The following is a 56434-nucleotide window of genomic DNA, read 5'->3' on the forward strand; positions in this document are numbered from 1 at the left end:
TCGAATGAGTCATGATCAGATCTCCGGTTTAGGATGACGCAGCTTAGCTCCTCTGCGCCTCAATCATGGGATCTGTTTTCGGGTCTTGTGACCACCGGCCAAGATGGGCTTCGCGGACAGTGAGATCCAAACACGAGAGCGGCATTTTCTGCCGGTAAACCGAGCGGAGCATCTCACATGACCGGCTCGCGCCGAACGTACCACCTCTTCCTATCCTGCAAGTTCCGCCCCAACCTGCCGGTCTGGCGCCAAGCTCTACATTTCGTTCAAGCCTATGTCGCCATCGGCATGACGCTGCTTGCAGGTCGGTACTGCTCGCCGCTAACCATCAGCTTCCAGGCGATCCGCGCCAGCTTGTTTGCCAACGCTATGGCCACCAGCTTAGGCGGCTTGCGCGCGATCATGTCTTTCAGCCAGGGCCAAGAGCCGCCTTCGCGTCGTCGCATATCTGCGATCACCGCCGTCGCGCCAGCCACCAAAACGGTTCGCAACATGGCGTCGCCGGCGCGTGTAATCACGCCGAGCCTGTTCTTTCCCGCCGTTGAATGGTTCTTTGGTGTCAGGCCAAACCAGGCGGCAAAGTTTCTTGCCGACTTGAACCCGCGTGCATCCACGACCTTGATTGATAGCAGCGTAGCACCGATGGGACCAACGCCCGGGATAGCCGCCAGCCGTCGGCTCATCTCAGGCCAGCGTCACCTGCAAAATCCAACGCGCGGTGATAGCCGATTACGGACGGGAGTCTGCATCATCCGAGCAGGCGGCTGGCTTGCCGTTCGCGCGGACGAGGCGCGGTAAAGCCACGGCTCGACTAAGCTGCCCTTCCAGCTTCCTCGACCGGCGCGCTCGGCACTGTGCTGAAGTCCACACCATATCTGCCTTTCGAGCATTTGAGGCCAATCCAGCGCAAGTCCGTGAAGCACAAGCCATTCGCCGAGGTCCGCACCACCGACCGGAGTTTTTCTTTCTTGAGTTTGTATGAACCATGACCACCGCATTTGCTGATTAACGGCCGAGCCCCACCGTCGCATGAGGCCGGCTGAGCACGTGCTCGAATTGGCTCTGCGTCGATAATGGCCGGCCTGGTGCAGGGCGCACATCCAAATTCCGACACTGGAATCCGGTCCAAGACCCTTAATGCAAGTTCACGATCGAATCTGTCGGATAGGCCATTGATCATGCATCCAAAGCAGTTGACTGCCTGCTAGCGGTCCCCCGACGACCGCAACCGAAACAATAACTATTGCCGCCTTTTGGGGATTTCGCCGATCAAAATTGGTTCTCCTCGAGAACTGCACGCCAAAGGCCTCCTTTTTGCACGCTATTGTGGCCTATCGCCGTCAAGCCGCACTGCGCAGTAGAGAGGAAAACTCTTTCACCGTAAAAGTCCCTTTAGGACCCACCCCAACTCCCGCTCCACTGACCACAAGCGGCGAGCAACCTAGATCTTCCGGATCGGACGTCGTTCTTCTGCAAATTCAGCTCTTTTTGCACCAAGCGGGCACCCAACAGTGAGATCAGACCGCCCATTTTCACCGCGCCCCGCGCTACCTGCCCGCTACCCACCCGCTGGAATCTGGCCCGCGATGATGAGAGCGGACATGGCCGCCGCCTACCTGGACTTCGGGGACACAAGCGAACTCGCGCGCGCAATCGGTCGAGGAGACGCACCGCCACCCGTCAGCTGTCGCGGAACAGGACGGCTACGGCAGCCAGTTTGGTCGAAGGCGGCTATGGATCAGTTCGCAACGCCTATCGTAACAGGAGATCTTAGAGAACCGGAGGACCTCTTATGCCTCGTATGATGTCATTTGATACGGCACCAGCGCTTCCTCGATATTGTCGACGAAAACTATTGGCGAACAATCGGATGGCTTATTATTTTGAACCGCCAACCTGGGCTCGTCGACAGGGCTGCGATTTAGGCCCTGAAGCGTTAGGAAGCCATTACGCCAACGCCGTCGAGCGTGTTGAGAAGGTCCTCTTGCCCGCGTTCGACAGCTGGCGCTCAAGAGGTTTAAGTGACCTGATGCCCGCCTCTCCCGAACCCGGCACGTTCGATTGGCTAGTCGGCATCTTCCAAGCTCACCAGAAGTGGGACGAAATCGACAGCAACACTCAGCGTCAGTACAGGAAAAGCCTCGCACTTTTCGCCAACCACGAATTGAAAGATGGAAGTCGCGCTGGGTCGAAGCAACTGTCCGCTTTCACGAAAGCCTTCGTCGACGCAGTTTATGGGAAGCTGCTAATGGTAACAAAAGTAAGCAGCAATGGAGATGTGATCGTCCGCGAGCGTCGTCGTTATGCAAATGTGGCCATGGCGTCCTGCCGGCGCGCGTGGTTCGTTGGCCAGCGCGCCCAAGAAAAGATGGTACCGGCGAGCAATCCATTTTCACGGATGGGACTAAAATCAAGTGCACCTGGACGGCCAATACGGCCCACACCGACCGCAACTTGGGATGAACTCGTCGCTTTCAGGGCCGCCGCGACAAGACTTGACTACCGCTCGATCGGAACTGCTGCTTTGTTGGCATGGGAGTGGTTACAGCGCGAGCAGCACGTATTCGGCGCCTTCGACATTTCGCACTATCGCCCAAGCGAGCGGCCAAATAGCGTCAGGATCGTGCATCCAAAGAATGGAGAGGAAGCCTGGTGGCCGCTGTTGGACGAAACGGGGGCCCCTCTCTTTCCCGAACTTATGGACGAGCTCGACGAGATTAAAAAGACCTCGCTCTCGGGACTGGTATTCCGACGTGACCATGCGCATCGTCGGTCGATCATCCCGCTTCCATGGATTACCCCACGCAAGGACCTGCGCTATCTGCGCAGCGTGGTAAAAACGATAATTGCAGAGGCTGGCCTACGTCAGGAACTTTCCTTTACTTCCTTCCGGCACGGAGGATTCACCGAAGGCGCCGACAGTGACCTCACGGATGCAGAATTGCGCGCCGCTGGCCGTCATAGATCAAGCCGCCAACTGCCAACCTACGCCAAGCGCACCGGTAAGCAATTGATCAGAGCCACAAAGAAGCGTCGCGAGGAGCGGACAAGATCACTTCTTGTTCAACTGAACGCCAATCGTCCCTCTGAATGAAACGGCATCGGGCGACCGCAGACTCTAACGACATGCATCAAATGAGGGCCTACTTTCCTGTCCACGAAGGCTTGCGTTTCTCGCTGAACGCTTTCAGGCCTTCCTTGGCATCCTCGGTCATCGCGAGCAGTGCGATCTGGCTTTCGGTGTAGGCGATGCTCTCGTCGAACGACATCGAAGCGATGGCGCGCATGGCGTATTTGCCGCGGCGGATCGCAGTCGGGGATTTGTCGACGATGCGGCCGATCAGCCAGTCGATCTTGGTATCGAGCTCGGCGGTGGGCACGACATAGTTGAGCAGGCCCGCTCCTTGCGCCGCTCTCGCGTCGAACGGCTCGCCCGTGAGTGCCCATTCGTTGACGAGGCGCGGCGGCGCGATGCTCTGCAACAGGCTCAGGACCTGCATCGGAAACACGCCGACCTTCACTTCCGGCAGGCCGAAGACGACATGATCGGCGGCAACCGCCATGTCGGTCATGCACAACAGCCCCATGCCGCCGGCCATGCAGACGCCGCCGACGCGCGCAATCGCCGGCTTGGTCGCGTTCTGCGACAGGCGCAGCAGATCGGCATAGTCGACATTCGGCCTGGAATGATCCATCGCGAAAGCGGCGCCGGAGTTCTGCAAATCCGCGCCGGCGCAGAACGCCTTGTCGCCCGCGCCGGTCAGCACGATAACGCGGACGTCCTTGTCCTCATGCGCATCGCGATAACCTTTGCTGATGCCGGCGATCACCTCACCGTTCAACGCATTGCGCTTCTCGGGCCTGTTGATGGTGATCCAGAACGCCTGCCCGCGCTTCTCGGTGATGACGCTTGTAGTGTCGGTCATGGCACGCTCGCTTCCTTGCTCCCGTTGCGGCCATTTGCGGCAGCTCGGGCGGAAGGTGCAAGCGCAATCTGCGGCGAGGCGCGGCTTTAGCGCCTCGACACAATTTGCAAGGCGATTGAAACGCGAGCGCGGATCAGACCGCGGCTGCTTTCCTGATCCAGACCTTATTGTCGTGGAATGCAGCCCCGCCGATCGGCGCCACCGCCTCCGCGCCGGTCAACATGTTGATGCCGCGTCCGCCGATATGGCCCTTGTTCGGGTGAACGGATTCCGCGATCAGGACGCCGCGCCGCACGCCCTCGAACAATTTTGCAACGAGCGTGGTCTCGCCGCGGGCGTTGCCAAGCGTCACGGCATCGCCATCGGCGATGTCGAGGGCGGCCGCATCCATCGGATGGATCATCACGCTCGCCTTGCCCTCGCGCGCCTGCGAGGACGGCGTCTCGTTGAAGGTGGTGTTGAGGAAGCTGCGCGACGGGCTGGTCGCAAGCCGGAACGGATGGGCCTGGTCGGCGTGCTCGATCACCGCCCAATGGTCCGGCAGCGACGGCATCTTGTCGAACTCGCCCATCATCAGGCCGAACGGCGGATGCGCCCAGTCGGCCTTGAAGTGGAATTTCTTGTCGGCATGGGCAAAGCCGTCGAGATAGTGCGCGGTGCGGAAGTCCGGCTGCAGGTCGCGCCAGAGGTCGGCTTCGAGGCCGGCGATGTCGCCGTGGTCGCTGAGCTTCAGCGTCGCGTCGATCAATTCGCGTGGCGTCATCTCGAAGCCGGGATGTGCGGCGCCAAGCCGCGGCGCCAGCGCCTGCAAGAGCTCGTGGTTGGAGCGGCATTCGCCGGGCGGATCGATCAGCTTCGGACCGACCGAGATGTGCTGGTGGCCGCCGCCGTAATAGAGATCGTCGTGCTCCATGAACATGGTCGCGGGCAACACGATGTCGGCCATCTCGGCCGTCTCGGTCATGAACTGCTCGTGCGCCACGACGAACAGATCCTCGCGCGCAAAGCCCTCGCGGACCAGCGCCTGCTCCGGCGCCACCGTCATGGGATTGGTGTTCTGGATCAGCATGGCCTTGACCGGGCCCTTGCCGTGCAAGGCCTCGGCATCGCCGGTGAGGATGCGCCCGATCTGCGACTGGTCGAGTGCGCGCGTCGACTTGTCGATGGCGTCGTGGCCTTCGATGATGGATTCGTCGAAGTGCCACAGCGCGTAATTGTTGAAGAAGGCGCCGCCGCCTTCATATTGCCAGGCGCCGCTCACTGCGGGAATGCAGTTCGCGGCATGCATCTGCGCCGCGCCGTTGCGCGATCGGGTAAAGCCGTAGCCGAGCCGGAAGAAGGTCCGCTTGGTCTCGCCGACCAATTTGGCAAAGGCCTCGATCTCGGCCACCGGCACGCCTGAGATCGCGGAGGCCCATTCCGGCGTGCGCGTCTTCAGATGCGCCTCGAGCTCGGCAGGGCAGTCGGTGTATTGGTCCATATAGGCGCGGTCGGCATAGCCGTCGCGAAACAGGACGTGCATCACGCCGCACGCGAAGGCGCCGTCGGTGCCGGGACGCAGGATGATCTTGATGTCGGCCTGCTTCATCGTCTCGTTGTCATAGACGTCGATGGCCGCGATCTTGGCGCCGCGCTCCTTGCGCGCACGCGCCGCGTGCGTCATCACGTTGACTTGGGTGTTGACGGGATTGGTGCCCCAGATCACGACGAGATCGGAGAGCGCCATCTCGCGCGGGTCGACGCCGGCGATCTTGCCGGTGCCGATCGCGAACCCGATGCGCCCGACATTGGCGCAGATGGTCTGATAGAAGCGCGAATATTTCTTCACATGCGCAAGGCGATTGAGACCATCGCGCATCACCAGCCCCATCGTGCCGGCGTAGTAATAGGGCCAGATCGATTCCGCGCCGAATTCGCGCTCGGCTTGATTGAAGCGATGCCCGATCTCGTCCAGCGCCTCGTCCCAGGTGATCCGCACGAACTGTCCGGAGCCCTTCGGCCCGGTGCGGCGCAAGGGATACATCAGCCGCTCGGGGTGATGGATGCGCTCGGCGTAGCGGGCGACCTTGGCGCAGACGACGCCGGCCGTGTAGGTCTGCTTTTTCGAACCGCGGACGCGGCCAATGCTGCGGCCTTCGACCACCTCAATATCGAGGGCGCAGGCCGAAGGACAATCATGCGGACAGGTCGAATGGCGGATTTCGATCTTGGCGTGCTGGTTCATGGCCAATTTGGTAACACCAAAAGACCGGCCAGCCGAGCGCGTTTATCCAGCAGTGCCCATGCGATTTGCTCAAACCGCACGCGCCGCCGGTTCCTATCGCAAGCGCGAATGCGGCGCCGCCACACCGAAAACCGCCCGATATTCCCCGCCCGATCGGCTCTGTCAGGCGTCGACAGCCCGCGCGCCCTGCCGCTAGAGTGCCGGCCAACAAGAACGACGTCAGGGAGGTGGGCATGACGGCCCGACGATTGATGCTGGCGCTGGCCGCCGGCCTGCTCGGTGCATGCGCCGCAGCCTCCGCTTCCGCACAGGATTATCCCACCCACGCGGTCCGGATCGTGGTGCCTTTCGGGGCGGGCGGGCCGGCCGACGTCGCGGCCCGGCTGATCGGCAACGTGCTCCAGGAGAGCCTTGGCCAGCCCTTCGTGATCGAGAACCGTACCGGTGCGGGCGGCGTCATCGGCACGGTCGAAGCGGCGAAGTCGCCGGCCGACGGCTACACGCTGCTCATGATGTCCAATACCCAGACCGCGAACGAATCGCTGCTGACACCGGCGCAACGCAAATACGAGCTGATGCGCGACCTCGCACCGATCGCACCAGTGAACTATTCCGATCTCGTCATCGTGGTGAACCCGCAAGTTCCGGCGAAGACGCTGCCGGAGTTCATCGCGCTCGCCAAATCCCAGCCGGGTAAGCTGAACTACGCCTCCTCCGGCCAGGGTACGCCCTATCATATGGCGGGCGAGCTGTTCAAAGCCATGGCTGGCATCGATCTCGTCCACGTGCCCTACCGCAACAGCGGTGAGGCCCGCAGCGGCGTGATCGGCGGACAGGTGCAGATGATGATCGACGCCGTGCCGGCGATGGCGCCGAACGTCGGCGAGAACCAGGTCCGTGCGCTCGCGACCACCGGCAAGCAGCGCTCGGCGGTGCTGCCCAACGTGCCGACGGCTGGCGAGGCCGGTGTGCCCGGCTATGAGGCGACGATCTGGCTCGGCCTGATGGCCCCGACCGGCACGCCGAAGCCCGTCATCGACAAGCTCAACGCCGCCGTGAACGCAATGGTGAGGCGGCCCGACATCGTCAAGCTCTGGACCGATCAGGGTGCCGTGCCCATGTCGATGACATCGGAGGAATTCGAGAAATTCCTGCGTGGCGACATCGCGAAATGGGCCGATGTCGTCAAGAAGTTCGACAAGTCCTGAGGTCGCGGAGCGATCATGCCGACCATTCAATTTCAGCTCAACGGCGCGGCGATGGCCGTGGATGCCGATCCCGACCAGACGTTGCTCGATGTGCTGCGCGGCCGGCTCGGCGTCACCGGTCCGCATTTCGGCTGCGGAGCCGGTGAGTGCGGGGCCTGTTACGTCATGGTCGGCGACCGCGCGATGGCCTCCTGCGACATGCCGATGTGGTCGGTCGCGGACAAGGGCGTCGTCACGGTGGAGGGCCTCGGCACGGCCGAGCAGCCGCATCCGCTGCAACGCGCCTTCATTTCCGAGCAGGCGATGCAATGCGGTTACTGCGTATCGGGAATCCTGATCAGCGCGGCGGCGCTGCTGAAGCGCAATTCATCGCCAACGGAGGCGGAGGTGAGAGCCGCGCTCGATCGCAATCTGTGCCGCTGCGGATCGCACAACCGCATGGTCCGCGCCGTGCTGCGCGCGGCCTCGGAGATGGCGACGTCATGAGTGCGCCGTCCCCTGCCCCGAAACTGCCGGTTAGCCTCGCGGCCAATCCAAAGCTGTCGTCCTGGGTGCGGTTCAGCGGCGAAGGCGGTGTCGCAATTTCGCCCGGCAAGGTCGAGATCGGCCAGGGCATTATCACGGCGCTGGCGCAGATCGCCGCGGACGAGCTCGACGTCGATATCGGCAGGATCGAGCTGATCCGCGCCTCGACGGCGGCCAGCCCGAACGAGGGTGTCACCTCGGGTAGCCTCTCGGTCCAGCAATCCGGTCGCGCGCTGCGACACATCTGCGCCGAGGTCCGCCAGCGCTTCCTCGCGGCAGCATCTGAGCGTCTCGGCGTCGATGCGGCGCTGCTCGATGTCGATGACGGCACGATCTCGGGTCCCGGCAATGTCAGGATCAGCTATTGGGAGCTGGCTGGCGACGTCTCGCTCGACCGCGACGCCACCGCGGGTGCCGTGGCGAAGCCCGCTGCCACACGCGGTGTCGCCGGACATTCGGTCCAGCGGGTCGACATTCCCGACAAGGTGTTCGCGCGACCGCGCTTCATTCACGATTGTGCATTGCCGGACCTGGCACACGGCCGCGTGCTGCGGCCTGACATCTCGGGCGCCAGACTGATCGCGCTCGACGAGACGGCGGCGCGCGCCGTTCCCGGCCTCGTCGCGATCGTCCGCGACGGCGGCTTTGCCGGCGTGCTTGCCGATAGCGAGGCTGCGGCGGAAGCCGCACTGAAAGCCTTGCGCAAGGGCGCAACCTGGTCGGCCGGCGAGCCGTTGCCCGACGAAGACGATCTCGCGGGCTTTCTGAAGAGCCAGCCGGTCGAAACCACCGTCATCGACACCAGAGCAGCGGCAACGACGAAGAGAGCTGCGCGCACCCTTCGCCGGCAATACACCCGTCCCTACATCGCACATGCCTCGATCGCGCCATCTTGCGCCATGGCGCGATTGGACGGCGATCGTATCCATGTTTGGACCCACAGCCAGGGCGTCTATCTGCTGCGCGCCGATCTTGCGATCGTGCTCGAGCTGCCGGCCGAGAACATCGTCGTCGAGCATATGGAGGGGGCCGGCTGCTACGGACACAATGCGGCCGACGACGTCGCGCTCGATGCCGTGTTGCTGGCGAAAGCCGCCGGCGGCCGCCCGGTGCGGGTGCAGTGGTCGCGCCATGACGAGATGTCTCATGCGCCGTTTGGCGCAGCGATGGCCATCGAGATCGAGGCCGACCTCGATGCGGGCAGCGAGATCGTCGGCTGGCGCCATGCGATCTGGAGCAACGGTCACGCCGCCCGGCCGGGACGCGCGGCGCAGCCGGCGCTGCTTGCGGCGACCGAGATCGCGAACCCCTACCCGCGCATGATCTCGACGAATCCACCGGCCGCCAATGGCGGGGGCGGCGACCGCAACTCCCTTCCGCTCTACGACCTTCCGGCCTGGACCATCACGAGCCACCGGCTGCTGACGATGCCGGTGCGCACGTCGGCACTGCGGACCCTGGGCGGGCAAGGCAATGTGTTCGCGATTGAATCCATACTCGACGAGATCGCGGTCCTGCGCGGCGAGGACCCGATCGCGTTCCGCCTGCGTCATCTCCGCGACGAACGCGCCAGCGACGTCATTCGCGCCGCGGCACGCCGCGCGCAGTGGAAACCGCAAAAACAGTCCGGCATCGGCCATGGCGTCGGCTTCGCCCGCTACAAGAACACGGGCGCTTATTGCGCCGCGATCGCTGAAATCGAAAGCACAGACGACATCCGCGTCAGGCGGTTGACGCTTGCGGTCGACGTCGGCGAGGCCATCAATCCGGACGGCGTCATCAACCAGATCGAGGGCGGTGCGATCCAGGCCACGAGCTGGGTGCTGAAGGAACGCGTCCGCTTCGACCGGACGCACATTACATCAACGTCCTGGACCGACTATCCGATCCTGACCTTCAGCGAGGTGCCGGCGGTGGATGTCGAGATCATCCAGCGGCCGGAGATCGAGCCGGTCGGCGCCGGCGAGGCCGCGCACGGTCCCGTGACGGCGGCGATCGCCAATGCGGTCTTCGACTGCCTCGGGGTGCGCGTGCGCGACCTGCCGATCACGCGCGACAAGATCATGGCAGCCATGGAGCTTGCATCGTGACGACAGTGAACATTTTGAGCGGCGGCGCAGGGCAAGGCCTGGTGCGCGGCCTCAGCGAGCCCTTCAAGACGCAGACCGGATTCAGCATCGACGGCGAGTTCGGTGCGGTCGGTCTCATGGCCGACAAGCTGCGCGCCAGCACGCCGGCGGATCTCGTGATCCTGACGCAGGCGCTCCTTGCGAAGCTCGCCGCGGAGAAGCTCATCATCCCCTCCTCGATCGCAGATATCGGCCGGGTCGAGACCGCGCTGGCGGTCCGTAACCGCGATCCGAAAGTCACGGTGAAGACTGAGGCCGATCTCCGTGAGGTGCTGCGATCCGCGGATGCCATCTACGTTCCGGACACCAAAGCCTCGACCGCGGGACAGCATGTCGCAAAAGTGCTGGATCAGCTTGGCATCGCCTATGAGGTCGCATCGCGTCTCAAGATCTTTCCGAACGGCGCGACCGCGATGCGGGAGCTTGCTGATTCCACCGCAACTCAGCCGATCGGATGCACCCAGGCGACCGAGATCATCGCGACCGACGGCATCGCGCTGTCAGGATCGCTGCCGCCGGGCTGCGAACTGGTGACGATGTACACGGCCGGCGTAACCGTGCGGGCCGCACATCCGACAGAAGGGGCCGCGCTGATCGCTCTGCTGACCGGCGCAGACCGGAAGGAGCTGCGCCGGAGCATGGGCTTTACCGGCTAGGTGCCGACGGCCGCCCTACTTGTGCAACTGGGTGAGACCGGTCGGCGGCCCATCGACCGCGGTCCAGCCGCCGTCGACGAACAGCGTGCTGCCGCTGACATAGCTCGCGGCATCCGAAGCAAGATAGGCGACCGCCGTCGCGACCTCGTCGGCACTGCTCCAGCGGTTGAACACGGTATGGCCGGCGTAGAGATTGTAGATATCGGGCCGCTGCTTGAACGGGCCGGTCAGCGCGGTCTCCGCAATGCTCGGCGCGATCGCGTTGACGCGGACACCAGCGTGGCCGACCTCTGAAGCAAAACCCTTCACCAGGAGGCCGATCGCCGCCTTGGTCGAGCCGTAGACGCCAAGGCCCGGCTCGATGGTCACCGCACGCACCGAGGAGCAGGCGATGATGCTGCCGCCCCTCTGCTCGACCATGATGCGGCCGAAGGCCTGGAAGAACCAGACGGTGCCCTTGACGTTGAGGTTGAGGACGCGGTCGAGATCCTCCTCGGTGTAGTCGAGGATGGTCTTGCGGATGTTGAGCCCGGGCGTCGTCACGGCGATGTCGAGCCGCGCAAATTTCTGCATCACGATTTTAGCCAGCGCATTGACGTCCGCAGCGCTCGCGGCGTCGCAGCTAGCTGCTTCCGCCCAGCCGCCCTTGTCGCGAATTCCGGCTGCCGTCGCCTCGGCGGCGTCAAGCGCACGATCTGCGCAAACGACGCGGGCGCCGAGCCCGGCCAGCGCCTCCGCCGACGATTTACCGATGCCCGATGCGGCGCCGAGCACCACGGCGGTCTTGCCGGTGAGATCGAAGAGCTTGCGATAGTCAGTCACGAACGGATTCTCCCTGTTGCTGCTATCCCTTGTAGCCCATCAGCAGGCGGGGCAGCCACAGCGAGAATGCGGGGACGTAGGTCACGAACATCAGAGCTGCGATCAGGGCGGCATAGAACGGCAGGATGGTGCGCATCACCGCACCCACCGAGATGCCGCCGATGGCGCAGCCCACGAATTGCGTCGTTCCGACCGGCGGGGTGTTCAGCCCCAGCGCGCAGTTGATCAGCATCAGCATGCCGAACTGCACCGGATCCATGCCCGCCTTCATTGCGATCGGCAGGAAGATCGGGGTGCAGATCAGGATGGTCGCGGCCATATCCATGAACGTGCCGAGCACGAACAGGATGATATTGATCAGCAGGAAGATGACCCAGGGTTGCTGGGAGACCTTGCTCATCAAATCGCCGGCGAAGTCGGCGACTTCGTAGAGCCCCATCAGATACTGGAACATGGTGGAGACGCCGATCAGCAGCAGCACCACGCCCGTCGTCTTCACAGCTTTCGCAGCAGCCCGCAGGAAGTTCGGCAGGGTCATGGTGCGGTAGATGAAGAACGTCAGCAGGATCGTGTAGGTGACCGCGACGGCCGCGGATTCAGTTGCGGTGAAGACGCCGGACAGGATGCCCGCCAGGATGATGCCGACGATCAGAAGGCCGGGCAGTGCGGCTGCGAACGAGCGGAACACCGCGGGCCAGCCCGGGAACTTGCCGGCCGGATAGCCGCGCTTCACCGCCACCGCATAAGCGGCGACCAGCATGCACACCATCAGCACCAGCGCCGGCAGGAGGCCAGCGGCGATCAGCGCGCCGATCGAGACCTTGCCGCCTGCGGCGAGCGCATAGATGATCATGTTGTGGCTGGTCGGCATCAGCGCACCGACCAGCGAGGCGTGCGTGGTGACGTTGACGGCGTAGTCGGTGTCGAACCCTTCTTTCTTCATCATCGGGATCATCACCGCGCCCATCGCCGACACGTCGGCCACGGGCGAGCCGGAGACGCCGCCGAACAGCGTGCAGGCGACCACGTTCGACATGCCGAGCCCACCGCGGATGTGTCCGACGAGATTCTTGGCGAGCTGCACGATCTTGTCGGCGACCCCGCCATGCAGCATCAGCTCACCGCTGAAGACGAAGAACGGGATGGCGAGGAAGGAGAAGATGTTCATCCCCGACATCATCTGCTGAAAGATGACGGCAACCGGCAGGCCTTCGTAGAGGATGGTGCAAATCGCCGAGAGGCCGATCGCGAAGGCGACGGGTACGCCGAGGATCAGGAAGCCGAAGAAGGTCGCGCCGAGAATGATCAGTTCCATGAGGGGACGACCTCTTCGCCGCGCAGGAGCGCAATGATGTGCTCGATTGAAAAGGAGATGATCAGGACGCCGGAGGCGATCAGCGGGACGTAGCGGATGACCTCGGGGAGTCCGAGATTGGGGATCTTCACGGTTCCGACCGATGCCCCGAGGATCCAGCCGTTGTAGGCCATCGCAACGCCGAACAGGGCGACGAGAACGTGGATCACGAGCTCGATCTTCTCGCGCAGATGATCCGGCAGCATCACCAGCAGACTGTCCATGCCGATGTGTCCGGCATCGCGCACACCGACGGCGGCGCCGATCAGCGTGACATACAGGATCAGGACCAGCGCAAGGTTCTCCGTCCAGGTCGGGCTCGAATTGAGCACGTAACGTCCGAACACCTGGTAGAACACGATGGTGACGATGACGAGCAGGCCGGTCACGGACAGATACATGCCGAGGCGAGCAACGACGGCATTGATCCGCGACAGCAGGCCGGTCGACGGTCGGCCGGTTACCTCCTGCTCGTGGCTTGCGACATGTGGGTCTGTCATCGGCGTCTCCCTGCGCGTCCCCTTCGCGAGGGTCCGGCGCCCGCCTCGCGGCGACGCCGGACCCGACGCTGTGGTCTTACTTTGTGTCCTGGATCCGCTTGACGAGGCCCTTCAGCTTTTCGTCACCGGCGAACTTGTCGTACACCGGCTTCATCGCGTCGACGAATTCCGCCTTGTTGGCGATCGTGACAACCTGAACGCCGGCGGCCTCGACGGTCTTGCGCGAGGCCTGCTCACGCTCGTCCCAGAGCTTGCGCATGACGGGCACCGATTCCTTGGCCGCCTTGCGGATCATCGCCTGATCCTCCTTGCTCAGCGTGTCCCAGACCTTCTTGGACATCACGAGAACTTCGGGCGCGAGCGAGTGCTCGGTGACGTTGTAGAACTTGGCGGCCTCGAAGTGGCGCGAGGACTCGTAGGAAGGCCAGTTGTTCTCGGCAGCGTCCACGAGGCCCGTCTTGAGGGCTGTGTAGACTTCGCCATACGGCATCGGCGTCGGATTGGCGCCAAGGCTCTGGATCATGCCGACCCAGAGGTCGGACTGCTGGACGCGGATCTTCAGGCCCTTGAGGTCGGCGAGCGACTTGACCGGCGCCTTGACGGTGTAGATGGAGCGGGCGCCGCTGTCGTAATAGGCAAGCCCGACCAGGCCGGCGGGCTCCATGGCTGCGAGGATCTCGTCGCCGATCGGTCCGTCGAGGACGGTGCGCATGTGCTGCGTGTCGCGGAAGACGAAGGGCAGGCACAACGCGATGGTCTCAGGCACGAAGTTGTTCAACGGCGATGCGTTGATCCGCATCATGTCGAGGGCGCCGATCTTCAGCTGCTCGATGGTGTCCTTCTCGGAGCCCAGGGCTCCATTGGGAAACACCTTCACGCCGAGCTTGCCGCCGCTCGCCGTCGCGAGCTGCTTGCCCATGAACTTGACGGCCTCGACGGTCGGATAATCGGCGGGGTGGATGTCGGCCGAACGGAAATCGCGTGCGGTCGCCAGCGGCGCTGAGACCGCCAGTACGGCGGCTGCGATGATACCGGTGAGTGTCTTCATCTGGGCTTCCTCCTGAGTTGATTATGTTGTCGTTGGGCCGATGCTGCAGGCCGCCTTGGGTCGCTCCACTTCAGGTGTAAAGTCAAGCGTTGCAAACGCACCACCTTGGTAGGATTGCGCGGCGGAGTCGAGCGGATTTGACTGGTGGATGATCATGGCGAGGAAAGGTGCGAGCTTCATCGCGCCCTCTCCGGCAGGGACTTGCGCGGCAGGTGCCGGCTTCCCTTCAATCCCGCCTCGCCGTCGGCCAATACCGGACGCGAGGTGACGATGCTCGTCATATCCATGGACGTTCCTCTGGTTTTAGAATCGACCGCTATTGGTTGCGGCTTGGAGGTGCAGACGTGACCGTCGCCCATCCTTGTGCGATGCGCGCTGATCAGCGCGATGTCGCCAACGTCGTCCCTAAGGCGGGCGGCATTCTGAGTCCAAGCCAAATCCGGCATCGATCAATGCTGGAGTTGCATCGATCGATCATGCATCACTTCGAGGGCGCGATCGGCGAATGGCCCCGTTTTTCCGAAATCGCCTGCACCGGGGCGTCACTTGACGCCACAGGTAGAGCCCGCCCAAGATGCGCCGAAACGGAACATCGCGAGGAAATGCCCATGCCGCGGAAGCTGATCGATATTTCCGTGCCGCTCAGAAACGACGTGACGGCCGATCCGCCGGGCAATCACCCGACGATCCAGTATATTGATCACCAGCAGGGCCTGCCCCGCATGCTGCAGTTCTTCGACGGCCTCAAGGCGGAGGATTTGCCGGATGGCCAGGGCTGGGCGGTCGAGCAGGTCTCGCTGTCCACCCACAACGGCACGCATCTCGACGCGCCCTGGCACTTCCACCCGACCATGAACCGCGGCGAGCGGTCATGGACGATCGACGAGGTGCCGCTCGAATGGTGCCTGCAGCCCGGCGTGAAGCTCGACTTCCGCCACCTGGCCGATGGGTACGTGGTGACTGCCGACGATGTTGAGAAGGAGCTGAAACGGATCGGGCACACGCTGTCGCCGCTGGAGATCGTGGTCGTCAACACCAGCGCCGGCGCCAAATTCGGCCAGGCCGATTACGTCAACTCCGGCTGCGGCATGGGCTATGAGGCCACCATGTACCTGCTCGAACGCGGCGTGCGGCTGACCGGCACCGACGGCTGGAGCTGGGACGCGCCGTTCGTCTACACCGCGAAGAAATATGCAGAAACAAAAGATGCCGGCCTGATCTGGGAAGGTCACAAGGCGGGGCGACACATCGGCTATTGCCATCTCGAGAAGCTGCACAATCTCGACAAGCTGCCGTCGACCGGGTTCACGGTCTCATGCTTCCCGGTGAAGATCGAGCGAGCGTCCGCGGGCTGGACTCGAGCGGTCGCCATCGTCGACAATCAGGTCTGAGGCCTCACTCGCCGTCGAGGCCGCTCTCGGCGAGGTCGCGCAGCGCATCGGTATCCAGCACGACGATGGCGCCGTGCTCGAGACGAACCCAGTTGCGGCCGGCCCAGGCGCGCAATTGCTTGTTGATGCTCTCGCGCGTCATCCCCACCATCTCGCTGATCTCCTGCTGCGTGATGGCGAGCGTGCCGCTGCCGGAGTCGAACTTGCGCTCTTCGGTGAGACCGAGCAGCGCGCTCGCAAGCCGGCCCGGCAGATTTTGCAGGATCACCTGCTCGACCTGCTGGCTGGTCCAGCGCAGGCGCGCGCAAAGCAGCTCGATGAACTTCATCGCCAGCGCCGGCTGGCTCTTCACGAATGGCAGGAAGTCGCGGCGGTCGATGATGTAGAGCTCGCAATTGGTGTTGGCGGTCGCGTCGGCCGAGCGTGGCGCGCCATCGAGAACCGCGATCTCGCCAAAGATTTCTCCAGGACCGATCAGATTGAGAATAGCGTTCCTTCCATCCGGTGATGAAGAGGAAATCTTCACTGTCCCCGTGATCACCGCGAACAGGTTGTTGCCGGGATCGCCCTTGGCGGCGATCGTCGCGCCGCGCTTCACCGTGGTGTGCTTGGCGTAGCGGCAGAGCTGATCGAGCGCGTCCGGCTCCAGATCCGCGAAGATCGGGTGCTTGCGCAGGACCGATAATTTGTTGCCCGCAGCTTGTCGGGGGTCGCCGGTCTTGTCCTGAGGCACGCCGCTGGGCTCCTAAGACTGCGAGGCACTGGAGTTCCTGCGTAGTCAGTGTTGCCCGGCTTTTCAACCGGAAAGCATGTGCACGGTTAGAGGCAAATACGGCGAAAATGCCGCGGTCGGGCACAAAGGTCGCATCCGAAGGATGAGCCAACGCGTCCCGGTCGATGCAAAGTTGCAGCTCTCGCGCTCTGCATTGCGTTGAGGCGCTGCCGAAGGGCCACGAGCTGACCGTGGGAGGCTCCGCGGTAAGCGCGGCAAAACGCAAATGTGATCTCAGGAGCGTCAGTGCTTGGCGTCCGAATCGAGCCGGCCTGTACTGGTTTGCCGGTCTGCCCAGGCCAGAGCCCCGGCGAATGTGACAAATACGGCCACGACAGCGATCGTCATCAACAGCGCGTCAGTCGGCATGATGCCCTCCCCCGTTGTTTGGGGCATTATCGGCGGCCCGCAGCCGCCGTCATTGATCGGGATCAAAAATTGTCGAGCGCCGAATCAGGCCGCAGCCAAGGCCTCGACCTTCGCCGGATCGAGCAGACTGACGCCGCCGTGAATGATCTCGATCACCCCGTGCCGCTCCAGCTTGGTGAAGGTGCGGCTGACGGTCTCGATGGTCAGGCCGAGATAATCGGCGATGTCCTGACGGCTCATCGGCAGCGGAACCGTGTCCGAGGCACCCTTCAGGGAGACCAGCCGTTCGCGCCAGGCGAGCAGAAACGTCGCGACCTTCTCATCCGCCGATCGGCGGCCGAGCAGGACCATATGGTCGCGCGCCTGGCTCAACTCGCGAATCGCCAGCTCGTTGATCCGCCTGAGGAGATGCGGCCGGCTCTCGACGAAGCGGCCGAAGGGCGCCTTCGCGAACTGGCACACGGTGACGCCACCGATCGCATCGGCCGAAAAATTGTGACGGCCGGAAATATTCATCCCCAGGAAATCGCCTGGTAACGCAAATCCCACGATCTGCCGCCGACCGTCGGGCAACAGCTTGTAGAGCCGCATGACGCCGTCGAGGAGATTGTAGAACGAGGTCGTGGTGTCCTCCTCGGAGAAGACGGTCTCGCCCCCGTCAAAGAGGACGCGACGCCCCAGATGCTCGAATTCCTTGAGCTCGGCCGGGTCCAGCGACGAGCACACCGAGAAGTCGCGGACCGCACAATCGCGACAGAAATGCCCGTTCGGCTCGGTCGTCACCACGGAAGGCTTCATCCACCGCTCCACGCACCGGCTGCCCCGCATCAGGCCGAGCCCACCGCACGGGCTGCATTTTACTGCACTGCGCCAAAGCCGATTGACCTAGATCAATTTTGGAGGGCATGGCCGTTTTGCCCCGTTGCAGAGCGCAAACGGCGCTAGACCGCCTGAACTGTCCAGCCGATCAGCTCCTTTGCAATGCGGGCGAACGCTGTGTCGAACGCTGCGACCGCTGCGGCCGGCTCGACCTTGTCAAGCTTCTCGCTGGTCTCGACGAGGCGCGACGCGACCACTTTGCCGTTCTTGTCGACGATGCGTGCCGATAGTCCGATCTCGACCCGAGCCTCGCCTTCCGTGGCGATCCGGAAGCGCCTGATGTCGACCAGGAGCTGGTAGTCCGCCTGGCCGAGATCTGTCGTGCGCAACGGCGCGTGAGCGATGTCGTAATTCTCAAAGCTGTCGATCAGCCGCGCCTGCACCAGTTTTGGAATGCTATCGGCCCAGAGGAATTCCGCAAAACCCGGATTGTCCCCGCTGGGTGCAAACAGCATCCGCTGGGTCTGAAGCATCGCGACCGCGGTCGGCTCGGGAAGCGCCAGGGACGCCGAAAGCGTCTTGCCGGCCGGCCCAAGATTCTGCGGCGTGCGCAGGTCGTAGGTGATCTTCTGAGCCGGCGTCCCGCCGCCGGTCATCTTTTCGAGGCCCGCCAGAATACCGTCGATTTTTCCGGTGTTGCGCGCGAGGCCGTCGGAGAACGTCTTGAGGTTCGCGATGGTGTCCTTCAGCGGACCGGAATTGTCCTCCAGCACGGTGTCGACCCGTCGCAGCGCATCGCGCGCAGCCTGCGTCATGCTCTGGCCTGCACCGGCCTCGGCGATCAGGGTCACGCGCTCGCCGGCCTTGGCAACGATCATGCCGCCCTCCAGCGTCACCACCGGCACACCGGTCAGCCCCTGAAAATCGAGCCCGACCTTGGTGTCGGTACGCACGGGTGTCGTCGAGGCAACCGAGATCGTCGCATTGACGAAGCGCGGATTATCCGGCGCGAGGTCGATCTGCGTCACCTCGCCGACGCGGATGCCGTTGAACAGCACGCCGGCACCAACCAGCAGACCCGGCACCGGACCCTGGAATTGCACATGATAGTTCGCGCGCGGCCCGATGCCGCCCGTGTTGTTCAGCCAATAGACGAAGCCGAACACCGCGAGGATAGCGGCCAGCACGAAGCTGCCGATCAGCACATAGGGAGCGCGGGTTTCCATGTCTCATCTCATCTGGTGTTGCAGCATCTGCGAGCGCTTGCCGTGGAAATAGGCGCGCACCCAGGGATCCTCGGATTGTAGCAATTCGCGCATCGGGCCGATCGCCACGATCTTTCCGTCGGCGAGCGCGGCGACGCGGTCGCAGACCGTGGTGAGGCTCGCGAGGTCATGGGTGACCATGAATACGGTGAGCCCGAGGGTCTTCTGCAGGGTCCGGATCAGCGCGTCAAAATCGCCGGCGGCGATCGGATCGAGGCCGGAGGTCGGCTCGTCCAGGAACAGGATCGGCGGATCGAGCGCGAGTGCGCGGGCCAGCGCCACGCGTTTGGTCATGCCGCCCGAGAGCTCCGACGGATATTTGTCGGCGTCCTGCGCCCGCAACCCGACCATCTCGAGCTTGGCGATCGCGATCTCGTCCATCAGCTCCTGGGACAGCACGAGATTTTCGCGGAGCGGAAACTGCACGTTTTGACGAACCGTCAGCGAGGAGAACAGCGCGCCTTGCTGGAACAAAATGCCCCACGTCGTGGCCGCGCCTTCGGTGCGGCCACCGATCGGCTGTCCCATGACCTCGATGCTCCCGCCCTGGCGCGGGATGAGGCCGATGATGGTGCGCATCAACACCGACTTGCCGCCGCCGGACGCGCCCACCAGCCCGAGGATCTCGCCCCGACGGACATCGAGCGACAGATGGTCGAGCACGGTCTGGCGGCCGAAGCCGACCACGAGGTCGCGAACGCGGATCGCGGATACCTCTTGCGATTCGTCCATCGTCACATTCCGATCGAAGCAAAGAAGATCGCGAACAGGCCGTCGAGCACGATCACCAGGAAGATCGACTTCACCACTGACGTCGTCGTCTGCCGCCCGAGCGATTCCGCGCTGCCCTTCACGCGCAATCCTTCGCTACAGGCGACGATCCCGATCACCAGAGCCATGAAGGGCGCCTTCAGGATGCCGACCTCGAAATGGGTGACGGAGATGGCCTCATGCAGCCGCGCGATGTAGATCGCCGGCGCCATGCCGCCGTAGAACTGCGCGACCAGCCCTCCACCATAGAGCGCCGCAACCGCCCCAATGAACGCGAGGATCGGCAGCGCGATGACGAGGGCTGCTACTCGCGGCAGTATCAGGACATGGACGGGATCGAGGCCCATGGTCGAGAGCGCATCGATCTCCTCGCGCATCTTCATCGAGCCGAGCTCGGCCGTGTACGCGCTCCCCGACCGGCCGGCGACCATGATGGCGACGATCAGCACACCCAGCTCGCGCAGCACCAGGATGCCGACCATGTCGACAGTGTAGGACTCCGCACCGAACCTGCGGAAATGAAAGAACCCCTGCTGGGCGATGATGGCACCGATCAGGAAGGTAATGAGAACGACAATCGGAATGGCCTGCCAGCCGATCCGGTAGAGCTGATAGACAAGCGACGTCAGCCGCAGCGAGCGTGGCCGGCGCAGCACGCCGATCACGGCGATGAACAATGCACCCAGCATTTGAAGAAAGATCGTGACGTCTTCGCGCGCGCCAACCGTAGATTTGCCGAGATCGCCGAGCCTGAGCAGAATCGGGTTTGGCGCGGCCGCAACCGCCGGGGGGTGGCGGTTGACCTGACGCACCTCATCCATCAGGCCGCTGAAATGATCGGCAACGCCGACGAATTCGGCCGATCTGCCGGATGATGCGGCCCGTCGCGACAGCTTCTCCAACACCCAGGCGCCGAGCGTGTCGAGCGCACTGACGCCGGACATGTCCAGCGTCACGGCACTGGATCGATCGACATCCGCTCCGACCGATCGGGACAGCGTTTCGAGCACCGACACGTTGGCTGCCGTCCACGGCCCTTCCGGGCGCAATTTCAGCACATCGCCGGAGGGCGTTGCCAGCAACAGCGGTTCGGAGTTCACGCTTCCACCTCATCGGGACAATCGGTCCCCATTCAGCCGGCATTTTTAGGCCTGCGTATGGCGGCCGGGTTGACCTGTCTCAAGACCAGGATCGCGCGCCGTCCCTTGACGCAAATCAAGCGCGGCCGCGCCGCCGGGCTAGGTGTCAGGCGCGGTCCATCATCCGCTCAGCACGATTGTGCCGGTGCTGGTGCCGCTGATCGCGATCATCGTCAAGAGTCTGCGGAAAACGGCCACGGAACCCGCCACATCGCGCGAAGCGCACTCGTGATCGGAACGATCAGAGCTTGAGCCTGACGTCACAGAGGTCGGGCTCGGTCGAATCCGGCTTCACGTCGAAGCCGAGCTGGCGGCACATCTCAAGCATTGTGGTGTTCTCCCTGAGAACATCACCCGAGATGGTCTTCAGACCCTCCGACCTCGCATAGGCGATGATCAACTGCATCAACGCCCATCCGAGCCCCCTGCCCTTGAGGTCGGACCGCAGCAGGATCGCATATTCGCCGCTCTCATAGACCGAGTCCGAATGCAGCCGGACCACGCCGACCATCTCGCCGGTCGCTTCGTCGAATGCGATGAAGGCCATTGCGCGCGCATAGTCGAGCTGGGTCAGGCGCGCGATGAACTCGTGCGTGAACTCCTTCATCGGCGCAAAGAAGCGCAGGCGGAGGTCGTGCGCCGTGACGTGACGCAGGAATTCGTGGATGGTCGGCTCGTCCTCGGGACGCAAGGGCCGTACGAAGATGCGCCAGTCGTCCTTGAGCGCCAGGCGCCGCTCCCACTGCGAGGGATAGGCCCGGACGGCGAAGTTGGCCGGACCGGAGCCGGCGAATTTACGCTGCGGCGGCCCCACCGCGACGCGGGCGTCGACCGCGGTCACGCCGGTCTCGTCCGCAAGCAACGGGTTGATGTCGAATTCACGGATCTCGGGAATGTCGGCGGCCATCTGGGCGAGCTTGACCAACACCATCGCGACGGCGTCCTGCTCGACCGCGGGTACGTCGCGATAGGCCTTCAGCAGCCGTGATACGCGCGTGCGGCCGATCAGGTCGCGGGCGAGTTGCAGATCGAGCGGCGGGAGCGCCAGTGCCTTGTCGTTGATGATCTCGACCGCCGTCCCGCCCCGGCCGAAGACGACGACGGTGCCAAAGGTGGGATCGTCGGCAAGACCCAGGATCAGCTCGCGCGCCTTCGCCTTGACGACCATCGCCTGCACGATGACGCCCTCGATGCGGGCTTCGGGACGGAGCCTCCTCGCCCGCGCGAGAATGTCGGTGGCAGCCGCGCGCACGGCCTCCGGCGTCGTCAGATTGAGGACGACGCCGCCGACGTCCGACTTGTGGACGATGTCGCGCGACATGATCTTCAGCACAACTGTGGCGCCCTGCGCGAACATCTCGCTGGCGTAGGCGACGGCCTGCTCGACATCGGTCGCAGCACGGGTCGGTACCATCGCGACGTCATAGGCCCCGAGCAGGTGCTTGATCTCGACGGGATCGAGCCATTTGCGGCCGTCTGCGATCGCAGCGGCGACGATCTGCCTGGCGGCCCGGGCGTCAGGCACGAACGTGTCGGGCATCGCGGGAGGAACCTGGCTCAGCTCCTCTACGACCTCGCGATGCCTCACGAGATGCATGAAGCCGCGCACCGCATCATCTTCGGTCGGATAATTCGGAATGCCCGCGCCGGAGAGCGCCTGAATGATGTTCGGATCGGCTCCGACCCAAGCCGCCAGCACGGGCTTCGCCCATCGGCGCTGCTGCTCGCGATATTTGCCGACGAGCTCGGTCACGGTCGCGGCGATGTCGGCCGCCGGGGCGATCGCGGTCTGCACGTTGAGGACGAGGACCGCATCATTATCAGGGTCTGCGAGCAGCACCTCCAGCGCCGCCGCGTAGCGCGATGCATCGGCATCACCGACGATGTCGACGGGATTTGCACCGGACCAGGTCGGCGGCAGCACTGCATCGAGGCTCCTGCGCGTCTCAGCCGAGATGGACGCCGGGATTCCGCCAAGCTCCACCAACCGATCCACGGCCAGGACACCGATGCCGCCGCCATTGGTGAGGATGGCGAGACGCTTTCCCGCCGGCGGTTCGACGCGACCGAGCGTCTCGGCGCAATCGAACAGCTCGCGCAGATCGGAGACCCGCAGGACGCCCGCACGGCGGAACGCGGCATCATAGACGGCGTCGGCGCCGGCGAGCGCGCCCGTATGGGTTGCCGCCGCTTTGGCACCCTGCGTCATACGGCCGGACTTCACCACGACGACCGGCTTCACGCGCGCCGCGGCCCGTGCCGCCGACATGAACTTGCGCGCGTCCTTGATGGCTTCGATGTAAAGCAGGATCGCGCGGGTCTTGGGATCCATCGCGAAATGGTCGAGCAGGTCGGCAATATCGACGTCGATCTGATCGCCGATCGTGACAATGCCGGAGAACCCGACGCCGCGCTGCGCAGCCCAATCCACCATTCCGGCTGCGATCGCGCCGGATTGCGAGATCAGCGCGAGGTTGCCCGCCCCCGGCATATGCGCGGCAAAGCTGGCATTGAGGCTGACGCCGGGCATCATGATGCCGAGGCAGTTCGGCCCAATCAGCCGCATGCCGTATTTGCGTGCCGCAGCGATCGCGGCCTCGTGCAGGGATCCCGGTCCGTGACCGAGGCCCGCCGAGACGATCAGCGCGCCGGCCGAGCCGCGACGTCCGGCCTGGTCAATGATGCCGGGAACCTCTCGCGCCGGCGCGGTGATGACCACGAGCTCGGGCACGAAGTCCAGCCTGTCCAGACTGCCCACCGCAGCGATGCCGCCGATCTCGGCATGGCGCGGATTGACGAGGCCGAACCGACCCTTGAACTCGGCTTTGTGAATGTTCTCGAGAACGGCGCGTCCGACCGAGACCGGGCGGGCGCTCGCGCCGACGAGCGCAACCGAACGCGGCGACAGCAGATTCTTCAAGCGACAGGTTGACATGGAAGCAAATGCGCCCGGTCGGTGGCGGTTCCGATGGTTGACGATCGGCCGATAAACTGGCGATGCGCCTAGTGCGAGATCATAACCCAGCACGGCGGCTGGCCAATGACAGTCTTTGTCACACCACCCCAGACGATCTCGTTCAGGCGTGAATGATGGTAGGCCCCCATCACGATCGCGTCCATGGCATGGGAATTCGCCCAGCTTCCGAGCACCTTGCCGATCGAGCTGCCGCCGCCCTTCGTCGTTTCGAACGAGGCGTAGACCCCGTGTTCCCTCAGATGGTCGACGAGCGCGGTTCCGGATTGCACGATCGCATCGGTCTTGTCGTCCGCCACCGTGACCACCCGGACGGATGCCGCAGCCTGAAGAATGGGCAGCGCGTCGCCGACGGCCCGCGCGGCACGGGCGGAGTGATCCCAGGCGATCATGACGTTCTCGAACTCCGGTCGCAGCTCGTCCACATGCTGTTCCGGGCAGAGCAGTAGCGGCCGGCCGGATTCGAACAGGAGCGTTTCGATGATGCGTTCCGTTTGACTGTCATGCGGCCTCACGGGGACCAACGTCAGATCGCTGAAGCGCGCATGCTCGGCCAGGATCGACGCCATCTGGTCCGCCGGCACCTTACCCGATCGGCTTTGGGCACGAATGTTGGCGCGGGAGGCTGCATTGGTGAAGGCGTTGAGGAGTTGCTGCACGTCGCTTAGCTCACGCGAACCGCTCGCCTCCGGGGGATCCAAATCGCCAGGGATGAAGACCTTCGGCCGCACGAAAACATCTTCCTCGAGCGCGAGCGCGGTGATCCTGGCGCCGAGGTCTGCGGCGACAGCCACGCATGTCGCGATCGCAGCGAGGGCCGGCCCGCGCGGTTGACCGACAAGGGGCAGAAAGACATCCTTGATGGGCATCGGGATTCTCCTTACCGGTTAGGATAAGCCACCTTTCGCCGGGAAGCTTGATCCTCCTCAAGGCGGGAACACCGCGCAGCCAACCGACGACAGGCTTTGACCGATGTCAAGGACTGGCTTCGATCCACCTCTAGGAGTTAGCCTGCGGCCTCACCGCCGGTGCATCTGGATTTGCTCGCAGAGATGACGGACGATTTTGCAACTCAGGAACGGGTCTTCCAAGCGCTGAGCGCGCGTCCTGGCGTGAAGCGGATCGACACGCACGCAGCCTCGGTGCTTCTGGACGGGACACGCGCGCTGAAGATCAAGCGAGCAGTCAAGTTTCCATTTCTCGACTATTCGACGCTCGAAAAGCGCGAGGCGGCCTGCGAAGAGGAGATCAGGATCAACCGACCGCTCGCGCCGCAAATCTATCACCGCGTCGTGGCGATCACGGAGGAGCCGGATGGATCGATCAAGATCGACGGTCGCGGCCGGCCGGTCGAGTATGCAGTCGACATGTCCCGCTTCGACGAAAACCGGACGCTGGACCATGTGGCAAAAGCCGGCCCGCTGGATGCAGAGCTTGCCCCGGCCATCGCGGATGCGATCACGGCGTTGCATGCGAGAGCGCCCGTCGCGGACGGCACCGCATGGATTGCCTCCATTCCTGCGCTGATCGATGGCAACAGCACCGGGCTGCTCAGCGGTGACCATTTCGAGGCAACAGAGGTTGATCAGCTCGACAAAGCCTCACATCAGGCATTTCTGCGCGTCCGCGCTACACTGGAAGAACGCGCGCGCCACGGCTTCGTGCGCCGCTGTCACGGCGACTTGCATCTTGCCAATATCGTGCTGATCGATCGGCGGCCTGTCCTGTTCGACGCGCTCGAATTCGACACGCAGATGGCGACTGTGGACGTGCTCTACGATCTTGCGTTCGCGCTGATGGACCTGCTGCGCCATGACCAGCCGGCCACGGCCAATGCCGTCCTGAACCAGTATCTGATGACGGCGCCCGACGAAACGCTGGACGCCCTGGCTGCGCTGCCACTGTTCATGTCCATTCGCGCGGCGATCCGTGCGCAGGTGGCGCTGGCGCGGCTGAGGCGGCCTGATGCCAACGGCCCCGGCACTCTCGACGAGGCGCGCCGCTATTTCGAGCTCGCCCAGGCTTTGATTCATCAACCCGCCCCTCGCCTGATCGCGGTTGGCGGACTGTCAGGCACCGGCAAATCCGTGCTCGCCCGCACGCTGGCGCCCACCGTGACGCCACAGCCCGGCGCCGTCGTGCTGCGCAGCGACGTCATTCGCAAGCAGCTGTTTCAGGTGGGACACACCGAACGGCTACCGCCGTCCACGTACCGGCCTGACGTGACGGCGCGCGTCTACGAGGTGCTGATGCAGCGCGCCCGGCAGGTTCTGGCGCAAGGCCATTCGGCGATCGTCGACGCCGTCTTTGCGCGCGAGTCCGAGCGAGACGAGGTGGCCGCCCTGGCACGCGAGTGCGGCGTACCGCTCAATGGACTATTCCTCGTCTCCGACCTCGCCACCCGCCAGGCGCGAATCGGTAGCCGCCGGGGCGACGCGTCCGACGCCACGCAAGAGGTTGCCGCGCAGCAAGAGCACTATAATATCGGCCATGTCGGTTGGGCGACCATCGATGCATCCGGGACACAAGCGCAGACGCTCCAGAACTGCCGGGACGTAATCGCTGAGGGCAAATAAGGCAATCTGATTGGCGCGGGCTAGGATGGCGCGACCCACCACGAGTTCGATGGCGATCGCTCGCGCCAAGCCTGCGGCGCGACGCAATGTTCTGCCCGGCCGCCTCAGCCCCGGCATGGCCTGCGACACCGCGTTCCGGATCATCGCCCGCCGTCACCTCGATGCCGTCCTCGCCCAGCACGATGGCACCTGCCACGGCGATCCGGAGGCGCTGCATCAGATCCGGATCGCACTGACGCATCTGCGCACCGCCATCCGCTTCTTCTCGCCCATGGTGGACGATGCCCTGCGGCCGAATGTCTGGGCCGAACTGAAATGGCTGAATAGCCAGCTCGGCATGGTGCGCGACCTCGACGTGGCGATCGAGCGGGTTATCGCCGAGAGCGGAGGCGAGCTTGACGTGATTGCCGAGCTTCAGCATTGGGACGAGAAGCGCTCCGAGAGCCACCGCCTGCTGGCGCGCGCGCTGCAGTCGGCGCGGTATCGCCGTCTTGTCGAGCAGACCTCGGCCTGGATCGAGAGCGGTCCTTGGTCGACCCGGCGCAGCAAGGAGGCCATCCGATTGCGCCGCTGCCCGCTCGCCGACCACGCGACGGCGCAGCTCACGGAATGGGAAACGACGCTGCTCAGGAAGGCGCGGAAACTCCGCAAGCTCGACGTCGAAAAACGGCACAAGCTGCGGCTCCTCAACAAGCGGCTGACCTATTCGATCGAGTCGCTGGGGGATTTGTTTGCGGACGAATCGCTGACGAAGCAGAAGTCGATCCTCAAGCAATTGCGCAAGGCGCAGAGGTCCCTCGGGCGATTGAACGACGATGCGCGAGGGCAAACCCTGGCAGCGTCACTGAACGAGGCCGTCCCCGAGGCGGGCATTCGCTTCCTCGACCGGAAGCGCCAAAAGAAGCTGTTGCGGACCGCCTCGAACGCCTACCGGAAACTGGACAAGGCCAAGCCGTTCCGCTCCTCCGACCTTGCCCCGAATGCAGAGCCCGAAGATTAGGTGCGGACCAGCTTGATTTGGGTCAAATCAGCTTCCTGCCGGCGACCTAAGCTCCACACATCGATATTCGTGTGAACTTGCGGAGCTTTCCCATGCGCGCCCACCAGATCATGACCCGCTCGGTCATCTCGGTTACCCCCCACACCAGCATCGTCGAGGCGGCAAACATCATGCTGAAGCGGCACGTCAGCGGCCTCACCGTGGTCGACGATGCCGGCAAGCTGGTCGGCGTGGTCTCCGAGGGGGATTTCGTCCGCCGCAGCGAAATCGGCACCGGGCGCAAGCGAGGCCGCTGGCTGCAGTTCATCCTCGGCCCCGGTAACTCCGCCAGCGATTTCGTCCACGAGCATGGCCGCAAGGTCTCGGAGGTGATGACCGCCTCGGTCGTGACCATCACCGAGGATACGGCGCTCGCGGAGATCGTCGATCTCATGGAACGGAACAACGTGAAGCGGCTGCCGGTGGTGCGCGGCGACAAGGTCGTCGGCATCGTCTCGCGCGCCAATCTATTGCAGGCGGTGGCGGGGCTCGCCCGCGAGGTACCGGATCCGACGGCCGACGACGATCACATTCGCGGCCGCATCATCGACACCATGGAGAAAAATGACTGGTGCCCGTTCGGACTGAACGTCATCGTCCGGGACGGCATCGTTCATCTCAGCGGTGTCATCACTGAGGAACGCGCGCGTCAGGCTGCCGTCGTTGCGGCGGCGAACGTCGAGGGCGTCAAGAAGGTGCACGACCATCTGTGCTGGGTCGACACAGTATCGGGCGTCTATCTGAATTCGCCCGAGGACGACGATCTCGCCAGGGCCAGCTAGGCGCTTAGCGGGGAATGACGGCGGTGGCTTCGATCTCGACGCGCGCCGCCTTCTCGACGAGGCGGACGACCTGCACCAGCGCCATCGCAGGATAGTGCGCACCGAAGGTGGCACGGTAGCTCTTGCCGAGCTCCCTCAGGTTCGCCAGGTATTCGTCCATGTCGACGACGTACCAGGTCAGCCGCACGAGGTGCTCGGGCCGCGCACCCGCCTCGGCTAATATCTCGGCGACGTTGCTCAGGGCTTGGCGCACCTGTGCGACAAAGCCGTCCGCGAGACGCTCTTCGGCGTCCCAACCGATCACGCCGCCGGTGACGACGATGCGTCCCTCGGCGGCCATGCCGTTGGCATAGCCTTTCGGCAGCGGCCAGCCGGACGGTTGGAGCACCTGCGCCCTGGAGCCGGTTTCGCCCTCGGCTGCTGTCGGCAGCACCGCGAGGTGCGGGCCTTTCGGCGTCGTCACGGACAATTCTTCATCCTTCTCTTATTCCGCCGCAACGCCAGAGGACGTCGCTGCAGCCTGCGCCAACTGCCGCAGGGCAAATCGCTTCAACTTGCCGGTCTCGGTCTTCGGCAGTTGCGCCACGAACTCGATCGCGCGCGGATACTTATAAGGCGCAATCTCACGTTTGACATGCTCCTGCAACTCCGCTGCGAGTTGAGCGTCCGGCGTCACACCGGAGGCGGCGATGATATAAGCCTTTACGATCATGCCACGCGCCTCGTCCGGCGCACCGACGACGCCGCACTCGGCTACGGATGGATGCGTCAGCAGCGCCGCCTCCACATCCGTGCCCGCGATGTTGTACCCGGCCGACACAATCATGTCGTCGGAGCGCGACTGGTACCAGAAGTAGCCGTCGCTATCCATCAGATAGGTATCGCCGGTGATATTCCAGCCGTTCTGGACGTATTTGCGCTGCCGCTCGTCGGCGAGATAGCGGCAGCCGGTCGGGCCGCGCACCGCGAGCCGCCCCATCGTGCCCGGCGGCAGATCATTGCCGTCGTCATCGACGATTTTTGCTTCGTAACCCGGCACGGGTTTGCCGGTTGCGCCGGGACGGATCTCGTCCTCGGTCGCGCTGATGAAGATGTGCAGCAGCTCGGTCGAACCGATGCCGTCCATCAGCTTGATGCCGGTGGCCTTGAGCCAGGCATCGAATGTCGGCTTGGGAAGGGTCTCGCCGGCAGAAATGCACTTGCGCAGCGAGGAGATGTCGCGACCCGCGAGCTTGCCGATCATGGCGCGATAGGCGGTCGGCGCGGTGAAGCAGACCGAGGTCTTGTATTGCTCGATCGCCGTCAGCATGTCGTCCGGCGTCGTCTTGTCCAGCACGACGAAGGAAGCGCCGATATGCATCGGAAACAACACGCCGCCGAAGCCGAAGGTAAAGGCGAGCGGCGCTGAACCGACGAAGCGATCCTTCTGCTCCGCCCTCAAGATGTTGTGCGCATAACCGTCGCAGACCGCCAGCATATCCCGATGGAAATGCATCGTGCCCTTGGGATCGCCCGTCGTGCCCGACGTGAAGGCAATTAGGCAGATGTCATCGGCGGCGGTATCGACCGCCTCGAACTCCAGGCTCGCATCAGCAATCAACGCCTCCAGCGAGTCCGACGCGCCGTTGCCCCAATAGACCACGTGCTTGAGGCCGGGCGCCGCCGCTTTCGCCTTCTCCATCTCCTCCGAGAGTTTTCCGTCGCAGAGCGCGAGTGCAATCTCCGCCTTCTGAATCGGATAAGATAGTTCCTTGGCGCGCAGCAGAGGCATAGTCGCCACGACGATGCCGCCAGCCTTGATCACCGCGAGATAGGTCGCAACCATCATCGGGTTGTTGGCGGAGCGCAGCAGCACGCGTCCGCCGGTTACGAGACCAAGCTTGCGAACCAGCACGTTGGCGATGCGGTTCACGAGCGCTTGCAGCTCGCGATAGGTGTAGCTGACGGCCGGACTGATGACGCAGGACGCGTCACCGTGGCCCTGCTCGACCCAGCGGTCGAGAAAATAGCTGACGCAGTTCAATCGCGGCGGATAGTGCAGCTCCGGCCGCGTGAAGATGAATTCGGGCCAGAACTCTCGCGGCGGCAGATGCTGCCGTGCGAATGTATCGACGTGGGCCGTCGCGGCGTTGCCGTCATACGAACCCGACTCTTGAGCCTTAGCGGCGTTGGCCATCGCACGCTCCTTTCAGCATGGAAAGCACCCGGCAGCATCATCTGGAAAACATTTTAGGCTTAAAACAATTCGGCGCAATAGCGGATTTTGGGCATCCCATGCATTTTCCTGCGGCAAGGTGGGACTGGCGGGGTGCCCCGCTGGCGGACTACGGCCGGCGGCGACCGGCCGATTTCTGCGCCGATGCCTTTGTCTTGGCCAGGAGCCGCATCAATTCGCGGACATCCTTCGGGGTCAGGTCGGCGAACAGATCGGCAATCCAGGTCTCGTGCTCCGCAGCCATCCTGCGAAACTCGGCGCGGCCCAGCTTTGTGAGGCGGATCACCTGGACGCGGCGGTCCGTCTCCGAGGTGCGCCGGTCGAGATGGCCCGATTCCATCAGCCGTTCGACGAGGCCGGTGACGTTGCCGTTGGACACCATCATGCGCTTGGATACGTCGGACAGCGTCATGCCATCGGGCGCCTTGTCGAGCTGCGCCATCAGGTCGAACCGGGGCAGCGTGACGTCGAAGCGCTGCCGCAGGCGGCCGCGGACTTCACCTTCGATCAGCGTCGTGCAGGTGAGCAGACGCAGCCACAGCCGAAGCTCTTCGGCGTGGTCCTCCGGCGTCTCGACGGCCTTGGTCTCGGAATCGAGCATCTCGATGCAGTCACTCATGGCCGGCCTTGGCGCCAGCACGGATTCCCCAACGTTTTGAGCTTCAAATAAATCGGCCCCGGCCGCAAGCCTAAAGCTGCAACAATCGACCACACTTGAATTTCTTTAGGCTTCAATTAACTGGCGCGCCGCTTGCATGCGCCACTGCCCGCAGGATGGCCACGCCTTGAGCTTGCTTGCCGCGGCCGCCATCATCGGCATAAGCTTGGATTGGAGTACGCGGCTTGCTGCGCAAGCCCGATCGTCACGGGGGACACATCATGAAGACGCAAATGACCTTTGCCGCTGCCGCCCTGCTGCTCGGCACCGCAGTGAGCCCTTCCCTCGCCCAGGAGAAGATCAAGCTGGGCGTGGTCGTGACCCTGTCGGGCCCCGCCGCCGCGCTTGGCCAGCAGGTCCGCGACGGCTTTGCGCTCGCCGTGAAAGATCTCGGCGGCAAGATGGGCGGCCGGGATGTCGAGGTGATCGTCGCCGATGACGAGTTGAAGCCCGACGCAGCGGTCACGAAGGTCAAGGGCCTTCTGGAGCGCGACAAGGTCGACTTCGTGGTCGGCCCGATCTTCTCCAACATCCTCCAGGCGATCCACCGCCCCATTACGGAGTCCAAGACGTTCCTGATCAGCCCCAACGCCGGCCCATCGACTTTCGCCGGCAAGGACTGCAACGCGTTCTTCTATGTGACGTCGTATCAGAACGACCAGGTCCACGAGATCCTCGGCAAGGTCGCGCAGGATCGCGGCTACAAGCGCATGTATCTGATGGTGCCGAACTATCAGGCCGGCAAGGATTCAGTGGCGGGCTTCAAGCTCGACTACAAGGGCGAGATCGTCGAAGAATCCTACATGCCGCTGAACACGCTGGACTTCCAGCCGGAACTTTCCAAGATCTCGTCGCAGAAGCCCGATGCGCTGTTCACGTTCATGCCGGGCGGCCTCGGCGTCAATCTCGTCAAGCAATACCGGCAGGCCGGCCTTGCCGACAGCATTCCGGTGCTCTCGGCTTTCACGGTGGATGAATCGACCTTGCCGGCGCAGCAGGATGCGGCCGTCGGCATGTTTGGCGGCGCGAACTGGGCGCCCAATCTCGACAATCCCCAGAACAAGAAGTTCGTCGCGGCCTATGAAGCCGCCTACAACGTCGTGCCCGGCACCTATGCTTTCCAGGCCTATGACGCCGCGATGCTGATCGACAGCGCGGTCAAGGCCGTGAAAGGCGATCTCTCGAACAAGGATGCGGTTGGGGCTGCGCTGAAGAAGGCCGACTTCATCTCTCTGCGCGGCGCGTTCAAGTTCAACACCAACGGCTATCCGATCCAGGATTTCTATCTGACCAAGGTCGCCAAGCGTGCGGACGGCAAGTTCCAGACCGAGATCGTTCAGAAGGTCTTCGAGAACTATGGCGACCGCTATGCCAAGGACTGCAAGGCGGCAAACTAAGCCGCACCGCATTACGGGAGGACTGCAATGAAAAGCGAAATCACTGGCATCACGCGAGCCAATGAAGGGATCCAGGGCATTTCCTGGAACATCCTCGGCCAGACCTATGTGCCGAAGAGCAATACCGAACACAGCTTCTCTTGGCACGCGACATTGCCGCCGGGCACATTCGTGCCGCCGCACATCCATCCCGACCAAGATGAGTATCTCTACATGCTCGAGGGCAAGCTCGACTTCGTGCTCGGCAATTCGGAGTCGCAGGCGACCGCGGGCGATCTGATCCGCCTCGGCATGGGCGTGCCGCACGGCATCTTCAACAAGTCGGAGCAGACTGCAAAGGTGCTGTTCTGGGTGTCGCCGACCCGAAAGCTGTTCGACTTGTTCTGGGGCCTTCACAACATGAAGGAACAGAAGCCCGAGGACGTGGTGGCGATGGCCGCCGAGTTCAACATCCACTTCCTGCCGCCGCCGCCGCCCGGCGGCTAGCAGCGAGTCTCAAGCGCGCACCGCCGCAAGTCCCGGCACGGCGGCGAAGCCGGCCTTGGTGGCGTAGCCGCGCACGATCGCCTCGCGCTGGGAATAGCTCAGCACGTTGTCGACGTTGTCGAAGCCATCGGGCGCAAGCTGCTCGACGGCGTCGATGACGCCCTCGGGGCCGCCGCGCCGGTTGGAGCGGACGATGTCAGCGGTCATCGGCAGCCGCTTCTTCTCATATTCAAGCAAAGCCTGACGCGGATGCTCGGCGCGCACCAGCGCATCGGCAAGGCAGCGCGCGTCGAGGATCGCCTGAGATGCGCCGTTGGAGCCGACCGGATACATGGGATGCGCGGCATCGCCGAGCAGCGTAACGCGCCCGGACGACCAGTAAGGCAAGGGATCGCGGTCGCAGGTCGGATATTCGTAGAATTCCGGCGTTGCCGAGATCAGGCTCTTGACGTCGATATAGGGCACCGAGAAGCGCGCGACATGCGGCATCAATTCCTCGCGCCGGCCGGGCCGCGACCAGTCTTCTTTCCGGGGCGGCGGGGCATTACCTTCGCCGACCTTCACCAGCACCGCCCAGTTGGTGAGACGGCTCGCCGTGCTCGATCCCTCTGCGATCGGATAGATCACCACCTTGGCGTTGAGGCCGCCGGCCACGATCATCGACTTGCCGGTGAGGAACAGCGGCCAATCGCGCGCACCGCGCCATAGCATCAGGCCGTTCCAGCACGGCGGTCCCTCGTTCGGGAACAGCGTGTCGCGAACGCGTGAATGGATGCCGTCAGCGCCGATCAGGATATCGCCACGCGCAGTATGAATGTGCGCGCCCGAGCGGTCGAAGAAATAAGCGGTGACGCCGCCCTCGTCCTGCGTGAAGGCGCCGAGGCGGCAGCCGGTGTGAATTGCCTCCGGCCCGAGCCGCTCCTCGACGGCGCGATGGATGACGCCCTGAAGGCGGCCGCGGTGAATCGAGAATTGCGGCACGTCATGGCCGGCGTCGATGCCGCGGGCTTCGCGCCAGACCTCCTGGCCGTGGCGATTGAGGTAATAGAGCTGGTCGGTGCGGATCGCGACGTCGTCGAGCTGCTGGAGGAGACCGAGGCCGGCAAGCTCCCGCATCGCATGCGGCAGCGTGTTGATGCCGACGCCGAGTTCGCGGATGGTGTCGGCCTGCTCGAAAATCTCGCATCCGATGCCGCGCGAGCGCAGCATCAATGCCGTGGTGAGACCACCGACACCGCCACCGACGATAATCGCCTTCATCGCCCTTACTCCACTCGAAAATACGCCAGGCAATGGGGCTAAAGTCGCACGGGCGGTCACTCCGCCGCAAGCGGCTTTGTCGCCTCCGCCTTGAGCTCGGCCCGGGTCTTGGGCTTAGCCTTAATTCTCAGCTCCTCGAGATCCCGCCGGTCGCGCACGTTGTTGCGGAAAATCTGATCTGTTCTGTGCAAGTACTGCGGCGCAAATCCCCATTGCTAGCCTCCCGCAGCAAGTCCGGGGCTCAGTCGCCCCTGAAGACCGGCTTGACCTTGTTGGCGAACGCTTCGAAGGCGCGCTCGAAATCCCCCGTGGTCATGCACAGCGCCTGGGCAACGGCTTCCGCTTCGATCGCCTCTTCAATCGACATCGCCCATTCCATCGCCAGCATCCGCTTGGTCATGGTGTTGCCGAAGGTCGGCCCTTCCGCGACCTGCTTGGCCAGCAACTGCGCCTGGGGCAGCACCTGCTCGGGCGTGACGATGCGGCTGAAAAAGCCCCAGCGCTCGCCCTCTTCCGCCGTCATGAACCGGCCGGTGTAGAGCAGCTCGGAGGCGCGGGACTGTCCGATGATCCGCGGCAGGATCGCGCAGGCGCCCATGTCGCAGCCGCCAAGGCCCACCTTATTGAAGAGGAACGCGACCTTCGCGCCGCTCGCCGCGAGCCGCATATCCGATGCCATCGCGATGATCGCGCCGGCGCCAGCGCAGATGCCCTCGACCGCTGCCACAATGGGTTGAGGGCAGGCCCGCATCGCTTTGACGAGGTCGCCGGTCATCCGCGTGAAAGCGGTCAGCCCCTTGGTGTCCATCTTCACGAGCGGGCCGATGATCTCGAACACATCGCCGCCGGACGAGAAGTTACCGCCGGCGCCGGTGACGATGATGGCCTTGACTGCATCATCGAAAGCGCAGGCGCGGAAGAAATCCGTCAGTTCCCGATAGCTCTCGAACGTCAGCGGATTCTTTCGCTCGGGACGGTTGAGCGTCACCGTGGCAACGCTGTCGACCACCGCCAGCAGGAAGTGCTGCGGCGAATAATCCGCGAGCGGCACGGTCACAGGATTGGCTGGTCTGCTCATGCGGTCTCCTTAGTATGTTTGTTCCGCGCTACTAGATTTCGCCGCCTGCGACTGCAATCGCCTGCCCGGTAATCGCACCAGCGCCTTCGCCGCACAACCAAAGCACTGCGTCTGCCACCTCTTGAGGCGTGATCAGCCGCCCTTGCGGATTGTGCTTCGCGAGTTCGGCGATCGCCTGCTCGCGGCTTCTCCCGGTCTTCTTGATGATGTTCTCGATGCTGCCGGCGACAAGATCGGTATCGGTGAACCCCGGGCAGACCGCGTTGACGGTCACGTTGCTTCCGGCCATCTCGAGCGCAAGCGAACGTACGAGACCGACCACGGCGTGCTTGGCGGCCGTGTAGGCACTGACATAAGCATAGCCCTTGAGCCCGGCCGTCGATGCAATTGCGACAATGCGGCCATAGGGGCGCTCCTTCATGCCCGGCAGAACGCCCTGGATGGCATGGACGACGCCCATGAAATTGACGTCCATCATGCGCGCAAACAGGGCAGCGTCCGATTTCGCGAACGGCGCGGATTCTGCACTTCCCGCGTTGGCGATCAGGATGTCGATCGGCTTTCGCGCGCTCGCTTCAGCGATAGCGGCTTTCAGTGATAATTCGTTCGAGACGTCGGCGATCGCAGCAAAATGCGCGGCACCTGCGCTGACCGCCTCTTCTAGAACAGCGGCGTTCCGGCCGAGCACCGTCACGGTTGCGCCTGCCCCGACAAGAGAGGCTGCGATGGCGCGGCCGATGCCGCGACCGCCACCGGTCACGAGCGCGTGCGGCGAGTGCGGTAATCCGGACATGCGCTGGCTCCTTGGCTCTGCTGATCGTTCCTCGATATATTTTAACCTTCAAGTTTTTGCAACGAAGCTGCCGTAGCGCCGCGAACGCCTTCGCACGAGAGACCGGCCCGAAAATTGCTTTAAGTATAAAATTATCGCTTCCCATCCCCCACAGGCCTGTTAGCATCGCCCGGCCGAGCAAAAGGATGTCGCGTGTCGCAGCCTGCGCCAATGATAACAAAAGACGGCCGCTTCGCCTATGAAGCCGCGGGCGATCCGGACGCGACACCCCTGATCTTCCTGCATGGCATTGGCGGCGCGGCACGGGCTTGGCGGCAGCAGCTTACCAGATTCAGCACCCAGTTCCGCGCAATTGCATGGGACATGCCGGGCTACGGCAGATCGGCTCCGCTCGCCAGCGTCAGCATTGCGGCCCTTGCCGATGCGCTCCAGCAATTCATTGAGCAGCTTGGTGCGACAACGCCAATTCTGGTCGGCCATTCGATCGGTGGCATGATCGTGCAGAAATGGCTGGCGCAATCTCCGAAACTGGCCCGCGCGATCGTCCTCGCGCAGACCAGCCCGGCCTTCGGCAAGGCCGATGGCGATTGGCAGCAATCGTTCATCGCGGCGCGGCTTTGGCCGCTCGATCGCGGCGAGACCATGAAGTCGCTGGCTCCCTCCCTGGTGAAGGAGCTTGTCGGCGACGATCCTGATCCGAAGGGAATGGAGCTTGCGCGCGAGTGCATGGCAAGCGTGCCCGAGGCGAGCTATCGCGCCATGATGCTGGCTTTGATGGGTTTCGATCAACGCAGCACGCTCAAGGACATTTCCGTCCCGACGCTGTTGTTGTCCGGCTCCAAGGACAACAACGCGCCTGCCCCCATGATGGCAAAGACGGCAACATTCATTCCCACCGCCGAATATGTCGAGCTGGCTGGTGTCGGCCATCTCGCCAACCTTGAACGCCCTGACGCGTTCGACGAAGCGCTCGGCCGGTTCCTGAATTCCGTCGCGACCAAAACGTAGGGTGGCTGCGCAATGACCATGCAAGTCAGAAAGAACATCGGCGCAACCGACAAGGTCGCGCTGGATGCTCCGATCTTCGATCCCGTCGCATTCCGCCTGAGCGACGAGCAGGCCGGCATCATCGCGCGCGCCCGCGAGATCGGCCAGAGCGTGTTCGCTGGTCGCGCGGCGACTTACGATCGCGAAGCGATCTTCCCGACTGAGAACTATCGCGACCTGCATCGCGTCGGCCTGCTCGGCATCGCGGTTCCCAAGAAGCATGGCGGGCTCGGCGCGAACTATCAAACCTACGCGCTGGCGGCAGCCGAAATCGGCCGCTATTGCGGCGCGACCGCCCTCACCTGGAACATGCACGTCTGCTCGACCCTGTGGTCAGGTCCGCTCGCCGACGATCTCGACATGGATGCGGAGACCCGCGCCGAGCACGAACGAAGGCGCGCGGTTCATTACAAGCGTATCGTCGAGGATGGCGCGATCTACTCGCAGCCCTTTTCCGAGGGCGGAGCGGCCGCGGCGGGCGGCGTCGCGTTCGGCACAGAAGCAAAGCCCGTGAAGGGCGGTTGGATCGTCAACGGCAAGAAGATCTTTGCATCGCTGTCCGGTCATGCCGACTACTACGGCGTGCTCTGCACCGAGATCGAGGAGGGCGAAAAAGCCTCGCGCCGCAACACCCTTTACCTCGCGATCGCCGCGAAATCGGACGGTGTCTCGGTGGTCGGCGACTGGGATCCGCTCGGCATGCGCGGCACAGTCTCTCGCACGCTGCTGTTCAAGGATGTGTTCGTCCCTGAGGAATCCGCGCTGATGCCGCGCGGCGTTTATTTCCAGGCGGCGATGCGCTGGCCTCATATGTTCCTGACGCTGTCGCCGACCTATATGGGCCTGGCGCAAGCCGCCTATGATTTCACCGTGCGCTATCTTCGCGGCGAGGTGCCGGGCATGCCGCCGGTCAAGCGCCGGATGTACCCGACCAAGCAGATCGCGGTCGCGCAGATGCAGATCAAGCTCGAGCAGATCAAGGCGATCTGGTTCCAGGCGGTCACCGAGGCCCACGCCAATCCAAGCAAGGAGCAGGTGCTGCGCGCCTATGCCGCGCAATATTCGGTGATGGAGGGCGCCAATGAGCTCGCCGCGCTCGCGATCCGCACCTGCGGCGGTCAGGCCATGCTCCGCTCGCTCCCGCTGGAGCGCATCTATCGCGACAGCCGCTGCGGCTCGCTGATGCTGCCCTGGACAGCCGAGCTCTGCCTCGACCGCATCGGGCGCGAGGCGCTGTACGAGGCCGGTGAAACGGACGACTGACCGTGGACCTCTGTAGTCTGATCGATCGCAACGCGGCGTTCGCGCCAGACAAGACGGCGATCGCCTTCGAAGGTGAGCGGCTGAGCTACGCCTCCCTCGCCGCGCGCATCGAGCGCACCGCCACGGCGTTGAAGCAGGAGCTCGGCGTCGGCCGAGGCGACCGCGTCGCAATCCTGAGCCTGAACCGGCCGGACTACCTGGTTCTGCTCTACGCATGCGCGCGACTGGGTGCGATGCTGGTGCCGCTGAACTGGCGGCTGGCGGTTGCCGAGCAGCGCTTCATTCTCACCGATGCGGGCGCAAAGGTCCTGGTGCTCGAGCAGGCATTTGCGGGAGTTCTCCCGGAGCTTGCGCCGGGGACGGCCGTCATCGGCCTCGATTTCGCGCCGTCGCGGGGCGTGACATTCGAAGACCTGCTGGCTCGCAGCGAAGGCAGCGGCCGCAATCCGCACACCGATCTCTCCTGCCCGCTGCTCGTCGTCTACACGTCTGGAACGACGGGACGGCCGAAGGGCGCTGTTCTGCGGCAAGAAGCCTTGTTCTGGAACGGCGTCATGAGCCAGCACATGCACAACATGGTCTCGGGTGATCACGTGCTGACGGTACTGCCGTTCTTCCATGTCGGCGGCCTCAACATCCAGACCACGCCGGCGCTGCAGCTTGGCGCGACCGTCACGATCCACGCCCGCTTCATGCCGGATACTGCGCTCGCGGCCATTGAACGGGAACGACCGACCCTGACAGTGATGGTGCCTGCAATCCTCCAGGCCGTGAGCGAGCATCCCGCCTGGACAACGACTGATCTCTCGTCGCTCAAAGCCGTCTCGACCGGCTCGACCATCGTGCCACCGCACCTGATCGACCGCTTCGTGGCGCGCGATGTTCCGGTGCTTCAGGTCTATGGATCGACGGAAACCTGCCCCATCGCAGTCTACACCCGGCTTGGCGGCGATCTTTCGCGCGCGGGATCGACCGGACTTGCCGGCCTGTGCTGCGAAGCGAAGGTGATCGATCAGGCCGGCAATGAGGTCCCTGCGGGTGCGCCGGGCGAAATCGCCGTACGAGGGCCCAACGTGTTCTTCGAATATTGGGGCAATGCGGATGCCACGCACGATGCGCTGCACGACGGTTGGTATCGCACCGGCGATATCGGCCTGTGCGATGCCGACGGGTATTTCTGGGTCCGCGACCGCAAGAAGAATGTGATCATTTCCGGCGGCGAGAACGTCTATCCGGCCGAGGTCGAGCGCGTCCTGCTCGAACATCCCGATGTCAGCGAATGCGCCGTGATCGGCCGGCCGGACCCGCGCTGGGACGAGGTGCCGATCGCCTACGTCATCGGGCGGTCCGGCTGCCGGCTCGAAGCGGAGGAGCTGAGAGCGCATCTTCAGACGCAGCTCGCCCGTTACAAGGTTCCGCGCGACATCGTCTTCGTCAACGACCTGCCGCGCACGGCGCTTGGCAAGGTCCAGCATTTCCTGCTGAAGCAGCTTGATGCGCAGTCGCGCGCGCAAGGAGAAGCATCTTGAAGATTGCAGTTCTGGGTGGGGGAAACGGCTCTTTCGCGGCCGCGGGCGATTTTGCGCTGTCGGGGCATGAGGTCCGGCTCTGGCGCCGCGACACCGATCAGGTGACGGAGCATCGCGCGGCCGGCTCGCACATCCTGGTCAAGGATCATAATGGCCGGCACGATGTGAAGCTCGCGCTGGTGACGACCGACATCGCCCAAGCAATTGATGGCACCGAGCTGATTCTGTGCCCCGCCCCTGCCTTCGCGCAGCCGGACATTGCTCGTTTGCTCGCTCCGCATTTGCGGGACGGCCAGGTCGTGTTCCTGCCGCCCGCCACGTTCGGCTCGATGATCTTCGCCCAAGCCGCGCGGGATGCCGGAAACCACGCCAAGGCAAGCTTTGCCGAGACCGGCACGCTGCCTTGGCTGACCCGCAAGCACGGGCCGTTCGAGGTCGCAATCACCATCCGTGCCAAGCGGCTGCCGGTCGGCGTGTTTCCGCTCGATCAGGCCGCGCATGCACTCGAAGTGATCGGACGCGCTTTCCCTGATGCGATCGAGCCCTGCGGCGATGCGCTCTCCGGCGCGCTGATGAATGCTGGGCCCATCATTCACCCGCCGCTGATCGTGATGAACGCCGGCCCGATCGAGCATTTCGAACGATGGGACATCCACAAGGAAGGAACGCAAGCCGCGATCCGCCGGGTGACCGACGCGCTCGACGCAGAACGGATCGCCGTACGCGAAGCGCTTGGCTATGGCGCTCCGCATTTCCCGCTGGCCCACCACTACGCCAAAGAAGGCGAGATCTGGATGTATGGCCGTGGCTCGCACGACCGGCTGACCGATTCCGGCGACTGGCGTGAGCGGATCGTGCTGACCGAGCACCGCTATATGCGCGAGGATTTGCGGCTTGGGCTATCGCTGCTGGTCTCCGTTGCCGGCATCGCGGGTGTATCCACGCCGCTGGCCAGAGCATTCCTCTCCCTCGGCGGCGCTGTGTGCGGTGAGGATTTTGCGCAAGGCGGCCGAACGCTCGAGACGCTCGGACTAGGCAATCTCGGCAAGGCCGAACTACAGACGATTCTCCGTACGGGGTTTTAACCGATGACCCGCCGCGCCAACATTGTCTGCCTCGGGGCCGGCCGCATGGGGCGCGGCATCGCCGTCGCGTTCGCCTACGCAGGGCATACGGTCACGATGATCGATATCAAGGGCCGTTCCGCGGACGATTTCGCCAGGCTGGAGGCGGACGCGCTCGACGAAGTCGGGAAGACCTTTGCCAGCCTGTCGAAGCTGGGACTGCTGACCGAGGCAGATGTCGATCCGCTTATCGCACGGGTTTCGGTGGTGCCGGCCAGCCGAAGCAGCGCAGCGCTGGCCGAAGCCGGGATGGTCTTCGAGGGCGTTCCCGAGGTCGTCGAGCTCAAGCGCGAGGTGCTGGGGGCGGCCTCAAAGCAAGTCGGCCCGGATACGATCATCGCTTCGACCACGTCGACCATCCTCGTCGACGATCTCGCTGGGGCGATCGTGAACCCTCGCCGCTTCCTCAATGTGCACTGGCTCAATCCAGCCTATCTGATCCCGCTGGTCGAGGTTTCACCCGGCAAAGCCACCGATCTCGCCATCATCGATGAGGTCAAGGCGCTGCTCGAAGCCATCGGAAAGGTCCCCGTGATGTGCGCGGCGACGCCTGGCTTCATCGTCCCGCGCATCCAGGCGCTGGCGATGAACGAGGCCGCACGCATGGTCGAGGAAGGCGTCGCCAGCGCCGAGGAGATCGACAAAGCGATCCGTTACGGCTTTGGCTTCCGCTATGCCGTGCTCGGACTGCTCGAGTTCATCGACTGGGGCGGCGGCGATATCTTGTACTATGCCAGCCGGTATCTCGAAGGCGCGCTCGGCAGCGACCGCTATCGCGCGCCGGACGTCATTTCCCGCAATATGCGAGAGGGCCGCATCGGCTTGCGAACGGGTGCCGGCTTCCTCGATTATTCAGGCATGGACGTCGATGCCTATCGCGTGAAGCGGCTTCAGGCCATGGTCGACCTGCTCCGGCATTTCGGCCTGGCGCGCCCACCGGTCCTCGACCGCAGCTAGCCGAAGACGTCCTGCAGCACGCCTTCACGAACGACCGCGACGCCGTCGAGTTCGATCGTCGTTCCCATCATCGGCAAATCAAAGTGGCCCGCCGTGTAGCGGCCGGCAAATTCGTTCGCGCCGGTCGAGAAAAGGAAATTGCCGGAGACGGCACGAATTTCAGTGCCGTTGGTGTCGCGCTGGTCATACATCGAGAGGGCTTCGTAGCGGGCCCCCGGATTCATGCCGAAACCGACATGCGAGACCGCATAGGCCTCGCGATCGCCCCACGCCGCGAGATAGGCGCGCATCATCGCCGCATCCGTGCCCTCGCCCTCCAGCTCGACAACATAATCGTCCTTCAGCGTCATTTTCACCGGGGACGCCAGGTAGCGCTTGAAGGTCAGATTGATGTCACCGGGGGCCATCACCAACGTCCCGTTGATCGTTCCGCTCTTGGGAAAGCTGACCACAATGCCACCCGGCCAGTGCGCCAGCGTGCCGGGCTTGTCGGTCCAGCCCCACACGCCGACCGTGGACGCACCGACCATGTCAACGTCGAGCGTCGTGCCGGCTTTCGATGTCACGCGCATCCGCTTCGTCCCACGCAACAACTTCGCCGCCGCGCGAACACGCTTCTCGAGTGCGGGATCCGGCACCATCCGCTCCAGCGCTTCCGGGTGTTCGTTGGAGATCACCAATATCCGCGCGCCGGCCTTGAGGATTTCCGGCGTTTCCACCGCATGCATCAAGCCCTCGATGGTGCAATCCACCACAAAGCCGGCCTGCTGGAGTGCGGTGATGACCGGACCAAGCCGCTGGATTGCCTCGCTTGCCCCGGTCGAGCGAACCGGCACGATATTCCGGTTACGCGGCGTCGGCATCACCACATGAAACGGCCGCGCGCCCATCCGCAGCAGGGCGAGCTCCGCCAAATGAACGTTCAGCGCACGCGATTGGGTTTCCGAGAGGATCGCCGCGGTGTCGCCGGCCTTGACAGCGCAGCGCTCAAAGATCTCGCAAAACGCGTCGATCCATTTTGCCTCGATGCGATCCGCCAGCATGGTTCACTCCCGGTCTTCTGGTTTCTTTGTTCAGTCAGATCACGCTTCGGGGAAGCCCCGCAAGAGATACGATCGCAAGGCGCCCAGCAAGCCGTTCAGGATCAACCCCAGCAGCGAGATCGTGATCAGCGGCACGAACATGTCGACGGCCTGAAAAGTTCGGGCCGCCGTCACCAGCACATGCCCCAACCCGTCCGTCGACGTGATCATCTCGGCCAGAAACACCACGATGCAGGAAATGACAAGGCCGATCCGGCAGCCGGTCAGGATCGAGGGCATCGCTGCCGGCAAGACCACCTTGAACAAGATTCCATAGCGCGGCGTTCCCGCCGCCATGGCCGACCAGATCAGCTTCTGCTCGACGGTTGATGCGCCGTAATAGGTGGACAGCAAAATGGGAAAGAGTGCGTCGGCCGCCACCAGCGTGATTTTCGATCCGTGGCCGAAGCCGAGCAGAAGCAACAGCGCCGGATAGAGTGCGACTTTAGGCAACGGCGCCAATACGCGCACGATTGGCCGAACCACGGCGTTGATCGCTGGATTGGCGGCCGCGGCAATGCCGATACTTACACCGAGCACGACCGCAATCGCAAAGCCGGCAAACAGCCGGATCAGGGTCGCGGCGATCTCCTGCTGAAACGTCCACGTCACGAGTTGCTGGAGCAACCTGCTGAAGATGTATCCCGGCGGCGGCAGCAAGACCGCAGGCGCAAAGCCGAACGATACGAGGCTTTGCCACACCGCGATCACGAGCACAATTGGCGCGAGCCCTAGAACGACGTTTGCTGAGAGAATACGCGATGTCATGAGAAGCTCAGCGGCATGTCGAACTGAGGTTCGGACCAGCGCACCAGCCGTGCGCGGACCCGCTCAAAAATCGCATCGAGGCAAATTCCCATCGCCCCCACGATGATGATCATCGCGAAGACGGTGTCGTATTGGCCCATGTCCAAAGCGTTGAACAGAATGTTGCCTGCGCCGGACTGGCGGGCGATCATCTCGCTGGTGATCATCGTGATCAGCGCCAGCACGAGACCCGTGCGACATCCGGTCAAGATCTCCGGCAGCGCCGCCGGCAGCACGATCCGCACCAGCCGTTGCAGCGGCGAAAGTCCCATCGCAGCGCCCGACCACAGCATCTTCTCTTCGACGGCTTGGGCTCCCTCAAAGCTGTGATAGATCACAGGGAGGCTGACGCCGAGGAAGATCACCAGCGTCTTCGTGATGTCGCCGACGCCCAGCCAAAGCATGATGATCGGCATCAGCGCCGCTTTCGGCACCGGATAGATCACCATCAGAAACGGGTTGAAGAAGGCCGCGACGGCGCGGCTACGCCCCATCAACAGACCCAGCGGGATCGAAACGAGCACGGCTACACTGAACCCGATCGCCATGCGGCGAAGCGAGGCCAGGATATTGATCAGGGACTCCTTGTCGCCAAGGATGTCCGGGATTGCGCGGATCGCCTCGATCGCCGTCGGAAAGCTGTCATTCTTCAGCGCGAGCGACGCGACCTGCCACACCGCCAGCAGCCCGATGCAAGCGAACACCGGTGCGGCACGTCTGACGGCGGCACCCAGAGATGTCATGACGGCGATCCGGTCTCGTCGACCTCGTCGAACATCCGCTCGATGTCGACGACGTATTTCTGGTAGCGCGGATCGAGCAACAGCTCGCTGCGGCGACGCGGCCGAGGCAGATCGATGTCGATCACCTGCCGAATGCGGCCGGGAGATTTCGACATCATCACGACCTTGTCCGACAGGAAGACGGCCTCGTCGACCGAATGGGTCACAAACAGCACCGTCTTGCGGTCACGCTCCCAGATGTTCAGGAGATCATTCTGGAGACGTGTACGGGTGTGCGCGTCGAGCGCGCCGAACGGCTCGTCCATCAGCAGAACTTCAGGGTGGTAAGCCAATGTCCGGGCCAGCGCGACGCGCTGCTTCATGCCACCCGAGAGCTCCTTGGGATAAAAGTTCTCATAGCCTTTGAGGCCGACCATCTCGATCAAGGCCTGGCTCTGTGCTCCGGCCTCGGTGGCAGGCACACCTTGCTGGCGCAGGCCATACATCACATTGCCCAACACGGTCTTCCAGGGAAACAGAGCGAACTCTTGAAACACTGGTCCGCGATCCGGACCCGGCCCCGTGATCGTCTGTCCCTTCATCCTCGCCACGCCGCTGGTCGGGTTGACGAAGCCGCCGACGATATAAAGCAGTGTCGACTTGCCACAGCCGGACGGACCAAGGATCGAGACGAAGGCTCCTTCCTCGATCGTCAGCGAGATGTCCGATAGCGCCAAATGATCCTTACGCGCCGAGGTCTGGAAAACCTGGGAGACGCGGTCGATCTCGATGATCGCAGAAGCCGGCCTTTGCGACGTCACCGGATTCACCCATTCGCTCGATCTCGAAGGCACTACCCTCATCCCGTCTCTCGCTTGACTCACGCGCGAACGTCACGCAATCGATCCGCTGATGTCCTCCATCAGCTGATCGAGCTTAGCAAGAAACTTGCCAGACGGGCGGTCAATCTCGCACGGAAGCGGCGCGTCATTCGAACCAAGGCCATTCTGCAGGGCCCTCATGTGTGACGGCTCCGCCCGGCGCCTGTCCGACCAGCCGCGCATACTTTGCGAGCGCACCTGCACGGTGGCGGGGTGGCCGTGGCTTCCAATCGCGTCGGCGCGCCGTGAGTTCCTGCTCGTCGACCAGCATATCCATCCGCCGGTTTGCGGCATCGATCCGGATCCTGTCGCCGTCGCGAACAAGCGCCAACGGACCGCCGACAAACGCTTCGGGGGACACGTAGCCGATGCACATGCCGCGAGTGGCGCCGGAGAACCGTCCATCGGTGATCAGGGCCACCTTCTCGCCCATACCCTGGCCGTAGATCAGCGCGGTAACGCCGAGCATCTCGCGCATGCCCGGGCCGCCGACTGGCCCTTCATTGCGGATCACCAGCACCTCGCCCGCCGTGTAGGCGCGGTCACGGACCGCTTTGACACATGCCTCCTCATCTTCGAAGACACGCGCAACGCCCTCGAAGTGATGACTCTTCAAACCTGCGACCTTGATCACCGCACCGTCTGGACAGAGATTGCCCTTCAGAACCGCCACGCCACCATCAGGCATGATCGGCGCGCGAGACGCGTAAACGACTTCACCATCGGGAGCGTTGGCCGCGCCATATTCTTCAGCGAGCGTGCGCCCGGTCACGGACAAGCAGCTCCCATCGATGTGCCCGCTCTGGATCAGCTCGCGGATCACGACGGCCGCGCCGCCGATGTCATAGACATCCTTCGCCGTGTATTTGCCACCCGGCCGCAAGTTTCCGATCAGCGGCGTCCTGGCAAAGACCTGGCCGACGTCATCGATCGTGAATGCGATCCCGGCCTCATTCGCGATCGCCGGCAGATGCAGCGCTGCGTTGGTCGAGCCGCCCGTGGCGGCCACAATCGCCGCACCGTTCTCGAGGGATTTCCGAGTCACGAGGTCTCGCGGCAGCGGGCCGCCACGTTCCAGCATCTCCATCACCAGTCGCCCGGCGCGGCGCGATATCTGTGCACGTTCGGCATAGACACCGGGCACCATCGAGACGTTGGGAATGGTCAGCCCCATCGCCTCCGACACCATCCCCATCGTGTTCGCGGTAAACTGGCCGGCGCACGCACCAATGGTCGGTAGGCAGGCGCGCTCGATCCGCTCGAGCGTGGCGCCGTCGATCTCTCCGGTCATGAAGCTGCCGACGGCTTCATAGGAGTCGAGCACCGTGAGAGTCCGTCCGTCCACCCGGCCTGGCAACGAGCTGCCGCCGTAGATGAAAATGGACGGTACGTTGCAACGAACCATGCCCATCATCACTCCGGGAAGCGTCTTGTCGCATCCGCCGTACCCGATCAGCGCGTCATAGGCGAGACCATGAACGACGGCTTCGATCGAATCCGCAATCAGCTCGCGCGAAAAGAGAGAAAACTTCATTCCCTCGTGATTCATGCTGATGCCGTCGGAGACCGACACGGTCGAGAATTCGCGCGGCGTGCCGCCAGCCTCCTCGATTCCCGTCTTGGCCGCGGCCACCTGGAAGTCGTGGGTCATATTACAGGGCGTCTGCTCGCCCTTCATGCTGACGACGCCCACCATCGGTTTGGCGATCGCTGCGTCGTCAAGCCCCATTGCGCGCATGAAAGCGCGGTGCGGGGCCCGGTCGAGGCCGTCAGTCGTGACCCGTGATCGCAACTTCTTCATACGCGCATCTTCTTCAGGCAACGTCCCGGATGATCCGCGGCGCCGCGATCTCGTCGTTCGATAATTCGCGCCCCGCGCCTATTCCAGCGGCGCGACGATCGTCGCGTGCTTGAACTGCGTGGCATCCAGCTTCGGCAGCATTCCGGTCTCCGCGTAGATGTCCAGCATCTTCTGGATCGCGGGGAAGTTCGGCGCAGCGCCTGGATCCCGGCCGAAATCGTTGTCCTTGAGCAGATAGGTCTCGAGCACCGGAATAGGCGCCTTCAGAACCTCATTGACGACCTTTAGCGTCTCTTCGCGGTTGGCCAGCGCTTTCTTCATGCCTGAGGTAATGTCACGCACGTAGGCCTTCACCAAGTCGGGGTTCTTGTCGACGAAATCAGCGCGGCAGGCTTCCAGGATGTGCACGATGTTCGGCATCGCCTGCGACAACGAGAACAGCTTTCTTGTGCCACCCTTCGCCTCCGCACGTGCGGCAAACGGCTGGTTCATGTTGACCGCGTCGACACGGCCCTGGCGCAGCGCATCTTCGGAGACGGCAAAGCCGACCTCGACCAGCTTAATATCCTTGGCCGGATCGACGCCATTCTGCTTGAGCAACAGGTTGAACGGGCCTTGCGTGCCGCCACCAATCACGGAAATGCCGACCGTCTTGCCCTTGAGATCGGCGATCGTCTTGATAGGCGAGTCATCCATCACCGCCCAATAGACCGAGAAACCGCCGGGCTTCTCGAAGACGTGCTGCGCCACGATGTAGGCCTTGAGATTGCCGCCGACCACACCGTTGGCGAGCGACAGCGGCGCTTGCGTCGCGCAATCCAGCGCGCCGGCCGCCAATGCCTGCGTCATCGGCGCGGTGCCCTGAAATTGGGTCCATTCGATGTTGTAGGCCTTGCCGATATTGGGAAACTCAGCTGGCCTGCGCATCATCCAGTACTTGGATTCCTCGGCCGGGATGGTCCAGCCAACGCGAATGGTCTGCTGTGCCCATGACGGGCCTGCCCCCGCGCTCGCAGCCGCGGCCGCTCCCAAAGCCAGGATCCACTTCGAAACGGTTCGCATCGTGCCCACTCCGCTGCTCCGGCGCCGACCGGCGCCGCCCAACCCGACCGCCTCAAATGTTTCATGGTTCAAACAATCAGGCAAGCCATGCGAGCCGGACGGTTTCGCCGTCCGACCCGCAATGTATGGTAAGGCGGCGTTTGCGCTGCGACAGAAGGAGGCAACCTATGGCTGATGCGAGCAAGACAAACCCGCAGGGCGTCGAGAGGCTCGGCTATCTCGGCCTTGGACTGATGGGAACGCCGATGACCCGGCGCCTGCTCAAAGCCGGCCATCAGGTCGCTGTCTGGAATCGTTCGGAGGGCAAGGTCGCTCCGATCGTCGCGGCCGGCGCCAGGCGCGCAGCCACGCCCCGCGACATGTTGGCGAACGCGGATATCGTCTTCATGTGCGTGACCGATGCCGCCGCCGTCGAAAAGGTGATCTTCGGACCCGAAGGTCTTGCAGCGGCTTCCGGCGCAGGCAAGCTCGTCGTCGACTTCTCGTCAATCCATCCCGACGCCGCGCGCGATCTTGCAGCGCGGCTGAAGGACGCGAATGGCGCGGGCTGGATAGATGCGCCGGTGTCCGGCGGCACCAAGGGCGCAGAGGAAGGCACGCTCGCCATCATGGCCGGCGGAGAAGCTGCTGACATCGAGCGGGCACGGCCCTATGTGCTGCACATGGCACGCAGGTTCACCCACATGGGCCCGATCGGGGCTGGCCAAACCACAAAACTCTGCAACCAGGTGATCGTCGGATGCGCGATGGCCGTTTTGGCGGAAGCAACGCGCCTTGCCTCGAATGCAGGAATTGACGCAGGCCGGCTGCCCGAGGCCCTCGCCGGCGGCTTTGCGGATTCCATCCCGCTTCAGCTCTTCGTGCCGCGCATGGTCCAAGGCATCCACTCGCCGCCGCTTGGCCATATCGCGACAATGCTCAAGGATCTCGACACGGTCGCCGATGTCGCCCAGGCGACGTCAACGCCGGTGCCGATGGCGACCCTCGCGGGACAGATATTCAGGCTGGCCAAAGCTGCCCGCGGCGCGGACGCGGACGCTTTGGAAATCTACAAGCTCTCGGCCACAGGCCGCTGAGCCGACGAGCGTCCTTGAATCGCCTTATGGCGACTTCTTGCGTTCATCATCAGCCAGGAACCGGCCATACACCCCGCGCGCAAACAGCAGGGGCTCCTTGGCGCTGTAGGCATAAGCCTCGACCGCGCCGAGAAAGATCACGTGGTCACCGCCATAATAGCGATTAACCGATCTGCATTGAAAGTTGGCGACACTCTCCGCAAGCACCGGAGCACTCCCGAGGCCCGGGGTCCAGTCGATCCCGGCGAACTTGTCCTCGGACGATTTTGCAAATTTATTCGCAAGCGCCTGCTGCGACGTGCCGAGTATGTGAACGGCGAAATGGCTGGCGTTCTGAAACACGGGGAGGCTTGAGGAATAGAATCCGAGGCTCCAGAGGACCAGAGGGGGATTCAGAGAGACTGACGCGAACGAATTGCAGGTGATGCCATAGGGCTTTCCGTCTGGGGCCATGGCTGTGATGATCGTTACGCCCGTTCCATATGTACCGAGCGCGTTGCGAAAATCGCGGGGATCGATCGGCGAGCTGTCGCTGGCGAGCTCATTGGCTGGGTCGGGAGCGGCCGGCTGCTTCGGCAGATCATTCATCGGCCGGCCTCACAGCGTGAGATTCTCGGACGGCAGGCCCAAAGCCACCCGTCCGTAGTTGGTTCCGGCCGCATCAAAATTGAACGCAAGATGCGAGTTGATCGCGTGCGCATCGCGGAAATGCCGCTGCAGCACGCCCGTCGTGAACAGACCGCGCGCTCCGCTCGCCGCAAACAGCATCGAGACCGCGTCGGTGCACAGATTCACCGAAAATGCTCCATCGCGACGATATCTGGTCTTGGTCGCCATATCAGGAATACGACCGCGCCTTGCATCCTCCATTGCATTGACGCAGGCCGAACGCATGATCAGGCGCGCAGCGTCGATCTTGGCCGAAGCCTCCGCGATCTTGATTTGCGTGCTTTGAAAGTCGCTGAGCTTGGCACGGTTGTAGGTCGAGATGCGATGACGCGCGACCTCCGCATAATCGTCGAGGCATACTTGCGCGTTCCCCAGCGCGACGCCGGAGAGGACGTAGGGAAACAGCGAGAACACGGGTAGCGCATACAGCGGATTGGGATTGACCTTGCTTCCCGGCGTCGGGCCGCCCGCAAGATCGCCAACCGCGACCGTCATAAAGTCGGGCACGAAAGCGTCCCTGACTTCGACGTCGCAGGACCCCGTCCCGCGCAGGCCCGCGACATTCCAGGTGTCCAACACCTTGTAATCGCCCTTCGGCAGCAGAAAGATTCGATACTCGATGCCGTCCGCCTCGTCGTCGGAGTAAACGACGCTTGCAAGCATGTTCCATTCGCAGGAGGCAACGCCGGAGGAGAACGGCCAGCTGCCGTGCAACCGGTAGCCGCCCTCGACCCTCGTGGCGCGTCCGGCAGGAAAAATGAACGAGGACGCAATCAGCGCGTCCGGATCGGGGTCCCAGACTAAATCCTGCGCCTTTTGCGCGAACATGCCGAGCATCCAATGGTGGCTTGCCAGGTTAGCGAGATTCCACGCCACTGACGCATCCGCCATTCCCAGCAGTTCGGCGCAGTCGACAAGAGCGACATAGTCAAGCTCGGCACCGCCGATGCGCTTCGGCTGCAGCATGCGGAACAGGCCGGCGTCGTGGAGATCCTTCTCGGTTTCCGTCGGAAGATGCCGCAGTTCCTCCGTGCGGGCAGCCCGCTCTCGCAGCCGCGGCACCAGCGCCCGGGTCCTCGCGATCATTGCCGCATAGGCATGTTCGCCGGCTTCCCGCCCCGTCGGCTGGCCCATGCTCGGCTCTTGACCAGGCGCCATTCGAGTCCCTCGCTTTCACATAGTTATGCGGCGGGAACTTCGCCAAATCAAGCTGGGCAGGATTAACGTTGCGTGGTCGCTCTGCACCCCGGCTGTCCGCAGGAATGCGATGTCGCGTATACCGTCTTCTCGAAGCAGCCTTCCGCAAGCTTTGCGATGCCTGGCTCCACGGAGCCGACCGCTCAGGCTTAGCCTGAGGTCGATGGCTTGCCTGATCCAAAGACGCCCTTCTGAGTGAACTCCGAAATCCGGCGCTCGTCGTAACCGAGCGTATCACGCAGGACGTCTTCGGTATGCTCGCCTAACAGGGGCGCAGCGACGGGATCAATCGCTCCCGTCAGGCTCATATTGATCGGAGGTTCGATATTGGGGATCCACTCTGCCGTACGGTGCGGAATTCTGTTCAGGCGATGGCGCTGGCGAGCCTCGGGCGCATTGAACCCCTCTTCGACCGTTCGGAGATAGCCGACCGGAATATTGGCCAGCTTCATCCTTGCCATCCAATTCTCGAGGGTATCGCTCGCGAAGACCTCTGCAATGGCTGCCCGCAGGAGCTCCTTGTTCTCGGAGCGCGCTTTGCGTGACGCGAACTGCGGATCAGCGATCAAATCGGGCCGGTTCAGCACCTCGACCACCAGCCGGCGATAGAGCCGGTCATTGGCGCAGGCCATGTAAAGCGGCCCATCGGAAGCTTCATAGACACCGACAGTGGGGGACCCGCTCGGCGAATTGCCGAACCGGCCAGGGTTTTCGCCGTTGATCAGATAGGCCATGCCGTAAAAGCCGGTCATGCCCATGGCGACGTCGAACAGGGCGACCTCGACATGCTGCCCACGGCCGAGCCGATCGCGCGCCAATAGCGCCAGCAGGATGGCGTTGCAGGCGGACATCCCCGTCGCCATGTCCACGATCGGCGGGCCGGTACGAACCGCCGGCCCATCGGCAAACCCATTGAGCGACATGAAGCCGCTTTCCGCCTGCGTGATGGGATCGAAGCCAGGCCGCGAAGCGAACGGTCCGGTGCGTCCGTAAGCGGAAATCGAGCAATAGACCAGCCGCGGGTTGAGCGGCGCGACCGCCTCGTAGTCGAGGCCGAATTTCTTCATGACCCCGCTCGAAAAATTCTCCACGACCACATCCGCCTTCCTGATCAGGTCCAGTGCGATCTCGCGGGCCTGCGGCACGGTCAGGTCGAGCGCGATACCGCGCTTGTTGCGATTCAAGCTCAGATAAGCGGCGCTTTCGCCGCCGATTTCGGCGTGTTCATAAGCGCGCGTATCGTCGCCGCCATCGGGATTCTCGATCTTGATGACGCGTGCACCGAAATCGGCAAGCGTCTGCGTGCAGGCCGGCCCCGCCACTATGCGCGTGAAATCGACGACCAAGAGACCGTCGAGCGCGGTAGGCGCGCCCGTCGCCCGCGACGAACGTTCCGGTAATTGAGGCTTGGTGGGCATCGACGGCGCTCCCTTGCATCGGCTTATGGTCGCCGAATTTCCTGCAAGACCAAACTTAAAGCCCGGCGCCTCCGACTTCGCAAGTGCCTCAGCCGCATCGCTTCAATACGCAAAAAGGGCCCGGCAGCCGTCAAGCTGCCGGGCCGTCGGACATTCTGCATGTACAAGGTCGTGCGACGTCTAGCGCTGGCCATTTGACGTTGTAAAACACGTTCCGCACGACGGGAAACCCTGCTCAGCGAAGCCACTTTCGCCAATAAAGCGTATGCGCCCAGGCCCAAGGAGCCTCAGGTTCGAAGAGACGATAACCCGCCTGGATGAAGTTATTCGCAGAGACTGGATTGTCCGTCGTGTCAGAGACGACGCTGTCCCATCCGATACGCCGTCCCCTCGCCTCGACCACACGCATCAACCTGCGCTGAAGGCCGCGCCCCCAATGCCGTTGCAACACGCCGACCCTGGAGAAGTAGCCGCCGTTTCGAACGTGCGTCGACGGCATGACGCCGGCAAAGGCGACCGCCTCATCGCCATGATAGGCAAGCCACCACGCTCCCAACTCGAATTGCGGCATGGCCGCCGCATCGAAGAACGTCAGCTGATGCAGATCAGCCAACGTGTCGACGAGGTCGTCATCGGATGCATCGACGATACGAATTCTGTACATGAGACGGCCCGTTTGCGGGAAATAGCGTGAGTGCAAGTGCAGCCATGTCGTCACCGTGGCGGCTCACTTGCCCAGTACGACCTTAACGCCTAGCCAGACGGCGCCCATCAGTCCGGTCGCGATCACCGTGATAACGGCCTTGAAGGTGTAGCTCTGCGCCTGCTCCACGCTCTTTCGCCACCTCCGCAGATGCTGGAAATCGGCCCTTAGTTCCTTTCGATCGTCATCTTCGATTCCGAAGGAAGCCAGCACCGATGCGACGGCCTTCAAAACGATTGCATCGACACTCTCCTGTTGCAGCCTGTGTTGCTCTGCCAGTGTCTCGGCAACTATCGCCCTGATTTCTTCATCTGGCATCTTCACCGCTTGATGATCCTTGCAACGTTCTCGAAACCACGCTTGGCGAAGTAGAAGGAGACCACCAGATTGGCCGTGATCGCCGCAAATCCCGCCAGAGGGTCCGTCGTTCCGAGGCCGAGAACCTTGTCGAAGATCAGGAGCTTCGCAAAGTAGAGAGCGACGCAGTAACCCATCAACTTGTCCGGCTCCCAAGTGCGAGCGATATCAGATGGGCGGTCATCGTCTCTCCACGAAAAAAGAAAATGCGCGGCAGATCGCGTGACGAAGCCGCGATCGTTTCGGGCGCGAACCCTATCTCCGTGTCCGGAGACCGCAGCGGCGCGAGCAACAGGCCCGGCGCCGCGGACCGGCACGTTCGCGCGTGCACGGCCAGCAATGGTACGGACGGCGGCGCGCCAATCGGCGCTCCCTTAACGTGATCTAGCGAGTGCGTGGCCGGATGCGCGGCCACCGTCCGATCTGAAATCGAGACGAAAAAACCCGCGGCGGATGCTTCCGGCGCGGGTGAACCAAACTCGTCTCGATGATGTCATTCTGCCGGTGTTTTGCCCGACGTGTCAAACCTTGTCTTGAGTGAGATCGTCACGCCAAACAGAAACAAAAAAGCCCGCTGCGGATCCGCGCGGGCCGAACCAAACGTCTTTCGATGATGCCATTCTGCCAGTGTTTTGCCCGACGTGTCAAACATTCCTCGTTCGACCGCACCGTGCCGGAACTTACCCGAAGAGCGGCGCGTTTATTCCTTCAGTCAAAGGAACGTGCATGCGATGAGCCACACCGTACTGGTTGTTGACGACGATCCCGGCGTCCTCGACGTCATCGTGGGCATGCTGGAAGATCTCGGCTGCGAGGTGACAAGCGCCCAAAGCGGGCGGGATGCGCTCGATCGGCTCGGGCAGAACGAGAACATCTCCATCCTCATCACGGACATCAATATGCCGGGCATGGATGGTCACGAACTGGCCGAACTGGCGAAGCGGCTACGCCCGGGATTGAATATCCTGCAATTATCGGGGCGCGAACCGCGGCGCGGGGGCCTGCCAATGATTAGAAAACCGTTTTCGTTCGAGGAGCTCGCCGACACCATGCAGCGAACCATCGGCGTTCGCTGAACGCAAGATGCCCAGAAGAAAACCCGCGGCGGGGGCTCCCGCGCGGGTCGAACCAAACTCATGTCGATGATGCCATTCTGCCGGTGTTTTGCCCGACGTGTCAACGCGGCGAACGCGGAAGAAGGAGCCCTCCCTCCCACTTTGATATGTGGTGCGCAAGGGGCTTGCTTCAAGCCCCCCGCCCTGCCGTAGAACCCCCGACCCAATGACCATCCAAAGCAGCAACTCGAGGGGGTCCACATGCCTGTATTGCTTCCGTCGTCCCGGCCGCGCGGCCGTTCCGAGCGGGCCGGCGCCATCCGCGCGAGCCACCATGCCGTGGTGATCGCCGGCGGCGGCCCGACCGGGTTGATGCTGGCCGCCGAGCTGGCGCTGGCGGATGTCGACGTCGCGGTGGTCGAGCGGCGCGCGGATCAGGAGCTCGTCGGCACGCGGGCCGGCGGATTGCACGCGCGTACCATCGAAATCCTCGATCAGCGCGGCATCGCGGAGCGCTTCCTGCGGGAGGGGCAAGTCACCCAGCTCGCGGGCTTCGCCTGGACCAGGCTCGACATCGGCGATCTCCCCACCCGGCACGCTTATGGCCTCGCGCTGCGGCAGAGCCACATCGAGCGCATCTTGGCCGACTGCGTCGAGGAGCTCGCGGTGCCGATCTATCGAAACTCCGAGGTAACGGGCTTCGTTCAGGACGCGACCGGTATCGACGTTGCGCTCTCCGGCGGCAAGACATTGCGCGCAAGCTATCTCGTCGGCTGCGACGGCGGTCGCAGCCTGGTGCGTAAGAAGGCCGGCATCGATTTCGTGGGCTCCGATCCGACGCTCAGCAATCTCATGGCCGAAGTCGAGATGCGCGACGAGCCGGCGTGGGGCCTCCGCCACGACGCCATCGGCTTTCATGGTCTCAGCAAAGCGGAGAGCGGTCGCGTGCTGGTCGTCGTGACGGAAGCGACGCTCGACCGCACCGGCGAACCCGGCTTGCGCGATCTCAGCGATGCGCTCGTCGCCGTGTATGGCACCGACTTCGGGGTCCAAAATCCCGCCTGGATCTCCCGCTTCACCGATGCGGCGCGCCAGGCCGTGTCCTATCGCCGGGAGCGCGTGCTGCTCGCCGGCGATGCCGCGCATATCCATCACTCCGTCGGCGGACAAGGCCTCAACACCGGCGTGCAGGACGCGGTCAATCTCGGCTGGAAGCTGGCGCAGGTGGTCAGGGGCATTTCGCCCGACGGCCTGCTCGACACCTACCACGCCGAACGGCATCCCGTCGCCGCATGCGTCTTGCGCAACACCATGGCGCAAATCGCCCTGCTCCGCCGCGGCGAGGCCGGCCTAAAGGCTGCGCGCGATGTGGTGTCCGACCTGCTCGCCATGGACGAGCCGCGCAAACGTTTTGGCGCGATGATGAGCGGACTCGATATCCGCTATGATCTCGGCGAAGGACACGAACTGCTCGGGCGTCGCGTCCCCGATCTCGACCTCACGGTCGA

Annotated in this window: 52 protein-coding genes and 3 pseudogenes (1 of these 55 cut by a window edge); 20 read left to right on the forward strand and 35 right to left on the reverse strand. The window is 63.5% G+C overall.

The window, feature by feature from the left end; translation table 11 throughout:
- Positions 1-272: 272 nt before the first annotated feature.
- Positions 273-695 (reverse strand): annotated as a pseudogene (locus AC5ZFO_RS40140) (transposase); the annotation flags it as partial.
- Positions 696-1870: 1175 nt separating this feature from the next.
- On the opposite strand from AC5ZFO_RS40140, the gene AC5ZFO_RS40145 reads away from it, so the two are divergent.
- Positions 1871-3094 carry a site-specific integrase gene (locus AC5ZFO_RS40145; RefSeq protein WP_496123588.1) on the forward strand — a complete coding sequence of 408 codons (1224 nt, stop codon included), beginning with the start codon at positions 1871-1873 and terminating at the stop codon, positions 3092-3094.
- A gap of 49 nt (positions 3095-3143) precedes the next feature.
- Here AC5ZFO_RS40145 and AC5ZFO_RS40150 read toward each other — a convergent pair whose 3' ends face one another.
- Together AC5ZFO_RS40150 and AC5ZFO_RS40155 are read right to left on the reverse strand one after the other, a co-directional pair.
- The gene (locus AC5ZFO_RS40150) at positions 3144-3926 is read right to left on the reverse strand and encodes an enoyl-CoA hydratase/isomerase family protein (protein WP_496123589.1); all 783 of its coding nucleotides are present in this window, start codon (positions 3924-3926) and stop codon (positions 3144-3146) included.
- A 133-nt stretch (positions 3927-4059) separates the two neighbouring features.
- Complete coding sequence (locus AC5ZFO_RS40155) at positions 4060-6150, reverse strand: molybdopterin oxidoreductase family protein (RefSeq protein ID WP_496123590.1); 2091 nt, start codon at positions 6148-6150, stop codon at positions 4060-4062.
- A gap of 233 nt (positions 6151-6383) precedes the next feature.
- Between AC5ZFO_RS40155 and AC5ZFO_RS40160 the strand changes: the two genes are divergently transcribed.
- Genes AC5ZFO_RS40160 through AC5ZFO_RS40175 form a run of 4 tightly spaced genes read left to right on the forward strand, consistent with a single transcriptional unit; the run spans position 6384 to position 10668 of the window.
- Complete coding sequence (locus AC5ZFO_RS40160; RefSeq protein WP_496123591.1) at positions 6384-7358, forward strand: tripartite tricarboxylate transporter substrate binding protein; 975 nt, start codon at positions 6384-6386, stop codon at positions 7356-7358.
- A gap of 15 nt (positions 7359-7373) precedes the next feature.
- Complete coding sequence (locus tag AC5ZFO_RS40165; RefSeq protein ID WP_496123592.1) at positions 7374-7844, forward strand: (2Fe-2S)-binding protein; 471 nt, start codon at positions 7374-7376, stop codon at positions 7842-7844.
- Entirely contained in the window at positions 7841-9973 is a 2133-nt protein-coding gene (locus tag AC5ZFO_RS40170) for a xanthine dehydrogenase family protein molybdopterin-binding subunit (RefSeq protein WP_496123593.1), read from the forward strand. Before AC5ZFO_RS40165 ends, AC5ZFO_RS40170 begins: the two co-directional genes overlap by 4 nt.
- A complete protein-coding gene (locus AC5ZFO_RS40175) occupies positions 9970-10668 on the forward strand; it encodes a molybdate ABC transporter substrate-binding protein (protein WP_496123594.1) in 699 nt (232 codons plus the stop codon). Before AC5ZFO_RS40170 ends, AC5ZFO_RS40175 begins: the two co-directional genes overlap by 4 nt.
- A gap of 15 nt (positions 10669-10683) precedes the next feature.
- Here the strand turns inward: AC5ZFO_RS40175 and AC5ZFO_RS40180 are convergent, their stop codons facing one another.
- From AC5ZFO_RS40180 to AC5ZFO_RS40200, 5 genes are all read right to left on the reverse strand, one after another.
- The gene (locus AC5ZFO_RS40180) at positions 10684-11490 is read right to left on the reverse strand and encodes an SDR family NAD(P)-dependent oxidoreductase (RefSeq protein ID WP_496123595.1); all 807 of its coding nucleotides are present in this window, start codon (positions 11488-11490) and stop codon (positions 10684-10686) included.
- Positions 11491-11512: 22 nt separating this feature from the next.
- The gene (locus AC5ZFO_RS40185; RefSeq protein WP_496123596.1) at positions 11513-12805 is read right to left on the reverse strand and encodes a TRAP transporter large permease; all 1293 of its coding nucleotides are present in this window, start codon (positions 12803-12805) and stop codon (positions 11513-11515) included.
- Entirely contained in the window at positions 12796-13344 is a 549-nt protein-coding gene (locus tag AC5ZFO_RS40190) for a TRAP transporter small permease (RefSeq protein ID WP_496123597.1), read from the reverse strand. The genes AC5ZFO_RS40185 and AC5ZFO_RS40190 overlap by 10 nt, the downstream gene beginning before the upstream one ends.
- A 76-nt stretch (positions 13345-13420) precedes the next feature.
- Positions 13421-14392 (reverse strand): TRAP transporter substrate-binding protein, encoded by a 972-nt coding sequence (locus AC5ZFO_RS40195; RefSeq protein ID WP_282524620.1) that lies wholly within the window; start codon positions 14390-14392, stop codon positions 13421-13423.
- Between the two features lie 21 nt (positions 14393-14413).
- Complete coding sequence (locus AC5ZFO_RS40200) at positions 14414-14572, reverse strand: hypothetical protein (protein WP_496123598.1); 159 nt, start codon at positions 14570-14572, stop codon at positions 14414-14416.
- Positions 14573-15000: 428 nt separating this feature from the next.
- Between AC5ZFO_RS40200 and AC5ZFO_RS40205 the strand changes: the two genes are divergently transcribed.
- Complete coding sequence (locus tag AC5ZFO_RS40205; protein ID WP_071917324.1) at positions 15001-15783, forward strand: cyclase family protein; 783 nt, start codon at positions 15001-15003, stop codon at positions 15781-15783.
- A gap of 4 nt (positions 15784-15787) precedes the next feature.
- Here the strand turns inward: AC5ZFO_RS40205 and AC5ZFO_RS40210 are convergent, their stop codons facing one another.
- From AC5ZFO_RS40210 to AC5ZFO_RS40235, 6 genes are all read right to left on the reverse strand, one after another.
- Positions 15788-16516 carry a Crp/Fnr family transcriptional regulator gene (locus tag AC5ZFO_RS40210; protein WP_445216688.1) on the reverse strand — a complete coding sequence of 243 codons (729 nt, stop codon included), beginning with the start codon at positions 16514-16516 and terminating at the stop codon, positions 15788-15790.
- Positions 16517-16798: 282 nt separating this feature from the next.
- Positions 16799-16924 (reverse strand): hypothetical protein, encoded by a 126-nt coding sequence (locus AC5ZFO_RS40215; RefSeq protein ID WP_282524616.1) that lies wholly within the window; start codon positions 16922-16924, stop codon positions 16799-16801.
- 84 nt (positions 16925-17008) lie between these two features.
- Positions 17009-17722, reverse strand: coding sequence for a helix-turn-helix domain-containing protein (locus AC5ZFO_RS40220; protein WP_496123599.1), 714 nt, complete (start codon positions 17720-17722; stop codon positions 17009-17011).
- Positions 17723-17865: 143 nt separating this feature from the next.
- Entirely contained in the window at positions 17866-18969 is a 1104-nt protein-coding gene (locus AC5ZFO_RS40225; RefSeq protein WP_496123600.1) for an ABC-type transport auxiliary lipoprotein family protein, read from the reverse strand.
- Between the two features lie 3 nt (positions 18970-18972).
- The gene (locus AC5ZFO_RS40230; RefSeq protein WP_496123601.1) at positions 18973-19740 is read right to left on the reverse strand and encodes an ABC transporter ATP-binding protein; all 768 of its coding nucleotides are present in this window, start codon (positions 19738-19740) and stop codon (positions 18973-18975) included.
- Between the two features lie 2 nt (positions 19741-19742).
- Positions 19743-20879, reverse strand: coding sequence for an ABC transporter permease (locus AC5ZFO_RS40235; RefSeq protein WP_496123602.1), 1137 nt, complete (start codon positions 20877-20879; stop codon positions 19743-19745).
- A 142-nt stretch (positions 20880-21021) separates the two neighbouring features.
- Between AC5ZFO_RS40235 and AC5ZFO_RS40240 the strand changes: the two are divergent.
- A pseudogene (locus AC5ZFO_RS40240) lies at positions 21022-21150 on the forward strand (phage holin family protein); the annotation flags it as partial.
- A gap of 9 nt (positions 21151-21159) precedes the next feature.
- On the opposite strand, the gene AC5ZFO_RS40245 reads toward AC5ZFO_RS40240, so the two are convergent.
- Together AC5ZFO_RS40245 and AC5ZFO_RS40250 are read right to left on the reverse strand one after the other, a co-directional pair.
- Positions 21160-23853, reverse strand: a complete 2694-nt coding sequence (locus AC5ZFO_RS40245) for a bifunctional acetate--CoA ligase family protein/GNAT family N-acetyltransferase (protein WP_496123603.1) — start codon at positions 23851-23853, stop codon at positions 21160-21162.
- Between the two features lie 68 nt (positions 23854-23921).
- Positions 23922-24761 carry a universal stress protein gene (locus AC5ZFO_RS40250; protein WP_496123604.1) on the reverse strand — a complete coding sequence of 280 codons (840 nt, stop codon included), beginning with the start codon at positions 24759-24761 and terminating at the stop codon, positions 23922-23924.
- Positions 24762-24944: 183 nt separating this feature from the next.
- Between AC5ZFO_RS40250 and AC5ZFO_RS40255 the strand changes: the two genes are divergently transcribed.
- The 3 genes from AC5ZFO_RS40255 to AC5ZFO_RS40265 all read left to right on the forward strand — a co-directional run bounded on the left by AC5ZFO_RS40255 (position 24945) and on the right by AC5ZFO_RS40265 (position 28289).
- On the forward strand, positions 24945-26468 hold the full coding sequence (locus AC5ZFO_RS40255) for a bifunctional aminoglycoside phosphotransferase/ATP-binding protein (protein ID WP_496123605.1): 1524 nt from the start codon (positions 24945-24947) through the stop codon (positions 26466-26468).
- 25 nt (positions 26469-26493) lie between these two features.
- Entirely contained in the window at positions 26494-27468 is a 975-nt protein-coding gene (locus AC5ZFO_RS40260) for a CHAD domain-containing protein (protein WP_496123606.1), read from the forward strand.
- Positions 27469-27560: 92 nt separating this feature from the next.
- Positions 27561-28289 carry a CBS domain-containing protein gene (locus AC5ZFO_RS40265; RefSeq protein ID WP_496123607.1) on the forward strand — a complete coding sequence of 243 codons (729 nt, stop codon included), beginning with the start codon at positions 27561-27563 and terminating at the stop codon, positions 28287-28289.
- A gap of 4 nt (positions 28290-28293) precedes the next feature.
- Here AC5ZFO_RS40265 and AC5ZFO_RS40270 read toward each other — a convergent pair whose 3' ends face one another.
- The 3 genes from AC5ZFO_RS40270 to AC5ZFO_RS40280 form a co-directional block, all read right to left on the reverse strand.
- A complete protein-coding gene (locus tag AC5ZFO_RS40270) occupies positions 28294-28752 on the reverse strand; it encodes a RidA family protein (RefSeq protein ID WP_404979872.1) in 459 nt (152 codons plus the stop codon).
- Between the two features lie 21 nt (positions 28753-28773).
- Positions 28774-30465, reverse strand: coding sequence for a benzoate-CoA ligase family protein (locus AC5ZFO_RS40275; protein WP_496123608.1), 1692 nt, complete (start codon positions 30463-30465; stop codon positions 28774-28776).
- 148 nt (positions 30466-30613) lie between these two features.
- Complete coding sequence (locus AC5ZFO_RS40280; protein ID WP_496123609.1) at positions 30614-31123, reverse strand: MarR family winged helix-turn-helix transcriptional regulator; 510 nt, start codon at positions 31121-31123, stop codon at positions 30614-30616.
- Between the two features lie 260 nt (positions 31124-31383).
- Between AC5ZFO_RS40280 and AC5ZFO_RS40285 the strand changes: the two genes are divergently transcribed.
- A complete protein-coding gene (locus tag AC5ZFO_RS40285) occupies positions 31384-32559 on the forward strand; it encodes an ABC transporter substrate-binding protein (protein WP_496123610.1) in 1176 nt (391 codons plus the stop codon).
- Positions 32560-32586: 27 nt separating this feature from the next.
- A complete protein-coding gene (locus tag AC5ZFO_RS40290) occupies positions 32587-33045 on the forward strand; it encodes a cupin domain-containing protein (protein ID WP_282524603.1) in 459 nt (152 codons plus the stop codon).
- Positions 33046-33054: 9 nt separating this feature from the next.
- Here the strand turns inward: AC5ZFO_RS40290 and AC5ZFO_RS40295 are convergent, their stop codons facing one another.
- The 3 genes from AC5ZFO_RS40295 to AC5ZFO_RS40305 all read right to left on the reverse strand — a co-directional run bounded on the left by AC5ZFO_RS40295 (position 33055) and on the right by AC5ZFO_RS40305 (position 36176).
- Positions 33055-34305: a flavin-dependent oxidoreductase gene (locus AC5ZFO_RS40295; protein ID WP_496123611.1), complete on the reverse strand. Its 1251-nt coding sequence runs from the start codon at positions 34303-34305 to the stop codon at positions 33055-33057.
- 241 nt (positions 34306-34546) lie between these two features.
- Entirely contained in the window at positions 34547-35383 is an 837-nt protein-coding gene (locus AC5ZFO_RS40300) for an enoyl-CoA hydratase family protein (protein WP_496123612.1), read from the reverse strand.
- A 31-nt stretch (positions 35384-35414) separates the two neighbouring features.
- A complete protein-coding gene (locus tag AC5ZFO_RS40305) occupies positions 35415-36176 on the reverse strand; it encodes an SDR family NAD(P)-dependent oxidoreductase (RefSeq protein ID WP_496123613.1) in 762 nt (253 codons plus the stop codon).
- A 210-nt stretch (positions 36177-36386) separates the two neighbouring features.
- On the opposite strand from AC5ZFO_RS40305, the gene AC5ZFO_RS40310 reads away from it, so the two are divergent.
- The 5 genes from AC5ZFO_RS40310 to AC5ZFO_RS40330 are packed head-to-tail and all read left to right on the forward strand — an operon-like array spanning position 36387 to position 42096.
- Positions 36387-37184: an alpha/beta fold hydrolase gene (locus tag AC5ZFO_RS40310; RefSeq protein WP_282524601.1), complete on the forward strand. Its 798-nt coding sequence runs from the start codon at positions 36387-36389 to the stop codon at positions 37182-37184.
- Between the two features lie 12 nt (positions 37185-37196).
- The gene (locus AC5ZFO_RS40315) at positions 37197-38486 is read left to right on the forward strand and encodes an acyl-CoA dehydrogenase family protein (RefSeq protein WP_282524600.1); all 1290 of its coding nucleotides are present in this window, start codon (positions 37197-37199) and stop codon (positions 38484-38486) included.
- A gap of 2 nt (positions 38487-38488) precedes the next feature.
- Positions 38489-40015 (forward strand): class I adenylate-forming enzyme family protein, encoded by a 1527-nt coding sequence (locus tag AC5ZFO_RS40320; RefSeq protein WP_496123614.1) that lies wholly within the window; start codon positions 38489-38491, stop codon positions 40013-40015.
- Positions 40012-41100 (forward strand): NAD/NADP octopine/nopaline dehydrogenase family protein, encoded by a 1089-nt coding sequence (locus tag AC5ZFO_RS40325; protein WP_496123615.1) that lies wholly within the window; start codon positions 40012-40014, stop codon positions 41098-41100. The genes AC5ZFO_RS40320 and AC5ZFO_RS40325 overlap by 4 nt, the downstream gene beginning before the upstream one ends.
- A 3-nt stretch (positions 41101-41103) precedes the next feature.
- A complete protein-coding gene (locus tag AC5ZFO_RS40330) occupies positions 41104-42096 on the forward strand; it encodes a 3-hydroxybutyryl-CoA dehydrogenase (protein ID WP_282524597.1) in 993 nt (330 codons plus the stop codon).
- On the opposite strand, the gene AC5ZFO_RS40335 is transcribed toward AC5ZFO_RS40330, so the two are convergent.
- The 6 genes from AC5ZFO_RS40335 to AC5ZFO_RS40360 all read right to left on the reverse strand — a co-directional run bounded on the left by AC5ZFO_RS40335 (position 42093) and on the right by AC5ZFO_RS40360 (position 48451).
- Positions 42093-43139: a 2,5-dihydroxypyridine 5,6-dioxygenase NicX family protein gene (locus tag AC5ZFO_RS40335; RefSeq protein WP_282524596.1), complete on the reverse strand. Its 1047-nt coding sequence runs from the start codon at positions 43137-43139 to the stop codon at positions 42093-42095. The two genes, AC5ZFO_RS40330 and AC5ZFO_RS40335, sit on opposite strands and share 4 nt — an antisense overlap.
- 39 nt (positions 43140-43178) lie before the next feature.
- Positions 43179-43946: an ABC transporter permease gene (locus AC5ZFO_RS40340; protein WP_282524595.1), complete on the reverse strand. Its 768-nt coding sequence runs from the start codon at positions 43944-43946 to the stop codon at positions 43179-43181.
- A complete protein-coding gene (locus tag AC5ZFO_RS40345) occupies positions 43943-44728 on the reverse strand; it encodes an ABC transporter permease (RefSeq protein ID WP_282524594.1) in 786 nt (261 codons plus the stop codon). The genes AC5ZFO_RS40340 and AC5ZFO_RS40345 overlap by 4 nt, the downstream gene beginning before the upstream one ends.
- Positions 44725-45570 carry an ABC transporter ATP-binding protein gene (locus AC5ZFO_RS40350; protein WP_282524593.1) on the reverse strand — a complete coding sequence of 282 codons (846 nt, stop codon included), beginning with the start codon at positions 45568-45570 and terminating at the stop codon, positions 44725-44727. The genes AC5ZFO_RS40345 and AC5ZFO_RS40350 overlap by 4 nt, the downstream gene beginning before the upstream one ends.
- Positions 45571-45694: 124 nt before the next feature.
- Positions 45695-47389 carry a dihydroxy-acid dehydratase gene (ilvD, locus tag AC5ZFO_RS40355; RefSeq protein ID WP_282524592.1) on the reverse strand — a complete coding sequence of 565 codons (1695 nt, stop codon included), beginning with the start codon at positions 47387-47389 and terminating at the stop codon, positions 45695-45697.
- Between the two features lie 78 nt (positions 47390-47467).
- Positions 47468-48451, reverse strand: a complete 984-nt coding sequence (locus tag AC5ZFO_RS40360; protein WP_282524591.1) for an ABC transporter substrate-binding protein — start codon at positions 48449-48451, stop codon at positions 47468-47470.
- 167 nt (positions 48452-48618) lie between these two features.
- Between AC5ZFO_RS40360 and AC5ZFO_RS40365 the strand changes: the two genes are divergently transcribed.
- Positions 48619-49527 (forward strand): NAD(P)-dependent oxidoreductase, encoded by a 909-nt coding sequence (locus tag AC5ZFO_RS40365; RefSeq protein ID WP_282524590.1) that lies wholly within the window; start codon positions 48619-48621, stop codon positions 49525-49527.
- Positions 49528-49551: 24 nt separating this feature from the next.
- Here the strand turns inward: AC5ZFO_RS40365 and AC5ZFO_RS40370 are convergent, their stop codons facing one another.
- From AC5ZFO_RS40370 to AC5ZFO_RS40400, 7 genes and pseudogenes are all read right to left on the reverse strand, one after another.
- Positions 49552-50115 carry a flavin reductase family protein gene (locus AC5ZFO_RS40370; protein ID WP_282524589.1) on the reverse strand — a complete coding sequence of 188 codons (564 nt, stop codon included), beginning with the start codon at positions 50113-50115 and terminating at the stop codon, positions 49552-49554.
- 9 nt (positions 50116-50124) lie between these two features.
- On the reverse strand, positions 50125-51330 hold the full coding sequence (locus AC5ZFO_RS40375; protein WP_496123616.1) for an acyl-CoA dehydrogenase family protein: 1206 nt from the start codon (positions 51328-51330) through the stop codon (positions 50125-50127).
- A 212-nt stretch (positions 51331-51542) separates the two neighbouring features.
- On the reverse strand, positions 51543-52811 hold the full coding sequence (locus AC5ZFO_RS40380) for a CaiB/BaiF CoA transferase family protein (RefSeq protein WP_282524587.1): 1269 nt from the start codon (positions 52809-52811) through the stop codon (positions 51543-51545).
- Between the two features lie 235 nt (positions 52812-53046).
- The gene (locus tag AC5ZFO_RS40385) at positions 53047-53475 is read right to left on the reverse strand and encodes a GNAT family N-acetyltransferase (RefSeq protein WP_282524677.1); all 429 of its coding nucleotides are present in this window, start codon (positions 53473-53475) and stop codon (positions 53047-53049) included.
- A 63-nt stretch (positions 53476-53538) separates the two neighbouring features.
- Positions 53539-53838: a hypothetical protein gene (locus AC5ZFO_RS40390; RefSeq protein ID WP_282524586.1), complete on the reverse strand. Its 300-nt coding sequence runs from the start codon at positions 53836-53838 to the stop codon at positions 53539-53541.
- Positions 53835-54029, reverse strand: a pseudogene (locus AC5ZFO_RS40395) (hypothetical protein); the annotation flags it as partial. The pseudogene AC5ZFO_RS40395 and the gene AC5ZFO_RS40390, both read right to left, overlap by 4 nt.
- A 335-nt stretch (positions 54030-54364) precedes the next feature.
- Positions 54365-54523, reverse strand: coding sequence for a hypothetical protein (locus AC5ZFO_RS40400; RefSeq protein WP_282524585.1), 159 nt, complete (start codon positions 54521-54523; stop codon positions 54365-54367).
- Positions 54524-54602: 79 nt separating this feature from the next.
- Between AC5ZFO_RS40400 and AC5ZFO_RS40405 the strand changes: the two genes are divergently transcribed.
- Positions 54603-54947 (forward strand): response regulator, encoded by a 345-nt coding sequence (locus AC5ZFO_RS40405; RefSeq protein WP_282524584.1) that lies wholly within the window; start codon positions 54603-54605, stop codon positions 54945-54947.
- A gap of 240 nt (positions 54948-55187) precedes the next feature.
- Positions 55188-56434 carry the 5' portion of an FAD-dependent monooxygenase gene (locus tag AC5ZFO_RS40410; RefSeq protein ID WP_496123617.1) on the forward strand. The gene runs 283 nt beyond the window's last position, so only the first 1247 of its 1530 coding nucleotides appear in the window; the start codon lies at positions 55188-55190; its stop codon lies off the right edge, out of view.

The organism is Bradyrhizobium sp. Unk1 (genome assembly GCF_059512345.1).

Bases quoted from the DNA above. Each gene is read 5' to 3' on its own strand.
- AC5ZFO_RS40145 (WP_496123588.1), top strand. From the start codon at position 1,871: ATGGCTTATTATTTTGAACCGCCAACCTGGGCTCGTCGACAGGGCTGC.
- AC5ZFO_RS40150 (WP_496123589.1), bottom strand. From the start codon at position 3,926: ATGACCGACACTACAAGCGTCATCACCGAGAAGCGCGGGCAGGCGTTC.
- AC5ZFO_RS40155 (WP_496123590.1), bottom strand. From the start codon at position 6,150: ATGAACCAGCACGCCAAGATCGAAATCCGCCATTCGACCTGTCCGCAT.
- AC5ZFO_RS40160 (WP_496123591.1), top strand. From the start codon at position 6,384: ATGACGGCCCGACGATTGATGCTGGCGCTGGCCGCCGGCCTGCTCGGT.
- AC5ZFO_RS40165 (WP_496123592.1), top strand. From the start codon at position 7,374: ATGCCGACCATTCAATTTCAGCTCAACGGCGCGGCGATGGCCGTGGAT.
- AC5ZFO_RS40170 (WP_496123593.1), top strand. From the start codon at position 7,841: ATGAGTGCGCCGTCCCCTGCCCCGAAACTGCCGGTTAGCCTCGCGGCC.
- AC5ZFO_RS40185 (WP_496123596.1), bottom strand. From the start codon at position 12,805: ATGGAACTGATCATTCTCGGCGCGACCTTCTTCGGCTTCCTGATCCTC.
- AC5ZFO_RS40190 (WP_496123597.1), bottom strand. From the start codon at position 13,344: ATGACAGACCCACATGTCGCAAGCCACGAGCAGGAGGTAACCGGCCGA.
- AC5ZFO_RS40195 (WP_282524620.1), bottom strand. From the start codon at position 14,392: ATGAAGACACTCACCGGTATCATCGCAGCCGCCGTACTGGCGGTCTCA.
- AC5ZFO_RS40200 (WP_496123598.1), bottom strand. From the start codon at position 14,572: ATGAAGCTCGCACCTTTCCTCGCCATGATCATCCACCAGTCAAATCCG.
- AC5ZFO_RS40205 (WP_071917324.1), top strand. From the start codon at position 15,001: ATGCCGCGGAAGCTGATCGATATTTCCGTGCCGCTCAGAAACGACGTG.
- AC5ZFO_RS40215 (WP_282524616.1), bottom strand. From the start codon at position 16,924: ATGCCGACTGACGCGCTGTTGATGACGATCGCTGTCGTGGCCGTATTT.
- AC5ZFO_RS40220 (WP_496123599.1), bottom strand. From the start codon at position 17,722: ATGAAGCCTTCCGTGGTGACGACCGAGCCGAACGGGCATTTCTGTCGC.
- AC5ZFO_RS40225 (WP_496123600.1), bottom strand. From the start codon at position 18,969: ATGGAAACCCGCGCTCCCTATGTGCTGATCGGCAGCTTCGTGCTGGCC.
- AC5ZFO_RS40230 (WP_496123601.1), bottom strand. From the start codon at position 19,740: ATGGACGAATCGCAAGAGGTATCCGCGATCCGCGTTCGCGACCTCGTG.
- AC5ZFO_RS40245 (WP_496123603.1), bottom strand. From the start codon at position 23,853: ATGTCAACCTGTCGCTTGAAGAATCTGCTGTCGCCGCGTTCGGTTGCG.
- AC5ZFO_RS40250 (WP_496123604.1), bottom strand. From the start codon at position 24,761: ATGCCCATCAAGGATGTCTTTCTGCCCCTTGTCGGTCAACCGCGCGGG.
- AC5ZFO_RS40255 (WP_496123605.1), top strand. From the start codon at position 24,945: ATGACGGACGATTTTGCAACTCAGGAACGGGTCTTCCAAGCGCTGAGC.
- AC5ZFO_RS40260 (WP_496123606.1), top strand. From the start codon at position 26,494: ATGGCGCGACCCACCACGAGTTCGATGGCGATCGCTCGCGCCAAGCCT.
- AC5ZFO_RS40265 (WP_496123607.1), top strand. From the start codon at position 27,561: ATGCGCGCCCACCAGATCATGACCCGCTCGGTCATCTCGGTTACCCCC.
- AC5ZFO_RS40275 (WP_496123608.1), bottom strand. From the start codon at position 30,465: ATGGCCAACGCCGCTAAGGCTCAAGAGTCGGGTTCGTATGACGGCAAC.
- AC5ZFO_RS40280 (WP_496123609.1), bottom strand. From the start codon at position 31,123: ATGAGTGACTGCATCGAGATGCTCGATTCCGAGACCAAGGCCGTCGAG.
- AC5ZFO_RS40285 (WP_496123610.1), top strand. From the start codon at position 31,384: ATGAAGACGCAAATGACCTTTGCCGCTGCCGCCCTGCTGCTCGGCACC.
- AC5ZFO_RS40290 (WP_282524603.1), top strand. From the start codon at position 32,587: ATGAAAAGCGAAATCACTGGCATCACGCGAGCCAATGAAGGGATCCAG.
- AC5ZFO_RS40295 (WP_496123611.1), bottom strand. From the start codon at position 34,305: ATGAAGGCGATTATCGTCGGTGGCGGTGTCGGTGGTCTCACCACGGCA.
- AC5ZFO_RS40300 (WP_496123612.1), bottom strand. From the start codon at position 35,383: ATGAGCAGACCAGCCAATCCTGTGACCGTGCCGCTCGCGGATTATTCG.
- AC5ZFO_RS40305 (WP_496123613.1), bottom strand. From the start codon at position 36,176: ATGTCCGGATTACCGCACTCGCCGCACGCGCTCGTGACCGGTGGCGGT.
- AC5ZFO_RS40310 (WP_282524601.1), top strand. From the start codon at position 36,387: ATGATAACAAAAGACGGCCGCTTCGCCTATGAAGCCGCGGGCGATCCG.
- AC5ZFO_RS40315 (WP_282524600.1), top strand. From the start codon at position 37,197: ATGACCATGCAAGTCAGAAAGAACATCGGCGCAACCGACAAGGTCGCG.
- AC5ZFO_RS40330 (WP_282524597.1), top strand. From the start codon at position 41,104: ATGACCCGCCGCGCCAACATTGTCTGCCTCGGGGCCGGCCGCATGGGG.
- AC5ZFO_RS40335 (WP_282524596.1), bottom strand. From the start codon at position 43,139: ATGCTGGCGGATCGCATCGAGGCAAAATGGATCGACGCGTTTTGCGAG.
- AC5ZFO_RS40340 (WP_282524595.1), bottom strand. From the start codon at position 43,946: ATGACATCGCGTATTCTCTCAGCAAACGTCGTTCTAGGGCTCGCGCCA.
- AC5ZFO_RS40345 (WP_282524594.1), bottom strand. From the start codon at position 44,728: ATGACATCTCTGGGTGCCGCCGTCAGACGTGCCGCACCGGTGTTCGCT.
- AC5ZFO_RS40350 (WP_282524593.1), bottom strand. From the start codon at position 45,570: ATGAGGGTAGTGCCTTCGAGATCGAGCGAATGGGTGAATCCGGTGACG.
- ilvD (WP_282524592.1), bottom strand. From the start codon at position 47,389: ATGAAGAAGTTGCGATCACGGGTCACGACTGACGGCCTCGACCGGGCC.
- AC5ZFO_RS40360 (WP_282524591.1), bottom strand. From the start codon at position 48,451: ATGCGAACCGTTTCGAAGTGGATCCTGGCTTTGGGAGCGGCCGCGGCT.
- AC5ZFO_RS40365 (WP_282524590.1), top strand. From the start codon at position 48,619: ATGGCTGATGCGAGCAAGACAAACCCGCAGGGCGTCGAGAGGCTCGGC.
- AC5ZFO_RS40370 (WP_282524589.1), bottom strand. From the start codon at position 50,115: ATGAATGATCTGCCGAAGCAGCCGGCCGCTCCCGACCCAGCCAATGAG.
- AC5ZFO_RS40375 (WP_496123616.1), bottom strand. From the start codon at position 51,330: ATGGGCCAGCCGACGGGGCGGGAAGCCGGCGAACATGCCTATGCGGCA.
- AC5ZFO_RS40380 (WP_282524587.1), bottom strand. From the start codon at position 52,811: ATGCCCACCAAGCCTCAATTACCGGAACGTTCGTCGCGGGCGACGGGC.
- AC5ZFO_RS40385 (WP_282524677.1), bottom strand. From the start codon at position 53,475: ATGTACAGAATTCGTATCGTCGATGCATCCGATGACGACCTCGTCGAC.
- AC5ZFO_RS40400 (WP_282524585.1), bottom strand. From the start codon at position 54,523: ATGTTTGACACGTCGGGCAAAACACTGGCAGAATGGCATCATCGAAAG.
- AC5ZFO_RS40405 (WP_282524584.1), top strand. From the start codon at position 54,603: ATGAGCCACACCGTACTGGTTGTTGACGACGATCCCGGCGTCCTCGAC.